Below are 57671 nucleotides of genomic sequence, written 5' to 3'. Positions count from 1 at the left end.
GGGGAAACTGTCAGCCATCTTGTGTCTGGCCCCATAGGGATATCATCCACTACCTTAAAGCCTAGTTTATTCACATAAAAATCATAGGCCCTGTCTTGGTCAATCACGTGGATGTTCGTGATGGTCATTTTTGTAATCATGATAGCATATATTTTAAACTATTAAACTCAAGGCAAATATCTAAAATGCTTTAGCTATCAGTTTCTTCAAAATTGCTATTCTCAAGCCAGCCATTCTGTAGGCGCAGCTTGGAACAAAGGCTAGCGGTTCTTTCTTGAATTTTCCTTTGGTTTTCTTATTCTCTGCATCATAGACCAACGGGAAAATGCTCCGCTGTCTCTGAAAAAAAGCCCCTGATGGAGGTTCTGGGGTCACGTCAATGAAAGAATTGTTAGTGCGGCTGTCATTGAATCAACGAAGTTTACCTGTCTGCCTTTGTTACTTTCATAAATGAAGTCACTTAAACTTTTGCTCTTGTATTTAGAAAAGTCACCTACTATGGCCAAGCGAACTCGATAGGTTGAGAATTTTTGAAGTATTTCACCTGCAATTCCGGTTTTCAGTTCAAAAAAATCGGAGGTGATATTCTTTTGATAAATTATAATCTTGTCAAAACCCTGATAGTAAATATTCCCCAATAAATCCAATCCATCTTCGGCTTTGTTGATGATGATATCCTCCGAAGTCACTTCTACAATTTTAGTGTCGTTTATCGTGTGTATTTTAATATTCATTAGTTGTTTTTTTTACAATTCTTTCTTTGATGGATCGTTTGTTTTCCATCTAAAAATAATAAAACCCTAAAATTTAAATTACTTCATTTTCATTTTGGAGAACAAAGCCCTAGCTGTTCGCCTGGTTGGCATTTAAAGTTTTTAAGCAGTTCTTCCCCGTTATTACTATTCCCTGAATGTTTTAAGCACACTAAGGAGACTACTTTATTTTTTAAGAAGAACAACTCTCTTACCCCTGTTGATCCGGTTGAAAAAAGCCTTTCCAATATCTTTAGAATTGAATTTATCGTCCAAGTCAACTTCTCATTTTTAAACTATATATACAGTTTATTATTCTATGAGGGGTATTTAGCACTAAATCACTAGGAAGTACCACTTTTACACTTCTCCTTTTCTAGGTAAATGCTTTTGATTGCAATGCTTGCAGTAATGTTTTCGTCCGAAGAGGATTTTTATTCGGGCAAATAGTCTCCTAATAGACTCCAATCCATGCCATTTCCCCAGCCCTGTCCATGATCGCTTGTATTTTTGATTTTATGTGCATTGCTGACATTGTACTTATCATAACTTAACAACGACAAAATTGCCCCGGGTCGTAAGTGTTCACTTGCCCAACTTAAAGGGGAGTTCCCATAGGCATCTTTGGCAGTTTTGTCAGCACCATTTTCTATTAGGTATGAAATTGTTTTTTCGTCAGCATAAGCAGCAGCTCTATGTAAGGGTGTTTCCCCCTTTGTCCTTACATCTCGCATAAATGCTCCCGTTTCTAATCCAGCAACTGTTTTGGCATTTACATTGGCTCCCTTGTCTATGAGAAGTTTTACCACGTAAAAATAGTAGGGTCGTCCGGCTTTAGCTAGTGCATTATGAAGTGGTGTCTCATTTGTATTGTCCACATAAGAATTCACCTCTGCTCCATTGTTGATTAGGAAGTCGCATATTTTCCAATGTCCAAAAAATGCCGCGTTTCCCAACTCGTCATTTAGATTTATACTGTCGAGATTTCCGCCTGCTTTTAAAACTGCCTTTAAACCAGTTAAATCATTATAGTACACAAGCCACTGTAATGGCTTTATTTGTCCCTTTAGCAATATTTCCTTCCAACTAGGATCATTCATCAAGTCAAGAATGTAGTCAGTTCTTCCGCGGCTAATGCGTTCAATATTTTTATTCGTTTCCATATCAGTTAAAGGTCTAATTTTATTTCCGCACAACGTTAAGTACCGGTGTTCGGACAGAGCTTAAAACCTGCTTCATATCCCCAAGGGCATCCTAAATTTAACTATGCAAAATTTCAAAACCATCTATAATCCGCTTGGCGTAAGCCTTTTGTAGCTGAAATATCTACTTTTTCCATGACATTTTTCTTCCCAAGTTTGCCACGCCTGTTCAATTGTATCTGCGTACTAATTCTTTATTCGAGAACATAATAACCCTAGCTTTCCACGAAGAAACAGGGAAGACCTTTTGAAGCACGGAGTAAAAACCAACATCTTTAGTTCCTCCTACTTGTATGCCTTTTCTTTAATTTTATGACACAAAATTTTTGTGAAGCTTCAAATCCCTTGATTATATCCAGACCATGAACAAGGTTCATTTTTCAATTTGACCAAATTTTCGAAAGTCGCCTTATAGGTATAACAAACCCACATTATCCGACAACAAACGAATACTATCGAATACAAACGACTAGCTACCGACTCTGTGCGGGCCGATCCTGCAACTTTGGATCATAAGTTTTTCCTCTGGCGAAAACGACAAACAAATTATCTAATCAAAACAACAAACATCATGAATGCGCTAAGAAACAAAGTACAGCTAATCGGTCACCTGGGAGCGAAAGTAGAATTGAAAACCCTGGAAAGTGGCAAGATCGTAGGTAGCGTTAATATCGCGACTAACGAATCCTACAAAAACCAAAAAGGTGAGCGTGTCACCGAAACAACCTGGCACAGACTCGTCATTTGGGGTAAGAATGCAGAGCTACTTGAAAAGTATACCGACAAAGGATCTGAAGTAGCCGTCGAAGGTAAAATCTCGAACCGTGACTACAGTGACAAGGACGGAGTCAAGCGATACATCACTGAGGTGGTGGTGAATAACTTCCTATTCCTGGGTGAAAAAACCGAAAAAGTAAGCGAAGCCGATCTTCCTTTTTAATACAACTGACTTCATTACTGAAAGGCTGGAATCTACAAAGTTCCAGCCTTTTTCTATGGATAGTCGACAAAAAAGAAGTTGTTGAATAAAACTTCCCGATGCTCAAATAAACCAGGCCAAGCTTCTGAGGAAGCAGGATACGTTAAATTGTGCATTCAGTAAAAACTTCTGTGAATGTCAGTGGCTAATAAAAAACGAAGCTCTTTCAAGCTTCGTTTTTTATTCTGTTTATCTTGGCCAAACATTATCTGCTGTATCCTTATCAGGAAAGCGACCATGTGGATCCAACGTGATTTTTTTAATTTCCCGATCTCCGAAGTCCAAAACTGCCTCAAATGTACGGCTTCCATCAAACCAAACCGTTACAGGCCAAGTCACTTCAGCAGTAGTCCCATCTATCATAGTTGCATTTGGTATTTTCTTGATCGCAGAACCCTTCTCTTCGAATTCCACTTTCAAAACGACTGGTGCTGGCATTTGCCCAGCTTGATGTACTGTAACTGTTGTTTTGTCATTTGAAGTAGTCACATTCTGAATAGAGCCCTCCACAGATTCTGTGGTAAATAACCAGTAATACCAGAACCACTCCAGATTTTGTCCTAATTCATTATTCATGAAAAACATGTAATCCCAAGGTGACGGGTGTTTGAACGCCCAAGCATCGGTATATTTTTTCATCGCATTGATCACAGCCTCATCCCCTACTATTCCACCGAGCATAGAAAGCATCAGTGGGGTTTTGGCATAAGTCTGAAATCCATACATCATGCCCGCATCGTTGGCACTCCACATCATCGGTGCTTCATCTTCCAAACCGCTGATTCGCCCGTAGCTTTGTCCCAGGCCATCCAAATTATAGTCAACTCCCTTGCTGTCTGCCGCAGATAGGATATTCATGTATTGGTTAAAACCCTCATCCATCCAGCCGTAGCGAGTTTCATTGGTTCCAACCATCATCGGCCACCACTGGTGCGCAGCCTCATGATCTGCCGCTCCTTGGTTGGAATTGATCACCATAGGATATTCCATACCAGCACTCGGCCCATCTTGAAGGGTGAGTTGAGGAAAAGGATAAGGTGCCCAAAGTTTAGAATAGAACTCCAACGCATGTCGGGTATTCTCCACTGCATTCTCGAAGTATTTAGCCCGTTCAGGAATAAAAACCATATAAATTGGTACGGGGCCTTTTCCCGGAATAGTAGCCCGGCTTGCTTTCCAGATAAATCTATCCGAGGTAGCCCAGGCAAAATCGTTTACTTTATCTGCCACGAAGTGCCAAGTCAGCTTGTCTCCAGCTTTAGTTGCTTTACCCGGACCTTTCTCATCTTCTCCTACAAGTGTCACTTCTGCATCAGAGTCAAGGACTGTAGAAAGTCTTTCTATTACTGTTGGAGTCAAAACTTCAGTTGGATTTTGTAACACCCCTGTGCCGCTTACTATCCAACCAGCCGGAACTGTAAGAGACACATCAAAGCGTCCGAAATTATTGAAGAATTCTGCAGGACCTAAGTAGAGGCTGGTTTCCCATCCCCTCAGATCATCATACTTAGCCAATCTAGGAAACCACTGGGTAGGCTGAAATAAAGTACTGTCAAAACGCTGTGTCATTCTATGGCCTCTGCCATTGTCACCGCCTGGCAATTTGGTATGCCAATCAATCTCAACCTCCGCAATAGTACCTGCTTTGATTGGATTGACAAGTGTAATCGTCGCGACGGTACTATGCAAACCTCTTACCCGTAAAGCGGGAGGAGCATTTCTTCCTGCGGGAGCAGCGCTCAAATCCACAGATTCTCCGGCTACTTTGATGGCAGTCACGATCATTCCTTTTGTGTTTTCCGCAGGTACGGAAGTGCCGCGTGGCACATCTCCTCTGAAAATATTATGATCAAGCCGAAGGACGATCTCATTCAAATCCTCTTTGCTATTGTTATGCACAAGGATTTTCTCAGATCCAGTAATAGTCTGTGTGCTTGGATCCAAACTAGCTTTGATGGTAAAGTCTGTTTCCAGCTGCCAATAATTTTCGCCTGGTTTGCCGGAGAAATTCCTCGATCCTTCTTCAAAAGCCTTTCGGATTGAATTCGTCATCGGTACGTCTTGCCGGATTACTCGGGTTTCTGTTTCTAGTGAAGCTCGTTGAGGCTTGGTGTTTTCTTGCTGCGCAAAAGCTACAGAAGAGCCAAAAAACATGAAAAAGAATAGTTTTCTCATAAACTTAGGTGAGTTTTAGTATAATAGTTGGGAAACTTAAATAAATATCCAACAACATGATGAACATGAACGGGATATGAAATTGAATTGGCAATTATTTTACACTTTTTACTTCTTACAAATAAATCTCTCATCCTTTCCAATCCTCCACCGATATGTATGGGAATTGATCACTGAAGACTGAATACTACTCCCGCTTCCCCGGTACATAACGTTCTTCTGCCCTAGCTTCAACATCCTGCCGATAGAAAGCTACATCTTTGAACTTGCCATCTACGTAATCCTGAGTCTGGTCATAGAAATGTGGGGAATTCGGATCCGAACTTTGCCCGCCGGCGAGAATTGATTTTGCTTTTACTTTCTCTCCAAATTCCACTACTGCTACAAAACTATTTCCTCTGTAGCCATACAATCTCTTTGTTCCAGGATAGGTTTTCGCTCCAAAAGCTGCCAAAGCCCCCCAAGTTCCGGAAGCCAAACCGACCGGTGTGTATTTCTTTGAATCATCGAATGACATATCAATTTCTCCGGTCAACCGCTGGAATCTGTTTATTTCTGACCATGGCGTATTCCAAGTACCAAAATCAGCGGTCATCTCATCAAGTGTCTGGCTGAATGTCGCCAGAAGCTCGGTCGGTGATGGACTAGGCATACTGCTATCCTTATCAAGATTGAAGGAAATGAAATTATTGATATTTCCGTGATTCCTTATGAAATTCATTCCAAAAAAATGCGCCAGGGACATAGCAACTGATCCCTTTGAGGTTCGGTAATCCCAGGACTCCAGGACTTTGATAGGCTCAGTAAACCGGGGATCGGCTACCCCCCTCTTCTCATAAGCTCTCAACAGCATAGGGATCAACTTCTCAAAGGCAGGCAAGTAGGGATCATGGGCCAATTTTATCAAACTATCCAATGTCAGTCCAGAAGCTTCATTCAAGACTTTTACTGCGTGAATTCCCCGGTAGTTTTCCTGATCGGGAGCCATGTAAAATGGATAATCTCCCCTTTTTGGGCTAAACTGCCCCGCAGCAGTGAAAGGTGTAGAATTGCAGTTCTGAATCCACCCTGTTCTGGGATTTAAGATCATTATAGTTTCGTCCACGGTATGCAGACCTTGCCAATCCGACTGAGGATCTGCGCCATCCACAGGTTTTGAAAAGTCAAAACCTTCATTCCTCTTTGGGATAAAATTGCCGTGGAAATAGGCAATATTTCCTTCTGCATCAGCAAAAACTGTATTGTTGGAAGAATTAGTCCGGATTTCCATCATTTTCTTAAACTCAGCATGATTGCTCAGCTTTGTCCGGGTGAAGCTTTGGCTAAGCGCATTGACAGGGTCCCAGTTGATTTTTGTAGCCACCCATTTATCTTCGATTTTATGCGTGATCGGACCATGATGGGTTCTGTAAAAAGTGAATGGCTTCTCTTTCAATTCTGAACCTGCCTGGTATTTTAAAGAAACTTGAAACTCTTCTACCTCTCGGCTTTCATCACCATACTGATACACATATTTCCCATCTTTCTCAGATACCTCTTCGAGGAACTCATCTATGAAATCAACCTGGGTGGACGTATGCATCCATCCCGTTTTTTCATTGAAACCCTGATAGACAAAAAACTGCCCCCAGGTCACCGCGCCGTAAGCATTCAGCCCTTCTTCACTCACCACATGAACTTCCGGTCTGAAATAGAACGAAGTATGCGGATTGATCAATAGCATAGCATTCCCTGAGGCAGTCATTTCACCATTCAAAGCGATTCCATTAGACCCTTTTGGCTCCTCCAAAAGAAACTTACTTGCAAATTCATCCCTGTTGAAAGCCATGACATCCGACTCATTTCCCGAATAAAACGCCTGGATTTCCCGAATTGAAATCTGCTCGATATCACCACCGATAGATCCTTCACTGAAAAACATCGGCATCCAAGGCTCATAACGTGTGATCACTTGTGGTTTAACCTCCGGATGTGTTGCCAAATAGTAATTCACTCCATCAGCAAAAGCCATACATAGCTTCTTCAGCCAATCCGGTGCTGCTTCATAAGCAGCTTTTGCCTCAGCTTCTGTCATGTATAGATTAGCCCGAAGATCACTATAAATAGCCTCCTCCCCTTCCAACTCAGCCAATCTTCCAGTAGCCCAGATATAATTTCGCTCCACTCTTCTGAAATCATCCTCGCACTGTGCATACAGCAAACCAAAAACAGCGTCCGCATCGCTTTTGCCATAAATATGAGGAATCCCAAAATCATCCCGGATAATCTCAACCCGGCTGGCGGTATCCTCCCAGCGCTCAGATTCATTGAGTTCTTTGGGCTCACAGGACCAGATTAAAACCGGTAAAACAAAAAGCAACAGTCTAAATTTCATATTTGGGTGTTTCTAATGGCAGTATAAAATAACCACTTCCAAAATAGACTATTTATGGAGCTTTGACAACGGGAATTTTATAATGTGTCCATAAAGCCCCTTCATCGCTTTAGCGTGGATGGGATGCAAGGCACAGAGATTCTGATCTTGTGAAAGGATATATTGATGGATGGTCTCCAGTGAGCTTTCACCTATTGCACAAACAAAGAACTCATCGCCCCATAATGGATGACAGTATCGATATAACCGTTGTAACCTCCCCGGATGTTCTAAGCCTAATTGACGGATCCTTGTTTAACCTCCGGACCATTTGTGGTACAGCTAGGTAGGGAATGTACCGGATAAGAAAATGGATAGGGTTTTCATCTGGTTCCATTACTTCAATTTCAAAATCTGGATTTCCGGCTATGGATTGGAATAAAATCGGACATAAAACAAAGACGGGATGAGGCCTTGCCATTGGGCGAGTCTATGACCTCCGAAGCCCAACCCATCGGCCCTGCCGTGGATAGGTAATTCACCTATGCTGTGCGTATCGGTTCAACGGTATTTTAGCTGAGATTTCCCTGATGAGTCCATCCGAAATCATTTCCTGCTGCTGATAAGCAAAAATCAATTTTTCTACTTGCTTCTCCTTACTTGCCCCAATCACAAGAGAACCGACTGCCGGCTGCATCAATCCAAAGCGAAGCAAAAAAGCCTCGGGAAGCAAACCAGAATCTGAGATCAGCTCACGGATTTCTTTTACTTTAGAAGCTGAATATTCCAAAAACTCTTCCGCGGACTTATTGATCAAAAGGCCTTTTGCGTAGGCTCCTCGCACTAAAACCCTGGTATCAGATTCAGCGATCATAGGAAAAGCCATCTCCTCCGGCCTTCGATCCAACGGACTGTACTGCATCATAATAGTAGCGGGAGAACTCAACTCCAAAACCTTTCGGATCACATTGGGTCGAATGGAAGAAATGCCAAAAGCCCGGATTTTCCCTTGAGTTTTCAGTATTTCAAATGCTTCGAGTGCTTCCTGCCAAGGATCATCCAATGTCCCTCCGTGCAATTGATAAATGTCTATGTAGTCGGTTTGTAATCTCTTCAAACTCGATTCTACTGCTTTCAGAATATAGGATTTGCTAGGGTTCCAGTCCCATCCGCTGCCATCTTTTCTCCATTGATTCCCGACTTTGGTAGCTAGGATCACATCTTTTCTTTTATCATGGATTGCAGCTCCCACAATCTCTTCATTCAGGCCTTTTTGGTACAAATCTGCCGTGTCCAAAAAATCGATCCCTCCTGCAACAGCTGCATCAATGATCTTTTGATCTTCTTTCAAATTGCCTTGTAGCGACATACAGCCCAGCGCAATTGGATTTATCTCAAAATCTACAACAGGTAATTTTCTTTTTTCCATAGATACAAATTCAGATTTTTAGTGCTGGAATTCAAGTTCTTTTCCGCTCCAGTATTTATTAAAAGTTTAATAATTTAAGAAACTGAAAGCATTCCTTCTTAAATCCTTATTTTTGGCCATTAAACCTATGAACATGAAAAAAATAGCAGTTTTTACTTCTGGAGGAGATAGTCCTGGCATGAACGCATGTGTAAGAGCAGTAGTTCGTACCGCCATTTTTAAAGGATTAGAAGTATATGGAATCTATCGTGGATATGAGGGGATGATCGATGGTGACATCAAGCGTTTGCAGTCCCATTCGGTCAGTAATATAGTACAGCGCGGTGGTACGATCTTGAAATCAGCCCGGTCTATGGAATTCAAAACTCCTGAAGGAAGAAAGCAAGCGTATGACAATCTTATCGCACATGGCATTGAAGGATTGGTAGCAATAGGTGGAGATGGTACATTTACCGGAGCTAAGCTATTTTTTGAAGAATATGGCATTCCTACCATTGGCTGCCCGGGAACTATCGACAATGATCTATATGGCACTGATTACACTATTGGTTTTGACACCGCTGTAAATACGGCATTAGAGGCCATTGACAAAATCCGCGACACGGCTGCAGCTCACGATAGGATTTTCTTTATAGAAGTGATGGGAAGGGACGCAGGATTTATCGCAGTGGAATCAGGAATTGGCGGAGGGGCTGAATTCGTAATGGTGCCTGAGACCAAAACTAATTTAGATGATGTGGTAAAGTCCTTGAAGAACCTTAGAAAAAGCAAATCTTCAAGCATCATCGTAGTAGCCGAAGGTGACGATGCAGGAAATGCGCAGACTGTTATGGAAAAAGTGAAAATTAAGTTGAATGATCCTTCGAAAGACTTTAAAGTTACCACCTTGGGTCATATTCAGCGTGGAGGAAACCCCACCGCCCGTGACCGGGTTTTAGCAAGTCGCTGTGGAATGTCTGCCGTAGAAGGACTTCTTGCTGGCTATCAGTTTCATATGGTAGGAATTGTCAATCAGGATGTGATTTTCACTCCATTTGCAGACTGTATCGGCAAAACAAAGCATTTGATCGAAGATCATCTTAAATTAATGAAAATTTGCAGTATATAAGATGGGCTTTATACCTCTGTTTATCATGTTGGGAGGCGGATGCCTCCTATTTTTTCTCACTGTGAAAAATGCTTTGCAGCGAAAACTCAATCATCAAAAAGAACTGCTGTTCAAGCTGAATTCATTAAATCCCGCTTTGGGGATTTTGGTGGAAAACTCATCTGATCCTGACTTGCTTATTGCTGCGCTAAAAGAAAAGCAAACTGAAAAAAACATCACTGAAAAAGCATTGAAAATCATACGGGATCTAAAAGTCAACCGTATCCAATACAATGCATTGCTAAAAAAACCTCCTTACAATTGGGTGGGGAAAATAGCCCGATTTCATGCGATCTGATCTTCTAGATAAGCTAGAATTTCATCCTGATTTTCCGGAGAAAACCACCTGATCGCCTCGTCTTTTTTGAACCAAGTAACCTGTCGTTTGGCATAGCGGCGTGAATTCCTTTTGAGCAAACGAATAGCTTCTTCTTTATCGTACTTTCCTTCCAAAAACCCGAAGATCTCCGAGTATCCCACCGTCTGAAGCGCATTCAGATGTCTTTTATCATACAGGGCATCTGCCTCATCAAATAATCCTGCTGCTATCATCTGTTCCATTCTTAGATCTATTCTGGCATAAAGCTCTTCCCTATTTCGTTCCAATCCGATTTTGATCACTTCAAAAGGCCTCTCTTTCTTTGATTTCACACGAAAGGAACTGAACCTCTTACCCGAGCCTCTCCATATTTCCAAAGCCCGCATCAAACGCTGAGGGTTCTTTTGATCTACTGTTTTAAAGTATTCGGGATCGTTTGTGGCTATTTCTTCTTGTAAAAAAGTCAGTCCCTTTTCCTGGTATTCCTTAATTATTTCAGCCCGGATTTCAGGTGCAACCTCTGGCATTTCATCCAATCCATTTACTATGGCATCGGCAAACAACCCTGATCCCCCGGTCATAATCACCGTTTTATATTTTGAAAACAACGCATCAAGCAAGATCAATGCAGCACGCTCAAACTTGCGCACGTCATAATCCTGTTCTATTGACAGGCTATTTATAAAATGGTGCGGAACCAGCTTCAATTCATTTGAAGTGGGTTTTGCTGTGCCCAGATTCATCTCCCGATAAAATTGCCTGCTATCACAGGACACAATTTCAGTCTTAAATTTTTTGGCTAGATTTAGACATAAATCGGTCTTGCCGACTGCGGTGGGTCCCACCACAAGGATCAAATAGGATTGATTAGACAAAATAAGGTATCGATAAAGCTGAAAGTTAAAATTCCAAAGTATTCTAATGAAAAGCAAAAAGGTATTGATTGTTGATCACAATGATTTGAACAGGCGATTAATGGAAAACCTGGTCGGACAGCTGTACCGCTTTGAAGCAGTCAAAAATGGTGTGGAAGCAGTGGAGAGAGCATCACTGGAAAAGTTTGATTTGATCCTGATGGATATTCAAATGCCTGCCATGGACGGCATTACTGCATCAAAAATCATCAGACGTCAATCAGTATATCAATGCCCAATCATTGCCATCACTTCTTATTCAGCAGAATCAGCCAAAAAATGCTTTCTGGAAATGGGATTTGATGATTTAATCACAAAACCCATCCGCCCAAAAGAATTTCTGGATGTGATCACTGCAAATTTAGCTTCCAGTAAGGATAAGGACTCAAAACCTACGGAAGAAGAAGAAGAAAAGGAGATATTAGACAAAAAAGTACTTCATCAATTGCTGAAATACAATCCAATAGCTACTATTAAGTCACTATATATGGATCTCCTGGAAGAATTTGATCAATCGATCATTTATATTGATGCCGCGTTTCGAGAGAGAGACCCGCAAGTTCTCATTGAATACTTGCATGCCCTGAAAGGTAATTCGGGCTCGTTGGGCGCGAATGCTATTTTCAGATTATCTAGCGAAGCTGATGCAAAAGCACGGGTTCAAGACTGGAAATCTTTGGAAACAATACTAATAAAACTAAAAAATGAGCGTATAATATTTGAGAAATATCTCCAAGAAGAAACTACTTTTAGCCCATGAACAAGCCAAAAAAAATTCTTGTAGGTGAAGACAGTTCCATTATCATCAACCTGACCAAAAGCATTCTTTCATTTGACAATTACCAATTGAAAGCTGCCAGAAATGGGAAACAGGTTTTAGAAATGTTAGAGAAAGAGGAGTTTGACCTTATCCTAATGGATCTCAACATGCCTGTATTGGATGGAGCAACCTGCACCAAAATGATTCGTGAACTGAATGATTCTTCCAAATCAAAACTTCCGATAATTGCGATTAGCGGCAATATGCACAACTATACAATGGATGAATTCAGAAGGTTAGGTTTCGATGATTTTATCCAGAAACCACTTGATTACGACAAATTACTCGCCACCGTTAAGAAATTCTTGAGTTGAGATGGTAATAATGCACACCAAGCATTTTTTGGATAAACTCGAAAATCTATTCGCTTCATCAGAATACATGTTGCGCTACGAAAAAGGAAATTTCAAATCCGGCTACTGTGTGTTGAATGATGCCAAAATTGTTATCGTCAATAAGTATTTCCCACTGGAAGGAAAAATCAATGCGCTCATCGATATCCTGCTAGAACTGAACCTGGATCCTGCCGATTTCAAGGATAAAGCAAATCATGACTTCCTCACTGAACTGAGGCAAACCCAATTGAAATTTTGAAAGTAACCTTTTTAGGAACCGGCACTTCTCAAGGCGTTCCCGTGATCGGTTGCGCCTGCCAGGCATGCAACTCATTGGATTTTAGGGACAAGCGATTCAGAGCTTCGATTCATATCCAAATTGACGAACTGTCTCTGGTAATTGACACGGGACCCGATTTCAGAAGTCAGGTTCTCAGAGCAGGAATCACCAAACTCGATGCTGTCATCTATACCCACGAGCACAAGGATCACACAGCAGGTCTGGATGATATCAGGCCATTTAACTTTATGCAGCAAAAGGACATCCCAATCTTTGGCAGACCTCAGGTGTTGGAGCAGATTAAACGGGAATTCGCGTATATTTTCGCAGACAAAAGATATCCGGGTATTCCGATGGTAGAGACAATAGCAATCGATGAAATGCCCTTTAGTATTGCAGGAATCACCATTACTCCCATTCCGGTTATACACTACAAACTTCCTGTCATGGGTTTTCGTATTGGGGATTTCACCTACATCACGGATGCAAGTTTCATTCCTGAAGAATCATTCAAACTGATTGAGGGTACTGAAACATTGGTTCTAAATGCTTTGCAAAAAGAATCCCATATTTCGCACTTCACCTTGGGAGAAGCTGTAGAGATTGCAAGGCAAATCGGAGCAAAACAGACCTACTTCACGCACATTTCCCATAAACTTGGGGTACATAACGCCGTGGATCAGGAATTACCTGAAGGAATAGCTTTGGCCTATGACGGTCTTCAGCTAACTTTGGATTAATGCACCTGAATTATCATTTCCTGAAGTACCTCTGTCCTGAACTCGAAAAAGCTTTCGCAGGAAAGAAAATTATCTCCTGCTTTTCGCAGAACAAAGATGAATTGATTATCGAAACTGGAGATGGTGAAGAATCAAGATTTATCCGTGCTCATTTCCTACCCCCTCAGATTTACCTTTCTTTCCCTGAGAATTTTCAGAGAGCCAAAAGAAACAGTATAGACCTTTTTAAAGAATTAACCGGAGAGGAAATCACCGGGTGTGAGGTATTTAGTTTTGAGCGGGCTTTCTATTTTAGTCTTGTATCTGGGAAAACCCTCCTATTCAAATTACATGCAAACAGGAGCAACGTACTGCTGTATGGGCAAGACAGTAATTCTCCGCTGAGGCTATTCCGAAATAGTCTTACCGAAGACAGAGAGCTAGACTTAAATTCATTAAATAAAGACTATGATTTGAGTAGAAAATGCTTCGAAAAACTAGAAGGAAATGCTTCGAAATTTCTCCCTACGTTAGGAACTATTCCCAGAATCTGGTTAAAAGAAAAAGGTTATCCTGAAGCTGACCTGCAAACAAAGTGGGAATTGATGCAGGAACTGTTGGACATCCTGGAGACACCCCTCTTTTCGTTGGTCGAAAGAAGTGGGGAAATCCACTTAAGTCTTTTGCCAGAGGACAATCCTGTAAAACAATTCTCAAATCCCATACAAGCTGTGAACGAGCTTTTTTACCTAGCTCTTGTTCGGGGGAATTTTGAAAAAGATAAAAATACGCTGCTCAAAAAATACCAAGAGCAGCTCAAGCGTACCACTTCTTATATTCAAAAGTCGGCTCAAAAGCTGGAAGAACTCCGAAATTCTCCCCCACCCTCACAAGTAGCAGATGTGATTATGGCCAATCTCCACGAATTCCAAGGAGGAAAATTGCAGGCAGAGCTATTGAATTTTTATACCGGAGATATCGTAGAGGTCAAACTTAAGCCGAATCAAAAGCCCCAGGATCACGCCGCTTCTCTCTATAGAAAAAGCAAGAACAGAAAACTGGAATGGGAGCAGCTGGAAAAGACACTTGCAGCAAAAAAAAACCAAGCGTCCTCGCTTGTATCCAAAATAGAAGAATTGAATTCCATTGATGATTTCAGAGCTTTAAAAAACTACAAGAAATCCCATGGTGAGGACAAAGCTCTCCAAAAAGACGCGGTAATACTACCTTTCAAAACGTTTGAATTCGAGGGATTTCCAATTTGGGTAGGCAAGTCTGCCCAGGCAAATGATGAGATGCTTAGAGGCTACACCAAGAAAGATGATATCTGGCTGCACGCACGGAGGGTTCCTGGCTCTCATGTACTCATCAAGACCTCCGGCCTTAAAAGCATCCCAATGACTGTCTTAGAAACGGCCGCGTCACTTGCCGCTTTTTATTCCAAGAACAAAAATGAATCGCTAGCTCCAGTGATCCATACAGAAGCCAAATATGTAAGAAAAGTGAAAGGATCACCTGCAGGCTCCGTAATGGTGGAAAAAGAAAAAGTGCTGATGGTAGTTCCGCATGGACCGGAGGAGATTTTCGGCAAGGCAGATTAAGATAGTCAGTGGTAAGCGATCAGTCGCAGCCAACCAACTAAGACCTGCGAGCTACTGATCAACAGCACATCCACCGAATTCTATACTTCCCTTCATATTCTGCGAAATGATGAAACACCATAAAAAGAGTCTCGAATAAATCGAAGGCACTGAAAAACATCCCTAAAAAAATGGCTTATGAAGATAAAAATCCATAAGCCATTCTGCTTTGATTAGTGAGAAATCTTATTTAACCAGTTTGTTTATAAACGATTCTCAGAGAGTTAAATTTATATTTTCACACCAATTTGTTGGTGAAATTTATGCAAAGGACTTTTTCAGTGGCCTAAATAAACCCTGGACTCTCTTTTGGAGATTCAACCTAAGATTTACTCAACAATATGAACCTTCAACATGTTGGTTCTACCGTTTGATTTCAGCGGCATGCTCCCGGTGTTTATAATAATATCCCCTCCATTTACGTATCCATCTCCCTTGAGCGTATTTTCGATATCGGTAAAGGTAGCGTCAGTGGAAACTTGATTCTCATAGAAATAGGCTCTTACCCCCCACACCAGACTCATTTGAGTGATCAATGGCTTATTTCTCGTGAAGACAAAAATATTTGCAGAAGGTCTGTGTGAAGCAATTCTAAATCCAGTGAAACCGGAAGAAGTAATTCCTACGATGGCTTTGGCTTTCACATTTCTGGAAAGTCTGGATGCCATCAAAATTAAATTGTTGCTCAAGAAGGTATCATCATCCTCAGGGATTTTGTAGAGATTATGATAGATCTCAGCATTTTTTTCCAGATAGCTAATGATGCTGCTCATAGCTTTCACTGCATTCACAGGATATTTTCCCGAAGCGGTTTCTGCAGAAAGCATCACAGCGTCTGCTCCATCAAGTACTGCATTAGCCACATCGTTTGTCTCTGCACGGGTCGGCCGAGGATTCACGATCATACTTTCCATCATCTGGGTAGCGATGATCACCGGCTTACAGGCAAGCTTGCATTTCTCTACTATTCTTTTCTGCCAAAGCGGGACAATTTCCATAGGAACTTCCACTCCCAAGTCACCACGGGCAACCATAATTGCATCTGTCGCTTCGATAATTGCATCTATATTTTCCAGCGCTTCAGGCTTTTCGATTTTCGCTACGATCTTACAAACTTTGCCTTTTGCTTCAATCCTTTCTCTTAGGTCAATGATATCTTCTGCTGATCTAACAAATGAAAGTGCGATCCAGTCGACTTCCTGCTCCAGACCGAATGCCAAGTCTTCTATGTCTTTCTCTGTTAAAGAAGGGGCACTCACTTTGGTATTTGGTAGATTGATCCCTTTTCTGGACTTTAAAATTCCGCCATGGATTACTGTACAGTTAACATTTTTTCCATCCGTGTCGTTTACTCTCACTTCCAGATTTCCATCATCAATCAAAATCCTATCTCCGGAAACTACATCATTTGGAAGATTCTGATATACTGTGCTTACCAGGCTACTTGTGCCGATCACAGGATCATTGGTGATAGTAATCAAATCTCCAGGATTGATTTCTACTCCGTTGTTTTCCACTTCTCCAACACGGATTTTTGGCCCTTGAAGGTCTTGAAGAATTCCCAGATTAAGCCCTTCATCCTTATTAATCTGTCTGATAATTTTTGCTACATCAGCATGGATATCGTGTGTACCATGCGAAAAATTCAAACGAAACACATTTGCGCCGGCTGCCGCCAGGCTTTTGATAGTTTCATAGTTATTTGAAGCGGGGCCTATAGTTGCGAGAATCTTTGTTTTATTGAAATGGCTCATTAGGGGATTAATAAGTTAATAGGTTTTCTTTTGATTTAAGTTTGCTTACATCCAGCTTCATCACATTTTGTATGTACCGATTTTTTGCCAGCTGGTTGGCAAATGTATTAATACTTATCTGAAAGGTATCGTCTTGTACCAAAAGGAAATAATCCATTGATTTCAATTCAGGGATCAAATACGACACTTGATTTGTAGAATTTAAGGCCTTGTTTCTTAAAAGCTGAACAAATCCGTGCGGTAAAGAAAGGAAATATTGGGAGATTTTCAGGCTTGGAAGGGTCATAAATTCCAATAACAGATCCTCGGATTTAATGAGATCTAGGTCTAAATCCCTGTTGATCAGCCAGGCCATTTTATAGTCCTTTACGGGCGATACAAGCCCCAAAAGCTCGAAATCATATGTATGTTCTATCAGTAACTTGGCCTTCTTCATGCAGGGAAAAAATGAATCAAAACAAAGTTAGAAAATATAATTCAACTTCTATGGACAACAATTTGCATAAAAATTTACTTGGATCTTTTCTTTGTCAATTAGGCATTAAATATATTTCTTTGCGAAGTGTTATTAACTAAACTGATCACAAAATGTCTGAAATTGCACAAAAAGTAAAAGCCATCATCGTTGACAAACTTGGTGTAGAAGAGTCTGAAGTAACTTTGGAGGCGAGCTTTACCAATGACCTTGGTGCTGATTCTCTTGATACGGTAGAATTGATTATGGAATTCGAAAAGGAATTCAATATTTCTATTCCAGATGATCAGGCTGAGCAAATCGGTACTGTAGGACAAGCAGTTACCTACTTGGAAGCTAACGTAAAATAATAATTCCTAAATTCATTCTATGAATTTAAAAAGAGTTGTTGTAACAGGTATAGGTGCCCTCACACCAATAGGCAATACCGCAGAGGAATTCTGTCACGGTCTGGCTAATGGTGTGAGCGGTGCTGCGCCGATTACCAAATTCGATGCTTCCCTTTTCAAAACGCAATTTGCCTGCGAGGTCAAAAACCTGGATGTAGAGCAGTTTATTGATAGAAAAGAAGCTCGAAAAATGGATCCTTTCACTCAATATGCCATGATTTCAGTAGATGAAGCTATGGCGGATTCTGGGTTGGATCTTGAAAAAATCGATAAATCTAGAGCCGGAGTAATCTGGGGATCAGGAATTGGGGGGTTAAGAACTTTCCAGGATGAGGTGACAGCATTCTCTACAGGAGATGGTACGCCACGCTTCAATCCCTTCTTTATCCCAAAAATGATTGCTGACATAAGTTCCGGTTTCATATCAATTAAATATGGTTTTCGCGGTCCAAACTTTGTGACAGTTTCTGCTTGTGCCTCAGGAACCAATGCCCTAATCGATGCATTTACATACATCCGGATGGGGAAAGCTGATATTTTCATCAGCGGTGGTTCTGAAGCGGCGGTCACTGAAGCAGGAATTGGTGGATTTAATGCCATGAAAGCCCTTTCCCAGCGGAATGAATCCCCAGAAACTGCCTCTCGGCCTTTTGATAAAGACAGGGATGGATTTGTACTGGGTGAAGGCGCAGGAGCATTAATCCTGGAAGAGTATGAGCATGCAAAAGCGCGTGGAGCCAAGATCTACGCCGAACTCGTAGGCGGCGGTATGTCTGCTGATGCGCACCATATCACAGCTCCTCACCCAGAAGGGTTAGGTGCGAGCAGTGTAATGAAAATTGCATTGGATGATGCAAACTTGAAGCCTGAAGACATAGATTACATCAATGTGCACGGCACCTCTACCCCGCTGGGGGATGTAGGAGAGATCAAGGCCATTCAAAACGTTTTTGGCGAACATGCATACAAAATGAACATTAGCAGCACAAAGTCAATGACGGGCCATTTGCTAGGTGCTGCGGGAGCTGTCGAAGCTATTGCCTGCATTTATGCATTAAATAAGGGCATCATCCCTCCTACGATCAATCACTTTGAAGATGATGATGCGTTTGATCCAAGGCTAAATTTGACTTTCAACAAAGCGCAAGAGAAAGAAATAAATTATGCGTTGAGCAATACGTTTGGATTTGGTGGACATAACTGTTCGGTAATTTTCAAAAAATATAATTAATCTGAATTTTGAAATTATTTCAAAGACTCGGATTTAACAATCTCTTCATTAGTGAAAAAGACAAAAGGCTTGCTGCCTCCATCAGATTGATGACGGGGAGCAGGCCTTTTAATTTATCCCTATACAAACTCGCGCTCACCCCATCAGGTCTTGGAGAGGAAACTTCTCAAGGTTTCCGGCTTTCCAACGAACGCTTGGAATTCCTCGGGGATGCAATTTTGGGAGCCGTCATTGCCGAGTTCCTTTTCCAAAAATATCCCTTCCGGGATGAAGGCTTTCTCACCGAGACCCGATCCAAACTAGTCAATAGAGAAACACTCAACGACACAGGTATAAAAATCGGTTTGCGAAAAGCATTGGATATGGAAATTGGGGAGAGACATTTCACTGGGAATAAATCGCTCTACGGCGATATGCTGGAAGCTTTCCTTGGAGCCATTTACTTAGATAAGGGCTACCATTTTACTAAAAAATTCATCATTAAGCGGATTCTCCTTCACTTTGATGTAGAAAGCATGATAGCCACAACAACGAATTACAAAAGCAAGATCATCGAGTGGTCTCAAAGGGAAAATAAACCGGTGGAATTTGTAGTACTAGGCGTCACGGGAAATCAGCGGTTCAAGGAATTTAGAGTTGCTTTACAGATAGAAGGCAAAGAGGTAGCTCAAGGAAAAGGCAGTACCAAAAAGAAAGCAGAGCAAGAAGCTTCTAAAAATGCCTGTGAAATACTGACTATTGTCACCTAGCTGACTAATTTTAGGATCAACAAACACATCCATGTCTCCAATAAAAATAGCAGGAGCTACCGTCAATCAAACACCTTTAGACTGGTCAGGCAATCTGAACAGAATAATTCTGTCTATTGAAGAAGCGAAAAGGCAAGAGGCAGAAATCCTGTGCCTGCCTGAATTGGCTATCACAGGGTATGGCTCTGAAGATTTATTTTTAAGTTATTGGTATCCTAAAAAAGCGCTATCCCAACTCGAACTTTTGCTACCCTTCTGTGAAGGAATCACAGTGGCAGTAGGCTTACCTGTGAGAATTCAGGATAAGGTTTACAATTGCGTAGCAGTTATAGAGAATGGCAAAGCCAAAGGATTTGTGGCTAAACAATTTATGGCTATCGATGGGGTCCATTACGAATTTCGGTGGTTTACACCGTGGCTCGCAAATGAAGTTATTGAACTAGAATTTCAAAATCAGAAAGTACCACTTGGTGATATGACTTTTCATCACAAAGGTATCCACTATGGCTTTGAAATCTGCGAAGATGCCTGGCGAGAAAAACTCAGACCTGGCCACAGATTATGCGCGCGTAAAGTTGATTTGATTTTCAATCCCAGCGCCAGTCATTTTGCGATGGGCAAAACCAGACTTCGAAAAGAGCTGATAGAAGAAAGTTCAGCGACTTTTGACTGCTATTACTGCTATGCAAACTTGCTTGGCAATGAAGCAGGAAGGATGATTTTCGATGGAGAAATCATGCTTGCCAAATCAGGAGTATTACTCTCCAGAAATAAACTACTTTCTTTTAAAGACTATCAAGTAAATAGCTTTTATCTGACTCAAAAAGCCCAAGACGTAGCGCCACTCAATTCCAAAAATGAGGAATTTGTCCAAGCCTCAGCTTTAGGCCTTTTCGACTATATGAGAAAAAGCGGGAGTAATGGCTTTGTACTATCCCTCTCTGGGGGTGCCGATTCGTCATCTATCGCAATTTTAGTAGCCGAAATGGTAAAAAGGGGCATCGATGAGCTAGGGTTGGAACTATTTTGCAAAAAAGCAGGAATTGGAAGCATTCCTATCTCAGAAGATCCGGAGAAAAAACTGGTAGAAAAACTCTTGACCACAGCTTACCAAGGAACCAAAAATTCCTCCGAGGACACCTTTTCTTCCGCTGAATCTCTTGCAGAAAGTATAGGAGCCACATTTTATCACTGGGAAATCGACGAGGAAGTAAAATCTTATACTTCCAAGATAGAAAAAGCCATAGGCAGGAAATTGACTTGGGAGCAGGACGATATTACACTTCAGAATATCCAAGCCAGAACCCGGTCCCCGATAATCTGGATGCTCGCCAATATCAAAAATGCGCTGCTCCTTTCTACGTCCAACCGAAGCGAGGGAGATGTGGGCTATGCTACTATGGACGGAGACACATCCGGAAGTATTTCCCCAATAGCTGCCGTGGACAAATATTTCATTCTAAACTGGTTAAGCTGGGCTGAAAAAAATCTAGACCGTCCCGGTCTGGCAAAAGTAAACTCTTTACAACCAAGTGCTGAGCTGCGGCCTTTGGAAAAAACCCAGACCGACGAGAAAGATCTGATGCCTTATGCTGTAATCCTGGAAATAGAAAAACTTGCCATCCGAGACAGACGTTCACCTATGGATATTTATCTTATCCTTTCAGAGGAACTTGAATTGAAACCCGATATTTTGAAAGGCTATATCAAAAAATTCTTCCGACTTTGGTCACGAAATCAATGGAAAAGGGAAAGACTTGCCCCGTCATTCCATTTGGATGAATTCAATGTGGATCCTAAAACCTGGTACCGATTCCCTATTTTGTCCGGAGGATTTGCTGAAGAACTTGCACAATTAGAACAATTATAACACATCAACTATGCTTGAATTAATCATGAACTATATAGTGTGGGACCCAAACCCTTCTGTAATTCCAGGATGGGAAAGACCACCTTGGTATAGTATACTTTTTGCAGCAGGCTTTGTGATTTCCCAGCAGTTCATGGTATACTTTTTCAAAAGAGAAGGCCAAAACCCTGAATTAGTTGACAAGCTGACCATCTACATGGTTGTAGCAACTATTGTAGGCGCCAGACTTGGGCACGTACTGTTCTATGAGCCAGCCAAGTATTTAAGCAATCCGATCGAGATCTTAAAAGTATGGGAAGGTGGACTTGCGAGTCATGGAGCGGCTATAGCCATTCTATTTGCGTTATGGCTGTATGCCAAAAAAACTCCCGGCCAAAGCTACCTATGGGTAGTGGACAGAATTGTGATCGTGACAGCATTGACTGGCGCATTAATACGCTTTGGAAATTTGATGAACTCAGAAATAGGTGGGAAAGATACCGGCTCTGATTACGGGATCGTATATGCATGGGATTCGGAAGAATTACTCTCTACACTCAAAGTTCCTATAGAGTCAATTGATCCTTACAAGCCTGATGACCGCCAAAATAAATTGGTGGGGAATGGTATCGTTCCGCTAAATATTGACTTGGAAATAAGCAAGGGTTCCTATTCTTTGGAAGAATTAGAAAATACCTTGAGACGGGATATCAAGTATGCTTTAACCCAGTTCAAATCTAGTCAAGAGTATCTTGCGGAGCCAAAGGAAAGTCCGCTTGATATGTCAATTGCTGATAAAGGTGATCATTACTTAGTAACAGTCAGAACCTTTGGAAGAACAAAGCACCCAACACAAATCTATGAGTCACTTTCTTATTTTGTGATTTTCCTAGTACTGTTCGGGCTGTGGAACAAATACAAGGAAAGATTGCCCGAAGGAATACTCCTAGGAATATTCCTGATCTCCGTGTTTGGCATGCGCTTTATTTGGGAGTTCTTCAAAGTAAGTCAAGTGGATTTTGAAGATAGTATGGCCTTCAATATGGGACAATTGCTGAGTATTCCACTTGTAATAGCTGGGGCAGTATTGGTGATTCGGGCACTGAAAAATGGCCTCAAACCAGTCAGAAACTAAGGTACTGGATCATGCCCGTGGCCTCCCCAGGGATGGCAGCGGGCAATTCGTTTTAGCCCCAGCAATCCTCCTTTTAAAGCTCCATGCTTTAATATAGCCTCCTTCATATACTGGCTACACGTAGGTGTAAATCGACAACTGGAAGGAAATAAAGGAGAAATAGTGTATTGGTACACCAAAACTGGAAATATAGCTATCTTTCGAAGAATGGATTTTGCCATGAATAAGCCCTATAATTGTAGCGAATGTGCTAGCAACAGCGTAAGTAACCAAAAATAAACTTTCAGAATTCCCTCTTGATCCTCAAGAAAGCAAATATCTTTTACTTCCCTCTTCTATTCTTAGCTCTTTTCTTTGAGTCAGAGAATACTATTTCCTTCGCTCAAGGTGATACTTCTTTTGCCCCTGCACGTACAGTTACTCCAGACAGTGTGAAAGTGAACAACATTTTTATTGTTGGAAATGTAAAAACAAAAAAGAGTATCATTCTAAGAGAACTGGATTTCACAACCGATTTCTACTACGACTGGAACACCTTTTTGGAAATACTTATCACTGATCAAAAGAAAATTTACAACCTAAGGCTTTTTACAACAGTGGAAATAACACCGCTCATTACCGGTGATAGTGATGTGGAAATTTTAATAACTGTGAAAGAACGCTGGTATATCCTGCCCCAGATAATTTTTGAACTAGCTGACAGGAATTTTTCGGAGTGGTGGACCAACCAAAACCGTGATTTCTCACGGGTAAATTATGGACTCAGATTAAGTCACAATAATGTGGGGGGACGAAATGACAAACTCAAATTTGCAGGTCAACTCGGGTTTACCAGAGCTTTAGATCTTCAATATAGTAAGCCTTATATCGACAAAAACCAGAAACACGGACTGGCTGCTCAGATTTCTTTTAAGGAAAATAAGACTATTCCGATCAAATCGGAATATAATAAACAGGTTTTTTATTCAAATGAAAATGAAGACATCATACGTAAAAACTTTGCGACTGCCTTAAGGTACACCTATCGCAGGAGTTACTATAACTATCACTTCCTGACTTTAGGTTATAGTCATACCTGGGTGGCGGATGATGTGTTAAAAGAAAACCCCGAATATTTCCAACATGGAGGTAACAAACTTAGGTATGCTTATGCTACTTATACATTCAGACACGACCATAGAGACAATGTTTCTTATGCCACTGACGGAGAATTACTTCAAGCCTCGATTACAAAATATGGCATAATATATACTGATGAATTGGATGAAGTAGAAGTGAACCTCACTGCAAACAAGTATTTCAAGATCTCTGATAAATTCCACTTCAACACAGGGCTCACTGCTAATTGGTTTTTGAGCACAAGCCAGCCTTACACGCTAGTAAGAGGAATTGGATACAGTCCCAATTTTGTACGGGGGTATGAATTGAATGTAGTGGAAGGTCAGCAGCTCTACGTCCACAAAAACAGTTTCAGATGGAAATTTGTGGATTGGAAGATTGACATTTCCAATTTGATTAAGTTAGAGCAATTCAATACGATCCCTATCCGTCTCTACCTAAGTGCGAATTTCGATCATGGCTATGTAAAAGACCGAAACAACATTCCTGAAAATGCACGTCTTGCTAACAAATACCTTATTGGGTATGGTACTGGTATAGATTTGGTCGGTTTCTATGATGCCGTTTTACGATTTGAATATTCATTGAACAATAGCAAGGAAGGCAACTTTTTCTTTAATTTTTCTGCTCCTTTCTAAGGGCGTTGAATGGCTAGCAAGGGTAAGCTATCAGCCTAGCAGAAACTTGACAACATTCATTCAGATACGAGAAGAACAAAAAGACCGAAACCTGTCTGATGCAGGTTAGCCTTCTCTCCTCTATACCCATGATTACAATACAAGGCTTTATGCCTTTGAAAACAATGGGCTTTGGCCCTTTTCCTTAGCAGCATTTTCTGCGCAAGGAATGCGACAGCACCTTCTTGCCCAGTATCAAGTCCATTCGCAAATCACAACCTATATACACTCTTCGAGAACATCCTATACCGACAGAGCAAGCTCCGGTTCAGGACTGCAGAAAATCGATGGACCCAGTTAGACTGAAACCATCTTTTGTTGCGATACATGATTCATGGCTAAATTTCCATTAATGGTAGAAGCAAGAGCCTACTTTTTTGATAATTTGTAATCAAACTACCAACCCCTATGAAAAAACAACTACTATTAATTTTAATCTTCCTGCTTTCTCTGAATTGCGGGTATACCCAAACCCTAGATTTGAATAAAATGAGTAAAAGAGATGGATTTATCCCTTTTTACCTAGATGAAGAAAAGGGAAGAATTTATCTTGAAATTGAAAAACTGGAATGGGAATTCCTTTATGTAAACTCCCTCACCGCTGGAGTTGGATCCAATGATATCGGGTTAGACCGTGGACAATTGGGGGACACGAGGATCGTGGAATTCAGAAAGTCTGGGAACAAATTATTCTTGGTTCACAAGAACTACGATTTCCGAGCCTATTCTGATAATCCCGCCGAAGTCCAATCCATCAAAGATGCATTTGCTGAATCTATTCTTTGGGGATTTGAAATCGCACAAAAGGATGGTGATAAATTAATCGTAGATGCTACCAACTTCTACCTCCAAGACACTCATGGAGTTTCCAAAACATTGACTAGAAGCGGTCAAGGCTCATTCCGAACAGATGCAAGCCGTTCGGGTCTTTATCTTCCAATGACTAAAAACTTCCCTCAAAATACTGAAGTGGAAGCAACCATCACATTGACAGGTCAGGCAACAGGCGGAAATCTGAGATCTGTCACTCCTTCTCCCGATGCGCTCACTGTACGTCAGCGACATTCATTCATCGAACTCCCAGACGATAAGTATACGCCACGTGAGTTTGATACCAGGGCAGGCTTTGGTAGTATTTCTTACATGGATTTCACCACGCCGATCTCTGAGCCGATCGTGAAAAAATTCATTGCTCGCCACCGATTGGAAAAAAAAGATCCTAGAGCAGCGATGTCTGAGGCAGTGGAGCCAATCATTTATTATCTTGACAGAGGGACCCCAGAACCCGTAGCCTCAGCATTGATCGAAGGTGGCAACTGGTGGAACCAAGCATTTGAAGCAGCAGGGTTTATCAATGCATTTCGCGTGGAACTCGCGCCGGAAGGAATGGATCTGATGGACGTGCGCTACAATGTAATCCAATGGGTCCACCGCTCTACCCGTGGCTGGTCCTATGGGGCCAGTGTGCGGGATCCGAGAACTGGAGAAATTTTAAAAGGTCACGTGTCACTAGGCTCACTTCGTGTGAGACAAGATTACCTGATCGCACAAGGTCTGCTGCAGCCATTCGAAGAAGGAGTTCCTGCCAATCCCAAAATGTTAGAAATGGCAGTGGAGCGACTAAAACAACTATCAGCTCACGAGATCGGCCATACCATCGGCCTGGCGCATAGTTATGCTACCTCAGCCAACAATCGCTCCTCAGTGATGGATTATCCATATCCGCTCATTTCAGAGACTGCTAGCGGTGAACTAGAAATGAGCGATGCTTATTATGATAAAATCGGGGAGTGGGATAAGTGGGCCATTAAATACGGCTATTCTATCATTCCTGAAGGGGAAGATCAACGTGAATTTCTCAAAAAAACATTGGAAGAAACTTACGAATCTGGTTATCAATTCATCACTGATTCGGACTCCAGAAGCCGAAGTGGAGCTCATCCGACTTCTCATTTGTGGGATAATGGTGCTTCGGCTTCAGCGGAACTAATGCGAATGCTTGAACTGCGGGGCAACCGTATGAAAACTTTTGGGTTAAATGCGATCCCCGATAATCAGCCTCAAGCATTACTCGAAGAGGTATTTGTACCACTTTACCTGATGCATAGATATCAGATCGAAGCTACAAGCAAGCTTCTTGGGGGCGTGGATTATAGATACAAAGTAAAGGGAGACAATCAGCCAACACATGGTTGGGTGCATTCGGACCAACAGGAAGCTGCATTACAGGCCCTATTACACTCCATCTCTCCACAGCAACTGAGAGTTCCTGATCATATTCTTGCCCTCATCCCTCCTAGGCCATTTGGCTATGGGCGAAACAGAGAAACGTTCGTTTCTAGGGTTAGTCCTATTTTTGACCCAATCGCCCCCGCTGAGACTATCGTTGATCTTACATTTGGTTTTTTGCTGGATGGGGCTAGGGTAAGCAGAATTTACCTACAGCATTTGCAGCAAAACCAACTCTTTGGACTAAATGATTTACTGACAGCGCTGGAGAAGCAATTATTTATCTCTTACAACAAAGAAGATATCAATTTGGAAATAATACTGATGACCCAATCTAAATATGTGGATCATTTGATTGCTTTAGCTAAGAATGCAGATGTTTCAAATACAATCAGAGCGATTGCCAGAGGAAGGTTGAGAAGCCTTGCGGCCACCAAAGCCCAAGGAGATTTAGGCTGGGAAGCCCTAGCCCAACACCACAATTACCTAGGTGAAAAAATCAATTCATTTTTAAACCTGCCCGAAGAGCTAGTCGTACAGGAGACTCTGAAAGCACCAGATGGTTCCCCTATTGGCATGGACATCATGAGTTGTGATTTCGATTTTTAGGTTTTAAACATCTTAGTTGTTAAAAGCTGGCGTACTTGCCAGCTTTTATTATTACAATAGATTGAACACCAGAAAGATAAAGATTATATTGGATTTTTAAATCTGATATTTTTATGGGAGATACTAAAAAGAGATGTTTTGTGGTGATGGGATTTGGCACCAAAACAGATTATGTAAGTGGAAGAAAGCTTGATTTGAATAAATCCTATAAATATCTGATCAAACCTGTGGTAGAAGCTAAGGGTATAGAGTGTGTACGGGCAGATGAAATTCTTCATGCAGGATCCATAGATGTTCAAATGTATAAAGAACTTTTATTGGCTGACTTGGTGATTGCCGATCTTTCCACATCCAATAGCAATGCTATATATGAATTGGGGGTACGACATGCATTAAGGCCTTTTACTACTATAGTGATTTCAGAGGACAAGCTTGTCTATCCCTTTGACCTGAACCACATCGTAATCAATAAATACAACCATCTTGGAGATGCAATTGATATTGAAGAAGCTGAACGGTTCAAGGATGGTCTGGGGAAACAAATCGAATCAGTTATCCACAAAGAAGAATCAGATAGTCCTGTCTATACTTATCTAAACTCTTTGATCCCCCCCAGGATCCAAAAGGAACTGGATGCTGCGGCAGAGAAAATTTCCAACGCTGAAACTGCGCCCCGGGAAACTGGACGGGCACTTTCCAAAATCATTCAAGACGCTGAAGATCTGATAGAGCTCAAGGAATTTGAAAAAGCCAAATTACTCTTCCAGGCAGCCATTGTGCTCGCAAACATGAATTCTTCACAGCCTGATACCTATTTAACCCATCGCTTGGCATTTGTCACCTACAAGGCAGCCAAACCTGACCTGGTTAGCGCACTTAATGAATCCATGAGGCTACTTCAATCCATTAATTTGGCGCACACCAATGATCCTGAAACAGTTTCTTTGGCCGGGGCAGTTGAGAAAAAACTTTATGAGTGTGGCGAAGGGGACAAGCATTTAGATGAGGCTCTTCTGTTTTTTTTAAGAAGTTACTATACGTTAAATAATCGCTACAATGGAATCAACCTTGCTTTAACATATGTGTATCGAGCAAATTCAACGCTTAATACTAGCGATGTTGAGAGAAGTGCTGATCTAGTAATGGCAAAAAGGACCTGGAATCGTGTTTTATTTTTATGTGAGAGAGATTGGCCGGCTGTATTGGAAAAAGAAAAGAACGATAAATCCCGATTAGATGGAAATTCAAGAGAAGGTCAAGAATTGCAGGAATATTATAATATCCAAAAATTCTGGATTTCAGTAAACAAAGCTGAGGCAAATTTTGGACTTGCCCGATTTGATGAATACTATAAATATTCGGAGTTAGCAAAAAAAACTCCACATCCTGCCTGGATGTGGGAAAGCTTTACGGAGCAAATCGATAAATTAGCCGTTGCATTGACAAAAGCAGGCCATCTGATGGAACCTTCTTGGAAAGCACCCGCTTCTTAATTATCCAAACGATTTTATAGTTATGAATAACCCACTATTGGCGGATTTCGCCACTCCTTTTACTACTGCACCTTTCGATCAAATCACTCCAATTCATTTTCTCCCTGCAATAAAATCCTCAATATCAGAAGCGAAGCAGGATATTTCAAAGATTAAATCTGAAGCATTTCCTACTTTTGAGAACACAATAGAAGCACTGGATGGAGCTGGTAAGAGACTTAGTATTGTTGCAGGGATATTTTTCAATTTAAATTCCGCGGAGACTAATGAGGAGATCCAATCTTTGGCAAGAGAAATTTCTCCTCTCCTTACCGAGCATGGCAATGACATTCTACTTGACCAAGATCTTTTCAAAAAAGTTTCTCAGGTCTTTGAACAAAAAGATCACTTAGAATTAACTCCCGAGCAATCCACTTTACTAGAGAAAACTTATAAATCTTTCATCAGAAACGGAGCCAAACTCTCTGGTGAGAAAGCAGATCAACTTAGGAAAATAGATCAGCAATTAGCACAAGAATCCTTAAAATTTGGTGAGAACGTACTGGCTGAGACTAATAAATTTGTGCATTTCGTAGATCAGGAGACCGATCTCGAAGGGCTGCCGGAGGGAATAAAAGAAGCAGCAGCACAAATTGCAGAAGAAAAAGGAGAGCCTAAGAAATGGGCCTTTACGCTGGACTATCCCAGCTATATCCCTGCCATGACTTATGCTGCAAACCGAATGCTACGCAAGACGCTCTTTATGGCCAATGGCACCAAATGTTCCAAAGGAGATGAACTTGACAATCAGGAAACCATTAAAGAAATCTTAAACCTCCGCCATGATCGCGCCGTGCTGTTGGGTTATAAAAGCCATGCTGATTTTGTACTTGAAGAGCGTATGGCTAAAAATCCCGAGCAGGTCATCTCCTTTTTGAATTCTTTGCTTGAAAAAGCAAAACCTAAAGGGATAGCCGAGCTCAATGAGCTAGAAGCGTTTGCAAAAGAACTAGATGGCCTTGAAAAGTTAGAAAAGTGGGATTTCGCCTATTACTCAGAACTTTTGAAAAAAGAAAAATACGCGCTTGATGACGAGCTCCTCAGGCCATATTTTCAATTGGAAAAGGTTATAGACGGTGTATTCCAAACAGCCGAGAAACTCTATGGAATTACCTTTACTCCGGTAGCCGAAATCCCTTTATACCATAAGGATGTGACTGCTTATGAAGTGAAAGATAAGGACGGAAATCATCTCTCTGTCTTCTATGCAGATTTTTTCCCTCGAGTAGGTAAAAGAAACGGAGCTTGGATGACAAGCTATAGAAGCCAGAGCATCCAAGGAGGGCAGGATATCCGACCTCACGTGTCTATCGTCTGCAATTTCACCAAACCCACCAAGTCAAAACCAAGTCTTCTGACCTTCAATGAAGTCACCACTCTTTTTCATGAATTTGGCCACGCACTACATGGTATGATGGCAAAAGGACACTACGAATCACTTTCTGGAACGAGTGTATTTTGGGATTTCGTGGAATTACCATCTCAGATTTTTGAAAACTGGTGCTACGAAAAGGAATGTTTGGATCTATTTGCAAAGCATTATAAAACAGGCGAAAAAATTCCTGAGGATCTAATCGAAAAGATCAAAAAGGCTTCTAATTTCCAGCAAGGCTATCAAACGTTGAGACAAATCAGTTTTGGTTTATTGGACATGGCATACCATAGCAAGAACCCAAGTGCTATATCAGACATTGCAGCATTTGAAGAAGAGGTCATGAATCCTACTGATTTGTTTCCAAAAGTACCGGGAACCTTGATGAGCACTTCGTTTTCCCATATTTTTCAAGGGGGGTACTCAGCTGGATATTATAGCTACAAATGGGCGGAAGTTTTGGATGCTGATGCATTCGAATTGTTCCAGGAAAAAGGCGTTTTTGATAAAGCTACTGCAGATTCATTTGTTAAAAACATTCTTTCGGCTGGCGGAAGTGAGCATCCTTCGATCCTTTACAAGCGCTTTCGGGGTAGAGATCCCAAGCATGATGCTTTATTAAAGCGCGCAGGATTGATTTCAGAATAATTCTCTTTCTTTGCTCAAGAGCATCTACAAAATAGAGTTCTTTGACTAAGTAACCCAACTCTCAATGGAAAATCAAGGCTTTAAACTTCCTCCCTATTTGCGGGCTCTCACCGTAATGATCTTTATTATTGTGCTGGTGTTTTTTCTGATCATTGGAAAAAGCCTTCTTGTCCCCTTATTTATGGGAGGCTTTTTCGCAATTTTGTTTACCCCTCTTTCGATTTGGCTAGAATCAAAGAAAATCCCAAGAATACTTTCCTGCGTCATTTCTCTGTTATTGATGACTGCATTAGTGGGCGGACTGTTAACTTTCATCATTGGAAATGTGGCGAATTTCACAAAAGACTTCGATGACGTATCTGGAAGACTTATAAACTATGCAGAAGATATTGATCAATGGGTAATGAATACATTTTCCATTGATGCAGCTATAGCTGAAAAAGCCAATACTGACTACCTGAAAAACCTGCTAACTGAGAACAGTTCTAGTATAGGTGATTTCGCATTGAAAACCGTTGGTTCACTTACTGGACTGGTTTTGATTCCTGTCTTTATGTTTTTCTTTCTTCTCTATAGGAACCATCTGACCAATGTGATTATCCATATCTACAAAGACAAGGATCCAGAGCTGGTAAAAATGCGAATTGTCAATCTCCGAAAGGTGATCCTAAATTATATTATAGGCGTAGTCAAAGTCATGGGCATCCTGGCTATCCTTAACATTACTGCCTTTTCATTATTGGGAATTAAGCATGCGGTATTTTTCGGAACGCTTGGAGCAATGTTGAATATTATTCCGTACGTGGGCCCTTTTTTCGGAGCAATGCTGCCAATGACTTACTCCTTCCTTACTAAGGATAGTTTATTTTATCCGGCGGGAGTTCTGGTCAGTTATCAGGTCATACAAATGATAGAAGGAAACTTCCTTACTCCGAAAATTGTAGGAGGGAATGTAAACCTCAATGCCTTCATCACTTTTTTGGGATTGATAATAGGTGGCACAATTTGGGGAGTGGCAGGGATGATTCTGGTCATTCCTACCATGGCAATTCTACGTGAAATATTTGATTTGAGCGATTCCACAAGACCATTTGCTTTATTACTCGGAGAGGAAAAAGAAGAAGAGAAAAAGGAAGCACAGCTAAAGGAATCTGAAGAGATAGAAAATGAAAAAAATGATTAGAACACTTTTAGTCCTGATTGCTATCGGGGTGGGATTTTCCTGTGATTCTGACGAGAATAAGAAAGGGCGCTTTCTTTTGAAAGGGAATGAAAAGATGGAGGAAAACGACCCAAAAAGTGCAATGGGATTTTACGGTGAAGCACTTGAAATGGATTCCACTTACGCCGACGCATATTATAATAAAGCACTTGCCCACCTTCAACTAAATCAACTTACTGAAAGCATCCAGGATTTAAGTCTTGCAATTCAATATAACCCGGATTATTACGATGCTATTTTCCAAAGGGGGTTGAATTACCTCGACAATGGTGAATTTTACAAGGCACGGGAAGACGCACTCAAGCTGACTCTTCTTGAGGATCAGAACTGGAAAAGCTACTTTCTAACTGGTTTAGTAGCCGAAAGGCTTAAGCAATTTCCCGAAGCTCTAACAGCATTTGAAACTGCATTTAAACTCGATCCGGAGAATTCTGACTTATTGGTTAACCAAGCGACGATACTTTATTATCAGAAAGATTTTGAAAATGCGACAAAACTTTTAAATCAAGCAATGGACATCAATCCCTTGGAACCGAACCTTCATAATCTGAGATCCATGATTTATTTTGATGAGCAAAATTATGAAGAGGCTTTAAACTCGGTAGAAAAAGCGATTTCCCTGGATAAGAGCCATGCTTATTTCTACAATAACAAAGGCTTATATCTGCTCTTTCTGGGCCATCAGCAAAAAGGGCTTGACCTGATCAATCAGAGCATAAAGATGGATTCAAAGAATCCTTTTGCCCTAAGAAACAAAGGCATATACTATGTAATGCAAGGTGATAAGGCTTCTGCTTTACAATATCTGGTAGAATTGAACCAGAATTATCCTGACATGGACCTGGTGAAGGAATACTTAGCTAAAGCTCAGGCGCTCTGATTTTTTTCGAAAATCACTTCTCGGATTATTTTTTGTAATTCAGAAGCATCAATCGGTTTAGCTATAAAACCGTCAAAATCACATTCCTCTATCCGGTCTTTGATTTCGGTTTTTGCTGCTGCAGAAAGGGCAATAATCGGAACTTCAGATATTTTTTTGATTTCCAGGGTAGCCTCAAAGCCGTTCATTTCTGGCATTTGTATATCCATCAAAATGCAATCGAAATTTGTTTGTTTCACTGCGTTCACAGCCTCTACTCCATTTAAAACGCGCTCAAACGTAAAGCCCCATTTATTTAATATTTTTCCCAAGACTAAGGCATTTACATTATTATCCTCAGCCATAAGAAAGTGAAGCGGGGAAGATTGATTTGAGTATTCCGTAGGGCGGGCATGATTATTTAGCTTCATTTCTGCTATATCAAATTCCAGCTCGAAGAAAAACCTACTTCCTTCATTTAGCTCAGATTGAAGTCCTATTTCACCTCCCATTAGGTTTAATAGCTTTCTTGTAATAGATAACCCTAGTCCTGTTCCTCCATATTTCGGACTGAAAGTCGGCCTTACCTGATCGAAATTGTTAAAAATCCGTTCCTGATGCTCTTTTGCTATACCAATCCCGTTGTCTTTTACTTCAAAATATACCTTGGCTTTACCATCAGAACTTCGACGTAATTCAATTTTAACGTTGACCTCTCCTTCAATAGTAAATTTAAGTGCATTGGTGATCAGGTTATTCAGAACTTGTGAAAGACGGGTTTTATCTCCGTAAACTGTTATATCCAATCCCTTAGACAAGGTGACATCTAACCTGTTTTTACTTTCTCTGGCATGGGATGATAAGCCTTTGATTATTTGATTACACAATGAACTTAGGTGAAAAGGGGTGCTTTCAATAGCCAGTTTTCCAGCCTCAATTTTCTGAAAGTCCAATAAATCATTGATCATAATGATCAGGTTATCCACCGCGTAATTAATCGTATCCAATTCTGGCCTTTGATGTGCTAAAGGCCCATCCTGAAGTAAGGAATATACAGAACCCGAGATTGCATTGAGAGGAGTACGAAGCTCATGGCTAATCATGGAAAGGAAATCAGATTTAATTTGATTTGCCTTTTCTGCCGCTTTTCTGGATTCATCCAATTTAGCCTCAAACTCTTTCTGCCTGCTAATATCTGTCAAGTATCCGTACCACACCATATTTCCATTTGAAAGGACCTGCGGTCTGGCTGCTCCTAGTATCCATCGATATTCGTCAAAATTAAGATCCGACTTAACTCTGAATTGACATTGCCACGGCTCCACTTTCCTTGCTGAAGCGATAGAGCTCATTATCACCTGGGGCAAATCCATTGGATGTACCCGGGATAAAAGCATAGAGATGTCTGTAAAATCCGCTAGCTCCTCAGGCTTCAACCCCACTACTTGTGCAATACCCTTTGAGAGAAAGGAAAAGCTCATTTTCCCTTCATTATCCAATAGAAGTTGGTACAAACCACCAGGTACTTGCTCTGTAAGGTTCATCAAAAAACTACTACTATCCTTCAACTCTCTTTCCAGGTTGATTTTCTCAGAGATATTTTTGAATGATAGGATTACGTACTGAATATCATCAACGATAAGTTGCTTTGTAACAATTTCAAGTGCAAGCTGCTCTCCAAATTCGCTGATCAGCGTGGATGTGAATCTATGAGTGAGCGGTTCCCCTATAGCTGCATCAATCCAATTTCCCCATTGATGAGGATCATCAAATAATTTCTCCAATTCGCTGAGATGGTTTAATTCCCCGTTCTCAGTATATCCAAAAAGTTTTAGAGCTTCCTTATTGCAAAGAAAAATCTCACCATCGGGCTTCAGTATCAATTGAGCGTCCGGAGACTCCATTAAAAACTGTTGAAATTCCTTTTTGGTAGGAAGGCTTTGGCTTCTGATTTTTTTGCCTTTATGGAATAAAAAGTAGTTGGTTGAACTGTCTTGAGGAAGATCAAGACTGAAGTCATAGTCATTTCCTCTATAACTTAAGTTAATTTCTTCTTTGAAAATAAAACTGCTGCTATCGAGTCCTAATCCAACAAGGCTTCTATCGGGTAGACTTGCTCCGATCTGTTCTTCAAAGGAACGGTTGGAATAAAAAATAGGGTATGGAAAGGTATCATCAGCAAGAAACACCATCTCTGAAGACTCGTAAATAAGTTTCTTAAAAGTGCTATTAATTCCCTTTTCCTGCATAAAAATAGTGCTTGCTTTGATTACGTTATGGTCTTTAATAAGATAATAACTCGGACAATCATCCATCAACCGCACAAACATACATCAATTTGTATTTCATATCAAGTTTTATGGTTTATAAATATATTTTTATGAAAAAAAATCTAGCCAATCTTGAAGTTCCACAAGAAGTAAACCTTTCATCGGAACTTTGATTTATCCATTAAAGCGGTTCTCCGGAAAAAAATTAGGCAAAAAAAAACCGTAACATTGACGTTACGGTTTTTAACTAAATTCCAATTATTAAGCCTTTGCTTTGATCAAATTAAGAGCGGACCCTGCTTTAAACCATTCTATTTGACCTTCATTGTAGGTATGGTTCACCTGGATAGTATCAGAGGATCCATCTGCGTGGTTCAACACCACTTGCAGCTGCTTTCCTGGTGCAAATGAAGTAAGACCAACAATATCAATTGAATCATCTTCCTGGACCAAATCATAGTCAGCAGGATTGGCAAATGTCAATCCCAGCATACCTTGCTTCTTCAGGTTTGTTTCGTGGATTCTGGCAAATGATTTCACAAGTATAGCACGTACGCCTAGAAAACGAGGCTCCATTGCTGCATGTTCTCTAGAAGATCCTTCACCGTAGTTTTCATCGCCTACCACTATCGATCCTATACCATTTGCCTTATAATCGCGTTGAGTTGCCGGCACTTCACCATATACCCCTGTCAATTGGTTCTTCACAGAGTTTGTAGCATCCGTGTAGGCATTCACAGCTCCGATGAGCATATTATTAGAAATATTATCCAAATGCCCCCTGAATCTCAGCCAAGGGCCAGCCATCGAAATGTGATCCGTTGTACACTTGCCTTTTGCTTTGATCAGAAGTTTTAGTCCTTTTAGATCTATCCCTTCCCAGGGCTTAAAGGAATCCAACAACTGTAGACGATCAGAAGTTGGGCTTACAGCCACGGATACATTAGAACCATCTTCTGCAGGCTGCTGATATCCAGCATCCTCAACCGCAAAACCAATTGTTGGAAGCTCTAGCCCACTAGGCTCATCCAATTTCACTGCAACACCCTCTTCGTTGATTAAGCTATCAGTCATTGGATTGAAAGTCAAATCACCGGCGATGGCTAATGCTGTCACGATTTCGGGAGAGGCTACGAACGAGTGGGTATTTGGATTACCATCAGCACGCTTTGCAAAGTTTCTGTTGAAAGAAGTGATAATGGAGTTTTTTTCTTGCTTTTCAGCTCCATGGCGGGCCCATTGCCCGATGCAAGGCCCACAGGCGTTGGCAAGAACCACGCCCCCCATCTGGCCAAAAGTATCCAAGAAACCATCACGGTCAACAGTAAATCTAACCTGCTCTGATCCTGGAGTTATGGTATACTCAGACTTAGCAACTAGTTTTTTATCTACTGCCTGCTGCGCAAGGGAAGCAGCTCTGGAAATATCCTCATAAGATGAATTGGTACAAGATCCAATCAAACCGACTTCCAATTTTGCCGGCCAGCCATTTTCTTTGACAGCAGCGGCAAATTTAGAAATAGGCCAAGCCAAATCAGGAGTGAAGGGGCCATTCACGTGCGGTTCCAATTCTGAAAGGTTGATTTCGATTACTTCATCGAAGTACGTTACCGGATTGGCATAAACTTCCTCATCGCCTGTAAGGTGCTCTGCAACTCCGTTTGCCAATTCAGCCACATCAGCCCGTTCAGTAGCCCTAAGATAAGCAGCAGATTTCTCGTCGTAACCGAAAATCGAAGTGGTAGCTCCTATTTCAGCTCCCATGTTACATATTGTACCTTTTCCTGTAGCAGAAAGAGACCTGGCCCCGTCTCCAAAATATTCAACTATAGCACCTGTCCCGCCTTTTACGGTAAGAATACCAGCCACTTTCAAGATCACGTCTTTGGCGGAAGTCCACCCAGAGAGCTTTCCTGTAAGTTTTACACCGATTAATTTAGGGAATTTCAGTTCCCAAGGAAGTCCGGCCATTACATCGCATGCATCAGCTCCACCTACCCCGATCGCTACCATACCCAAACCACCGGCATTTGGCGTATGAGAATCAGTTCCGATCATCATTCCTCCCGGAAAAGCGTAGTTTTCTAATACCACTTGATGGATAATACCTGCGCCTGGCTTCCAGAAGCCCAATCCATATTTATTAGAAACAGAAGCCAAGAAATCATAGACTTCTTTATTCTTATCTTTTGCTTTGCTCAAATCCTGGACAGCTCCCACTTCGGCCTGAATCAAATGATCACAGTGAACTGTGGAAGGTACTGCCACCTGACTCTTACCCGCCTGCATAAATTGAAGTAAAGCCATCTGTGCGGTAGCATCTTGCATTGCAACCCTATCGGGTTGAAAATCAACATAAGAAACACCTCTAGTGTAAGACTGCGTTGCGGCCCCCTCAGTTAAGTGTGCATAAAGAATCTTTTCAGTCAAAGTAAGTGGACGCCCCACAGCCTTACGAGCCGCTTCGATACGTTCTGGGTATCTGGCATACACTTTTTTGATCATTTCAATATCAAAAGCCATTGTATAGGGATTTTTGTTAGGTAAAAGTTTCGATTTTTGTCGACCGCAAATATAGGAAGTTAGCCCAATAATAGGTAACCATTCCCCAAGTGTAAAAGAGCCTTTTTGCTAATTTAAAACCATTTTAGCTTATTCTGAATAACAGCAATACCCGGCGACACGTTACAACTAATTCCCTTTTCCAATTCCAGAACAAAAATCAACTTCATTTCCGGGACTCCGGATCACCGCTGGTTGTGCTTTACTCGCTGGTGTTATAACCTATCGTACAACTATTGGCATGAGCATAACTATATTTGTTTTTTAGACTTGCTCCTCAACCAAACTTAAAAGTCTGAAATGACTTAAATTGCGTGTTCTTAAACAGTTAATAGCCCAGTCTTAATGGAGTATATTCTCAATCCATTTTCTATCACACTTTTGCTTTCTGGATTACTAGTCGGGGGACTTTCACTTTATATTGCATTTAAAGTAGAGGGCTCCACACGCTGGGTGGCTCTTACTATGCTTTGCGCAGCAATTTGGGGCTTTTTCTATGGTTTGGAACTCAGTGTGGACACTGAGGAAGCAATGCTGTTCTTCATAAAACTGGAGTACTTAGGGATAGCTTTCCTAGCAGCCTTTTGGCTATTTTTCAGTTTGAAATACACCAGTTACAAATCCAAACAAAAAGGCTTACTCATTTCATTGATCCTTTTTATCCCTGTTTTGACTTATATCTTGGTGATCACAAATGAATTTCATCATTTCTACTACAGCTCATTCACAGTCATAAATTCTGGCCCTTTTCCCACTGCCAAAATAGAAATCGGTCCCTGGTATTATGTCAACCTGCTATACATTTATTTTGCCTTTACACTCGGCAGCTACATCATCTGGAAGAGGTTTCGGTTCTCGGACCCGTTATTTAAGACTCAAACCAGGTTAATGCTGCTTGCAGGTATATTCCCCTTAGTTTTCAACTTTTTGTACCAAACTCACTTATTCAGACCATTCGAAGTCATTGATTTGACTCCTTTTGCCTTTCTGCTCACCTATTTGATATTGGGATTTGCAATTTTAAAATACCAGCTATTCAGCCTCAAACCTATTGCCCGAACTAAGGTAATGGAGGTTATAACTAAAGGAGTTCTAGTCTTAGATTCTGATACTAAAATAGTGGATTTCAACCCGGCATTTTTATCCTATTTCACCTTTCCTGAAAAAATAAAAGTTTCAACCAAAGCCAAAGAGATTTTCAAGAACAATACGGCTATCCTTGAATTAATTACCAATGGAAAAGCCAATAGTATTGAAAGCAAAATTAAATCCGGAGAAAACGAACAGGTTTTTCTAATTGAAACGATCCCACTTTTAGATAAAAAATCTGTAAGTAATGGATTAGTCTTGCTGTTTGAAGATGTCACCGAACAAAAATCAATCAACGAGACACTTAAAAAACAAGCCATTGAACTCCAGCAGCTAAACAATCTAAAAGACAAATATTTTAGCATTATTTCTCATGATCTGAAGGGGCCTATCTTCGGTATTAAAGAGCTGATACACTTGACAAATTCAGGGGAAATCTCGGTAGAAGAATTTATGGATATGCTACCTGAGGTATCCAAGAATATGGAGCAGGTGGCGCTCTTACTTGAGAATCTTCTGGCCTGGTCCAGTTCTCAGTTCAAAGGTGGTGAAACCGTAAGGTCTCAAGAATTTGATGTTCATAAAATACTGATCCAACAAAAGGGTATCCTGGAAAGAATAGCCAAGGAAAAGCAAATTGAAATATCAATAGAGGCTCAAGCTAAATCTTCGTCATGGGCTGATAAAAACATGATCGAACTTGTAATACGAAATCTGATTGCCAACGCGATTAAATTTTCTGACCGTGGCAGCAAAATCAAAATCTCTACGCACGATAAGGGGCGCTTCGTAAGAATCTGCGTTGAAGATGATGGCAAAGGAATTTCTATCGAAAACCTGTCTAAAATCCGCAATGGAATTTCATTTACTACTCCCGGCCAAAACAGCGAATCCGGAACTGGACTCGGCCTGGTATTGGTAAATGACTACATTCAGAAAAATAGCGGGCAACTGGAAGTTACTTCTGAAGAAGGTAAAGGTACTAAATTCTGTATCAGCTTACCCTCGTCTGACGCTTTAAATCAAGCCTAGGCCAACCCCAAAAGGAATGCCATTGTATCCACATTGTCAGCGTACTCCCATGGCTCAGGATTCTGGGCGGATCCAAAAGGTATTCTATCGGCCCCATTCCCTACCACGCATTGAATTTTAGATTCTAACTGTCTTAGCTTTCCTTTTAACTGCGCTTCATTTTCATATACCTCGCAATACAACACGGAAATCGGGGAAACCAAATCCTCACTTTCTTTCACCAGCAAAAAACCATTATCCAAATGCTCTTCTAGATTGACCAGGTAGATGGATTTATTGTAATCATAGTTGTTATGGTATTTATGGTGTGAACCAATTGCAGAATAAACTTCCAGAGCACCTAGTAATTCTTGGAGTTGATCCTTCGATTTGAGGTATACTTTGGAAACATTTCTACATCCCAATCCAAAATATTGGAAAATATCCCTACCCAGATTTATATAGTCTTCCTGCGTCTCACTCCCAGAAAGCACAGCGACTGATGTCCTGTTCTGGCGGATTATATGAGGATACTTCCCAAAATAATAATTGAAATATCTTGAAGAATTATCACTGCCTGTAGCAATATAAGCATCCATTCCTTTCAGCATTTCTTGCATGAGAACCTGTTTTTCCAATCTGGAATCAAACTCCAACAGTTTCTTAATAATCCATTTCATCAAAACTTCATCTGAAGAACTCAATTTGATCACTGCCTGATGTCCTGCTAAAATGACACACATCAAATCATGAAACCCTACCGCCGGTATATTTCCCGCTAACATCAAACCTATTGATTTGGGATTTCGCACTTCTTCCAATTCATAAACCGCAAGCCAAGCATCCAATTTTTCAGGAGAAAGCATATGTAAAATTCCTTCAAGGGCCGACTCTACCGATTCTTTAGTAAACCAGTTGTTGTTGTTTTCGGCTCTCCAAAGCAGCTCTTCCTTCTCTTCGAAGCTAAGATCCCTGATAGCTTTTCCCAGATTGACAAATGCGGATATACGTTCTTCAGGCTTCATAGTATTGGATTGATGTAGCAAATTTAGGCTTTTTGAAAACAAGCGTGCTTAGAATCGAATTAAATTAGTTAGTGTGACAACTTTTTTATTGCCTTACAGTTCTAAGCTTGTTACTTTTGATCATTAAATAATTGAAGTTATGGCTATAATGATCACCGACGAATGCATCAACTGTGGTGCATGCGAACCAGAATGCCCAAACACTGCCATCTATGAGGGTGGCGTAGAGTGGACTTGGGGCGGCGGTACTAGTTTGAATGAAGTTACGTTAGAAGACGGTACTGTCATAGACGGAAATGAGAAGCAGGATCCAGTATCAGATGAATTCTACTACATAGTGACAGATAAATGTACGGAATGCAACGGCTTTCATGAGGAGCCGCAATGTGCAGCGGTATGCCCTGTCGACTGTTGCGTGGATGACCCTGACCATCGCGAAACCGAAGAAGAACTTCTGGCAAAAAAAGCAATGATGCATGGCGAATAAGCCTTCCCAAACATGAAGTTTTAACCGGATTTTCAGCAAATTAGATTAAAAACGAGCTGGATGATTAAAATAATAATGGTATGGTTTGAATTCTCGGGTCTAAATGTTTTATCTTAGGTCGAATTTTATACAACCTTATACTTATAACATAAAGAATTGTGGACGATCAAAGAGGCTATGATAGAGAGGAAATTTTCTCTAAAAAAGTAAAAGCAGGCAAGAGAACGTATTTTTTTGATGTCAAATCAACTCGCTCAAACGATTACTATCTGACTATTACCGAAAGTAAGAGAAAGGTAAACGGCGAAAATTTCACTTACGAAAAACATAAAATTTTCCTTTACAAGGAAGATTTTTTCAAATTTTCTGAAGCTCTCAATGAGGCTGTAGACCATGTGAAAAACGAACTTCTTCCTGATGTGGACTTTGAACAATATGAGAAAGAAGAATCCGAAACAGAATATAACGATGATTTGAAGTGGGAATAATACACTTTGATTAGCAATGGCTCTAGTTTCAACTTAGGGAAATAGTATATTAGAGGAGACAGAAATGTCTCCTCTTCTTATTCCTGAACATGCAGCGTTTTTTCATTTATCTCATTTTATTTATTGCAGTTTTTCTGCTTTTTGGCTGGTATTTCTCCAATATCACGCTGTACCTGATTATTTCTTTAATTCTGGCGGCACTTCTACGGCCACTGACTAACCAACTGAATGATTTCCACTTATTAGGACAGCACATTCCCAGATGGCTGGCAATACTCCTGTCCTACTCTGCAATAATTGTTCTGATGGTATTGCTCGGTTTTCTTTTCTTTCCACTAATCAATAATCAGATCATTATTTTAAGTGAATTGGATTTAAATGGGATTTATGAGCAGATCCAAGTACCAATCACCAGAGTGGAAGGATTTCTTTTTCGACATGAATTATTAGAGACTCAACCTGGGTATTTATTTGGTCGTTTGAAAGCCAGTATGATCGAAACGATCAAAGAATTTGATTTCACTTCCTTTATAGGTGGTGTGATCAATACCACGAGCAGCCTGTTTATCGGGACCATGGCCATCGCATTTATTAGTTTCTTCTTACTTTTGGAAAATGGTCTCTTGCGGAGAAACTTGCTCAATCTCATTCCAAATCCTTTTTTTGAGCTCTCAGTAGCAACTTTTACCAAAGTAGAAAAGTTACTATCCAATTACCTTTCGGGACTTTTGCTCCAGATGCTTGCGATCTTCTCTTTAGCTAGTTTTGGATTGACCATCATGGGGATAGAATACGCTTTAACGATAGCCTTATTTGCTGCTGTGGCAAATTTAATTCCCTATGCAGGGCCTTTGCTTGGGGCTACATTTGGTATCATAGTCGGAATTTCCTCAGGAACATTCGAAACCGACACAGAATTAACTTACTTAATTATCAAGATTCTTTCTGTATTCGGGCTTGTCCAGATCATGGATAATATATTTCTACAGCCCATGATTTTTTCAAAAACTGTCAAAGCGCATCCCCTTGAAATATTTGTTGTTATCTTTGCCGGGGCAAAAATCGCCGGCGTGGTCGGGATGATATTTGCCATCCCGGTTTATACCATCTTTAGAGTATTCATTTTGGAGTTTCACAAGGGGTATAAATCTTATAGAATATTTAAAATAAAATAACGAATTAATGGCATTACAATGTGGCATTGTAGGACTTCCAAACGTTGGAAAATCCACTCTGTTTAACGCCCTCTCCAGTGCAAAAGCTGAAGCAGCTAATTTTCCTTTTTGCACAATCGAGCCAAACGTGGGTGTAGTTACTGTTCCGGACAAGAGACTTCAGATCCTGGAAGAACTTGTCAATCCGCAGCGGGTTCTTCCGACAGTCATAGAATTTGTAGACATCGCTGGACTTGTTAAAGGAGCCAGCAAAGGCGAGGGACTCGGTAATAAATTTCTAGCTAACATACGTGAAGTAGATGCTGTAATCCATGTGATCCGATGCTTTGACGATGAAAACATCGTCCATGTAGCCGGTGGGGTAGATCCGATTTTCGACAAAGAGGTGATTGATACCGAGCTTCAATTGAAGGATTTAGAATCAGTTGATAAAAAAATCCAGAAATCAGAAAAAATCGCAAAATCCGGGGATGCCAAAGCAAAAAAAGAACTTGAAACGCTCTTGCAATTCAAGGAAGCGCTAACCAGTGGTAAAAATGCCCGTTCTGTCGATGTGGACAAGGAAGATCTGGAAGCTGTTCGTGATTTGCACCTGTTGACTATCAAACCCGTGATCTATGTGGCGAACGTGGATGAAGAAAGTCTTCAAAACGGTAACGAATATGTAGAGAAATTAAAGGAAGAAGTAAAAGATGAAAATGCTGAAGTAATCATCCTTTGCGCAGCTATAGAAGCTCAAATAGCTGAATTTGATGATCCTGAAGAAAAGGAATTGTTTCTGGGAGAATATGGTTTGGAAGAAAGTGGGTTGAACAAATTGATCAGTGGTGCGTACTCACTATTAAATCTTATTACCTATTTCACCGCTGGTGTTCAAGAGGTTAGAGCCTGGACTATAAAAAAAGGATGGAAAGCTCCAGCGGCTGCCGGAGTAATCCATACAGATTTCGAAAGAGGTTTTATCAAAGCTGAAGTTATCAAACTGGCTGAATATCAGAAATTTAAAACTGAAGCAGCCTGTCGGGAAAATGGTAAAATCGCTATTGAAGGAAAAGAATATGTAGTCCAAGATGGCGACATTATGCATTTTAGATTCAATGTGTAACGATTTCTAAAAAAAAGTGATAATTTTGTAATTGCTTATTCACCCCAAACGTTACAATTTTATCTTATTTATTGTCTCATTTTATTTTTAATTTACCGTGAGAGTTAGACTAATATTTTCCCTAAAAAACAAGGGTTCCTATTTACCTTTCCACCATCAGTACATACTGGCGCAATTCCTTAAGGGGTTAATTGTAAAAGGTGGTAGAGAAGAGTTTTACAACTATAACTACTTCAATTTCTCTGGTCTGAAAGGCCAGACTAAAGTGAGTAGAAGTGGATTGCATTACTATTCAAGTTTGGTTACCCTGGTACTGTCTTCCCAGAGCGAAGACTTCATGGACTATCTGCTGGAGCAGGTTTTTGCCACCCCAAAAATCGAGCTTGGCAACCTAATCATGGTTCCTGAATACACTGAGATCGAAGTAGAACCAGTATTGGAGACCTCAAACAAGTTCGTTTGTATATCTCCATTAGTATTGATCACTCCTGCTTTCAATGAGGAAGCGGGGAAGCGATTCATTAGCCCTGACAGTGACGAGTTTTCTGACTTGCTCTATGAATCTACGCTTACCCGAATGGAGAGATCTGGCTGGTACACTCCCGAACAGATGGAGACTTTCTACAAATTTCAGGTGGTGCCAGACATGGTGTATGTGAACAAACTGAAGGAAGCCCAGAAGAAATTCGCCAGAATCTATGCCGTTTATGACATGGATGTGAAATACGAAGTAAGAGGTTATACACTTCCAATTACATTATATGCAGCACCTGAAGTTCAGGACTTCGTATTCAAATGTGGCTTGGGTGCATTTACGCATAAAGGATTTGGTATGCTTGATTTGGCCAACCACCCTCCTGGCCCTAGAACAACCACTTACAAATTCAAAAGAGAGGGATTTGTTCCTTACAAACCAAGTGAACGTATCCGTGAGAATGTAGCCCCACAGGCAGAAGGAGATAATGAATCTTCTAATACAGAAGAGGAGTCATAAGAAAATCCCTTCCATTCAATTGGAAGGGATTCTTTCTTTAAAGCCTCCTGCGGTTAGGATGTAGATAGATATATCCCACCAACTGGTCGTAGCGCGAGCCTAGATTCCGGAAATAAACCAGCACTTCATACTCATTCTCCGTTTCGAAGTAGCTCCCTTCAAATGATTTTGGCTCGAATTCACCGTTTTGTAAAAATGCATATTGGTAATCATACCAGCCCTGCTTTGCCAAAATCGAAGTAGTGTAAACTCCCATGTCCGTATCCCACTCCATTTTAGCCTCTGGCGACTTTCCCCAATTAGTCAAGGAACCTAATAAATAAACAGGATCGGAACCTTGCTCTATTGCCAGCCTAAAAGTCATTAGCATGTATTCACTTTCTATTTCAGGATTACCCCCAGGGCGATCTTTGGTTTCTACCAAATATTGACCATTCAGGTCCAAATATTGAGAATACGCAGTCTCTGGCCTTGGCTTATCTATCGTCCCATCGGCAAAAATCACATCTGGTTCCACACGTAAATCGGCCACATTTACTCCGTTTGCCCTAATAAACCTCAAGTCAACGAAACGAAACTCATTGCCTGCATCGAATGTATTTCCACCATCAAAGGATTCATATCTCAGGATCTTCGAACTCTCGTTCATGAACGTCGGTTTTGCCAAAAACTTCGCGTTGTCCCAACGTTGGTTTTGCCGGATGTAAACCTTGATCTGTCCGTCAGGATTTGTCACCTCCCCTGCTGAATAATTTACAACCACGTTTATCTGTTGGGAATTGCTTCGATCCGCTGTCTGGGAAGGGGGCACTATCGCTGCACCTACTTTAAAAAGTTCCTCATAGACCATAAACCGCCTGGTCAAAATCACATCTGATTCATCCCGCTGACGATAGACTTTAATGATGTAATTTCCAGACTTTGTGACGGCAGGAAGCTCAAACCTGTAATGGATGTAGGGTATCCGGGTATTGACAGAATACTCATAGTTCTGAATATTGAATTCGTTGAATGTAGGAATAAAATCATTATCCTTCAATTGAGACTTTTGCCAATCTGAATCACAGTGAATCAGTTTGGCCGTGTACAATTCCGGATCGAAAGCCAGATCATCAAAAAGTAGAACAAGTGGTTTTCCAGTTCTCAAAGGAACTACCGGGGCATCTATAGTTGCATCAAATGTTGCTCCCGCTGGAAACAATCGAACAGACTGAATGTGCTCTTTGTAAACTTTATCTTCCAATTGCTGTGCAAACAGCTGGAAAACAGCTGAGATAATCAGCAAAAAACAAATACTAAGGGATTTGGTCTTCATCCTGAAAAATAGGCAAAATGAAGACCAAATCTAAAATTTTAGGAAAGGACTTCCTGCAAACTGGAGATCTTGTCCACCAAAAACTCCCATTGCTCGTTTGAGGTATGAAGTTTAGCCTGAAGCCTTTGGTAAGAAGACTGTATTTCTTGGATTTCTTCTTCATGGGAATACAGCTCCGGATCAGCCATTTTGCGTTCCAAATCTATTTTTTTCTCTTCCAGCTTTTCCACTTCCTTCTCCACCCGCTCTAATTCTTCTTCCAATTTTCGAAGGTCTTTCCTAGCCTGCTGAACTTCCGGATTATTTACAGGAGCCTTAGGTTTTGGTTGCTCCTTTTTCAGCGCTTTGGGAGCTGCTTGTACCGGTGCTTGGTCTACTTGCTTTTCCCTCCAAGCCTCATACTCTGCGTAAGTTCCCGGATACTCCTTTATCTCATGGTTCTCTATGTACCAGATCTTATTTGCTACACCTCTGATGAAATGTCTATCGTGGGAAACCGTCACAAATGTCCCTTCATACTGCTGAAGTGCCTGAATCAGAATATTCACCGATTGGAAATCCAAGTGGTTAGTAGGTTCATCAAGCAGCAAAAAATTAGCTTCAGAAATCAGAGTCTTCGCCAGTGCTACCCTGGATTTCTCTCCCCCGGAAAGCACCTTAATTTTTTTAAACACCTCCTCATTGGTAAACAAAAAACACCCTAACACACCCCGGAGCTCCATTTCAGTCTTACCACTCCCTGCTTGTGCCATTTCTTGAAGTATCTCATTGTCCAGTGTCAAAGCTTCCAGCTGATGCTGGGCAAAGAAAGATTTGATCACATTGTAGCCTTCAGTTCTTTCACCTTTCAGATTTTTTTCGGATCCATCAATAATTCTGAGCAGTGTGGATTTACCTTTTCCGTTTGCTCCGATCAACGCAATTTTATCCCCTCGCTCAATTCTGGCTGTAGTGTTTTTTAAGATGACATTATCACCATAAGCCTTAGATATATTATCCAAGATTACTACGTCCCGGCCAGATTGTTTGGAGAATTTAAATTTGAAATTCACCGATACTTCATCATTGACTACCTCATGTACACGGTCCATTCTATCCAGCGCTTTGATTCTTGATTGCACCTGATTGGATTTGGTAGCTTTTGCCCGGAATCTTTCGATGAATTTCTCAGTCTGCTTGATCATCTGCTGCTGATTCTCATAGGCATTCTGCTGGATTTCCATCCGCTCTTTTTTCTCTTCTTTGTAAAATGAGTAGTTGCCGGAATAAAGTGTCAGGGTGTTGCTGGCCACTTCCACAGTACTGCTGATACAATTATCCAAAAAAGTCTGATCATGGGAAACGACAATAACCGCCCCCTCATAATTTTTCATATAGTTTTCCACCCACTCGATGGAAGGAAGATCGAGGTGGTTGGTAGGTTCATCAAGCATTAGAAGTGAAGGTTTTTCCAACAAAAGCTTGGCTAGCATTACGCGCATTCTCCATCCTCCGGAAAAAGTCCGAAGTGGCTTTCCCAAATCGGCAGATTTGAAACCAATTCCTTCCAAAACTTCCTCGGCTTTTGCTTTGATTGTGTAGCCTTCATTTGCTTCGAATCTTTCCTGAAGAAATGCCAGTCTATTGATCATCTCATCAGAATAATCGGTCTCCATCTTTTTCAGGATCTCGTCGATCTCGTCCTGAAGTGCCAAAGTCTCCTTGAAAGCCGCCAAAGCAACATTTAGGATGCTGTCATCCGACTGATAGGAAAGCAGATCCTGATTTAAAAACCCAATCGTACAATCCTTGGCTTTCTGGACCTCCCCAGAACTAGGCTGATAGTCTCCATTTATAATTTTCAACAGAGTGGATTTGCCTGTACCGTTTTGGCCTACTAGGCCAATTTTGTCCTTAGGTTTGATATGTAAATTGGCGTTTTCATACAATGGACGCCCGCCAATGAAGTAAGAGAGATTGCTAATCGATAACATGGTGCAAAATTAACCATTCGCCCGCTCATAACCTTTTCATTCCCAAACATTCTGAATGTTTCTTAACTTACTCTATCAATGAAACACCCAATTATGAACTATCTATCTAAATTTTCAACTGTCCTGGGAATAGGAATCACCCTATTTTTGGCTGGCTGTGAGAAAAACCAAAAAGCTGAAGCTCAAAATTTTACCACGCCAAACAGCGCAAATAAACGAAATATCAGTAACGCTTTGGCAGAGGTCAAACTTGATAAAATCAAGTTACCTGAAAATTTCAAGATTGAAGTCTGGGCAGCAGATATTCCAAATGCCCGGCAGATGGCAATTTCAGAAGATGGGATTGTTTTCGTGGGCAACCGTCAAGAAGATAAAGTCTATGCGATTATTGATGAGGATGATGACGGCAAAGCTGATACTAAATTTATTCTTGCTGAAGATCTGAACATGCCAAATGGTGTCGCATATAAAAACGGCGATCTCTATGTGGCAGAAGTGAGCCGGATTATCAGGTTCAAAGACATCAAAAACAACCTGAATGCTCCTAAATATGAAGTCGTTTACGATGGCTACCCTACTGAAGCGCACCACGGTTGGAAGTTTATAGCCTTTGGCCCTGATGGCCTGCTTTATGTGCCTGTCGGGGCACCCTGTAATATTTGCAAATCCGAAGATGAAATCTTTGCCTCCATCACCAGATTGGATGTGACCTCACCAAACCCCACCCCAGAAATCGTAGCACATGGTGTAAGAAACTCAGTGGGGTTTGATTGGGATCCGAAGACCGGCGACATGTGGTTTACCGACAACGGCCGTGATATGATGGGTGACGACGTACCAAACTGCGAACTGAACCACATCACCGAAACAGGCCAGCATTTCGGTTATCCATACTGGCATGAGGGAACTGTAAAAGATCCTGAATTTGGCGACAAAGGTGGTCCTGCAAGTGATTATGTAGCTCCAGCAGCTAAAATGGGTGCTCACGTAGCTCCTTTAGGCATGAGATTCTATGGAGGAAGTATGTTTCCTGCGGAATATCAAAACAAGGTAATTGTTGCAAAGCATGGCTCTTGGAACAGGAGCAAAAAGTCAGGCTATGTTCTGACCTCCATCGAGGTAGATGGTTCCGCTGCCTCCGGCGAAAAAGATTTCGCCACGGGATGGTTGGATGAAGATGCCCAAGAAGCCTGGGGACGTCCGGTGGATGTGCAGGAAATGAAAGACGGAAGTCTTTTGGTTTCAGACGATATGGCAGGGGTAATCTACCGGATTACTTACTCTACTAATTAATTCAACAATAAAGTGGGAAGCGGTGCACTTCCCACTTTATTGTTATCCTAACCAATCCGGCTTTGTAGTCACCACTTCAGCTTGAAGCTGGTTCAGTAGATTATACAACCCAAAGTAGGTCCTGTTTACATACAATCCATGTTTAGAGCCTCGTGCCTGATTAGATTTTTTGAATAGCTTGTCATTCGAAACACGATCTCCGAGTTCAAAGATCTTCTCAAAGAAACCATCATCTGAGAAGTCAAACATATCTACATGGAAAGGCTTCCCTAATAGAGAAATCATCTCCTTAAAGATAGCTTTAAAATACTCCTGCTCCTCAGGGGTATCCTTGTCAGAAATAAATTCTAAGTCAAAAAACACCTGGTCCAGTTCACTGCTATTGATCAGCAGATCTTTTTTGATCAGTGCAAAATAACCCTGGTAGAAATCCTCAGGGATCACTTTCACACAGCCGAAGTCAATAATTCCCAGTTGATCTTCCTTTTGAATTATAAAATTACCTGGGTGTGGATCGGCATGAACCTGCTTGAGATTATGAACCTGATGATGGTAAAAATCCCATAGAGCCTGTCCGATCTGATTTCTCGATTCTTGGCTTGGATTAGTTTGCAGCCACTCCTTCATATGCTTCCCATCGATCCAATCCATCGTAATGATCCGCTCAGCACTGAATTCGTCGTAATAGGAGGGGAATTTCAGATTTGGAATATGGCTGCATTCACCGGAAATCTCCCTGGATCTGCGTACTTCCAACACATAATCTGTTTCTTCCAGCAGCTTCTCCTCCACTTCGGCCATATAATGATCCAGCTCCTTTTCATTCATATTTAACAACCTCAGAGCAAAAGGCCTTACAAGCTTCAAATCAGAACTCACCGAATCGGCAATTCCTGGATATTGGATTTTTACAGCCAGTTTTTTATCCCCCATAGTAGCTTGGTGAACCTGTCCAATGGAGGCTGCATTCACCGCCGATCTCGTAAAGGTGTCAAAAATCTGGTCTGGTGTTTTACTGAAATACTTCTGAAAAGTCTTCACGACCAAAGGATAAGATAAGGGCGGAGCCGAATACTGTGCCATTGTGAACTTATCCTGATAGGCTCGAGGCATCAAATTCTTGTCCATAGACATCATCTGAGCTACTTTTAAGGCTGATCCTTTCAGCTGGCTAAGGGAGTTATAAATATCCGAAGCATTGTTTTGATGGAGCTCTTCCCGATCCATTGAAGGATTCACCATTTTTTTTGCATAATGCTTCACATAATTCCCCCCTACTTTTGCCCCTGTAGAGATGAATTTTGCCGCACGCTGTACCTTTGAGACAGGAATGGCCTGTTGCTCATTTAAGTTATCTGTCATGGATTATTTAGACTGATACATAAATTTTGCGAAGTCAAGAAATGAATCAAGGGCACTTTTGCCCATCAGATCAAAGCCTAGATTCACAGATTTCTCTATAGCGGCATCGGTTTTCTCAAATCTCGGGGATCTATCATCCAGCCAATATCTAAAAATAAATCCTACCTGTATCCAAAGCGCTTCATCGTATCGATCTGAAATCACCGGTCGGGATGCAATTTCTTGTGTCTCCTTTCCTTCCAGAATTATCTCATTTGCAAAGGCTTTAAATTTTTCTTTGAACTCCATAGCATCTTTTTGCAAATTGATGAATGATTTAGCCTTATGCTCGTAAAGGCAAAGCAGATAGGATCTATTCCCTTTTAACACTTCTATCCAGGTAAACAGAAAACTTAGGAATTTTTCCCGTGCTGAATATCCTTCAAAAACTCCCTGCTTGGCAATTTCAGCTAGTGTCTCTTCAAAAATATCTACTAGAATGGTGGATTTGATCGACTCGAAAGAAGTGAAGTATGTATAGAAGTCCCCTTCATTCATTTTCAAATCTTTGGCAAACTTAAATACTGATTTAGGCAAATCACCATGTTCGAGCACATGATTTTTAAACCCTTCCAGAATCAGCTTTTTATAATCTTTCTTAGTTGTCTTCTTAACAGTGGTAGCTTCCATAGTATTTCTTTTATACAAGAGTAAACCGTCAAGTGGCACAACAGGTTTAGAAAATCACAAAAAAAACCGAAGTTATGCCCCTCGGTTTAGTTTTTTTTTTATTTCTATTGAAATCAACCAGTTACTCTCTCTATTACTAAGTTGTGATTGGTATAGATGCAGATATCAGCTGCAATATTCAGGCTTTCTCTTACCATTTCTTCCGCGCTCATCTGGGGAGCAAATTGCTTCATCGCTCTAGCAGCAGATTGGGCATACATGCTTCCAGATCCTATGGTAGCTATTTCCATGTCTGGTTCGATCACGTCCCCTGTACCAGAAATAATCAAAATATCTTCTTTGTCCGCAACGATCATCATTGCCTCCAGTTTGGAAAGCATACGATCTGTTCTCCATTCCTTAGCCAGCTCCACTGCAGATCGCTTCATATTATTTCCGAAAGCTCCGAGCTTCTCTTCGAATTTTTCCAAAAGTGTAAAAGCATCTGCTGTAGAACCTGCAAAACCTGTGACGATCTTACCGCCTTGCAAAACTCTTAACTTCTTCACGCTGCTTTTAGCAACGGTATTACCCATTGTTGCCTGTCCGTCCGCTCCTATTACTACTTCTCCATTATGTCTAATCGCTACTACCGTTGTTGATTTAATCTTTGTCATGTGTTTGGTTATTGTGTGATGGATACTTACCAATAAACGTACAAAAAACAAAAAGTCCTGAAATCAGGACTTTTTGGCAGTTTATTAAAATTCTTAAACCAGGATTCTAACCGGATCTTCAAGCAAACTTTTCAAGGTGATTAAGAAGGCAGATCCTACAGATCCATCCACCACTCTATGGTCACAAGACAAGGTCACTTTCATCAGGTTTCCAATTTTCATCTCCCCATCTTTCACGATTACAGTCTCCTTAATGCCTCCTACTGCTAGGATACATGCATCCGGGGGGTTGATGATTGCTGTGAATTCATCAATTCCAAACATTCCCAAATTGGAGATTGTGAAGGTATTTCCTTCCCAGTCCTTAGGCTGCAACTCCTTATTTTTAGCTTTTCCACCGAGACTTTTTGCCTGGGTAGAAATCTGGGAAAGAGAAAGGCTGTCGGCAAACCTGATTACCGGTACCAACAATCCCTCATCTACTGCTACTGCCATACCGATATGGATATGGTCGTTGTATCTGATCTTATCACCTAGCCAGCTTGAATTCACTTTAGGGTGCTGGCGTAAAGCTGCAGCTGCAGCTTTAATTACCATGTCATTAAAGGAAATCTTCACTGGAGCAACTTCATTCATGCTCTTTCTAGCTTCGATGGCCTTGTCCATGTTGATTTCCATGGTCAGGTAGAAGTGGGGCGCTCCAAACTTGCTTTCGGCAAGTCTTTTGGCTATCACCTTTCTCATCTGGGAAACTTTCTCTTCCTTAAAACTTTCCACTCCGACAGCCGGAGCGGCAGTTCCTACAGCAGCGCCTCCTTGTGGAGCAGCGGCTGGTACAAAGTTCTCTACATCTCTCTTGACCACTCTACCACCTTCGCCTGAACCGCTAACAGTACGAATATCTATTCCTTTATCTTCAGCCATTTTCTTGGCAAGAGGAGAAGCTTTTAATCTATCGCCATCAGCAGACGACGCCGGCGCACTACTTGCCGCTGGCGCTGCAGAAGCTTTCGGAGCTTCCTCTTTCTTTTCCTCCTTAGCAGGTTCAGCTTCGGCTTCCGCTGGAGCTTCAGAGGATTCAGACTTTTGAGCTTTCAAGAGCGTCTCATAATCAGCTCCTTTTTCACCTATCACTGCGATCACTCCATCTACAGGCACACTGTCCCCAGCTTCCACTCCTATATATAGTAAGGTTCCGTCGTCATAAGACTCAAGTTCCATAGTAGCCTTATCAGTTTCTACCTCAGCTATGATTTCGCCAGATTTCACATCCTCCCCTACTTTCTTCAACCATGAAGCAATTGTTCCCTCCTGCATGGTATCAGACATCTTAGGCATAGTGATCACAGTTGCGTTGATGTTCGAGACATCAATTTTCTCTGCTGGAGCTTCTGATTTGGCTGGTTCAGCCTTTTTTTCTTCGGCTTTCGGCGCTTCCTCTTTTTTATCTTCTGCTGCAGAGGCTTCACCACCGTCTAATAGGTGCTGATAATCCTCTCCTTTCTCACCAATCACAGCAATCACACCATTTACCGGTACTGCATCCTTTTCTTTAACTCCAATATATAAAAGCACACCCTCGTCGTAGGATTCCAGCTCCATAGTTGCTTTGTCGGTCTCTACTTCTGCCAGGATATCCCCCGGCTTCACTGAATCTCCAACTTTTTTCAACCATGCAGCGATCACACCTTCTTCCATGGTGTCGCTCATTTTAGGCATTCTTATTATTTCGGCCATAGGTTATTCCGCGCTAATTCGTTTTTAAAGTGTCCAAAAATAGTTTTTATAATGGCTTTATTCAAATTTAAAACTAGTAATTTCCCCAAGCATTTCAGCCTTCTAACCATATCCTCCTGATATGCCCTTATTAGAGAACATCACCTACATCAGGCCCAAGTGGCTGTTTAACGGGCACTTAGAAACAATCTACCCCTCCCTTTTCAGGAAAGTTATTGCTCCAAATCCCGTCATTGAGAGAATACCAACAACTGATGGTGACTTCTTGGATATTGACTGGTATCGTCAAGGAAAGTCAAAATTGATCATTGTAAGTCACGGTTTGGAAGGCAACAGCACTCGGTCTTACATGATCGGAATGGTTAATAGCTTCCTGAAAAAGGATTACGATGTTCTTACGTGGAATTTTCGCAGCTGCAGCAATGAGATGAATAAACAGCTGATTTTCTATCATTCTGGTGCTACATACGATCTGGATCTGGTAGTGAAACATGCCTATAATGCCTATGAAGAGATAAATCTTGTAGGATTCAGCCTGGGTGGGAATCTCACCTTGAAATACCTTGGAGAAAAAGGAAATAGCCTAGCTAAAATTCATAGAGGTGTAGCGATATCGGTTCCATTACATCTGGGAAGTTCTTCCAGAAAAATCTCTGAAATAGGAAATACACTTTATTCCAGGAGATTTTTGCGAAGTCTAAAAAAGAAAGTTATGGATAAATCGGCCGCACATCCAGGAAAGATACCACTGGAGGCACTAAGGAATATTAAAACTTTGGAAGATTTTGATGATTATTTTACTGGCCCACTACATGGATTTGCGGATGCTGAGGAATATTATGAAGTCAATTCTTCCATCTACTTTCTGGATAAGATAAAAGTGCCCACACTTGTCCTAAACGCACAAAATGACCCCTTCCTTAGTGATTTATGCTTCCCTTTGGCGCTCGCTAAAACGTTGGATCAGGTCTATTTCGAATTCCCAAAATATGGGGGACATGTAGGGTTCAATCCAGCCAATTCCGAAAAACCATACTATTCAGAGCAAAGAGCAGTTGAATTTATAACAGCTGTTATCTAACTTCCTGCCAATTACAGCGATATAAAATTATGTGCGGACGATATTCCCTAAGCAAAAGCAAAAAAGAGCTCGAAGAAAGATTTCAGGCAGAAATGTTAACCGATTTTAAGCCGCGATATAATATCGCTCCCACGCAGCTGGTACCTGTGGTCACTTCACAAAGCCCAAAAGGTTTTTCATACTTCTACTGGGGAATAACTCCTGAGTTCGGAAAAAACAGGCCTGTGGCACAAAAGCTTATTAATGCAAAAGCAGAAAACATCCATGAGAAAATTTCATCTAGGACTGCTTTTAGACAGAGACGCTGCATCATTCCAGCTGACGGATTCTATGAGTGGAAACGCCTTGGTAAAAAAACTTCCGTTCCCAACAGGTTCACTTTACGGGAAGGCGAGCTTTTTTCATTTGCCGGAATATGGGAAGAATATGAATCCGTAAACGGAGAAACCCAGCATACTTTCCTGATAATCACCACAACACCTAATGAAACAATTTCTGGTGTCCATGATAGAATGCCAGCGCTACTGGATCAAAATTCAGAGAAAAAATGGCTGGATAAATATACAGAGGAGGAGGAGCTTCTAACCTTGCTCAAACCCTACCCGTCTGATTCTATGCTGGGCTTTCCCGTCTCACCGCTAGTGAATTCTATTCAGAATGACAGCCCTGCAATCATGCAAAAGACCTCTCCCATGGATCAACACGGCAACTATACTCTTTTCGGCTAACTATCCGCCGACTCTGCCCTCTTTGCTAGATTGAATTGATCTGTCGATATTGTCAGTCAATTTTATGCTAACCCAAATTGACATGAAAAAATCCAGAATTCTAGGAGTGGGTCACTATGTACCAGAAAGGACCGTCACCAATGATGAGCTTTCCCAACTGATGAACACCAGTAATGAATGGATCATAGAACGTACGGGAATAGAATCAAGAAACTGGTTTACTCCAGGCGTCGATACGGTGACTAATATGTCCAAAAAAGCTTCGGAAATGGCTTTGGAGCGTGCTGGAGTAAAAGCAGAAGAAATAGATTTTATAGTTTTCGCAACTATTTCTCCAGATTATTTCATGCCGGGAAATGGAGTATTGCTTCAGCATGAATTGGGAATGGGCACTATTGGGGCACTCGATGTACGTAATGCCTGTTCTGGATTTCTATATGCACTATCGGTCGCAGATCAATTTATCAAAACAGGTATGTACAAAAAGATTCTTGTGGTAGGTGCAGAAATCCAATCTTCCGCTTTGGACAAAAGTGATGAGGGAAGGTCGAGTTCTGTGATTTTTGCTGATGGAGCAGGGGCCGCGATACTGGGTGCTGTGGAAACGGATCAGCCGGGAATACTTTCCACACATCTACATGCCCAAGGTAAGTATGTAGAAGAACTGTATTGCAAAGATCCAGGAAGTAGCCGAGAAGTTCGGATTTCTCAAGAATTAGTAGAATCCGGTAGTTTTTTTCTGAAAATGAATGGAAATATGGTCTTCAAACATGCAGTGGTCAGGTTTATGGAAGTAATTCAGGAAGCTTTAGATACCAATCGATATGATAAATCAGAGATAGATTTACTGGTAACCCATCAAGCCAACTTAAGAATTAGTCAATATATCCAAAAGCAACTTAACCTTCCTGATAAAAAGGTGTTTAACAATATCATGAACAAGGGTAATACGACTGCTGCTACTATACCGATTGCACTTAGCGAAGCTTGGGAGCAAGGAAAAATCAAGGACGGTGATCTGATCTGTCTTGCAGCATTTGGGGCCGGATTTACGTGGGCATCAGCTTTACTCCGATGGTAAATGGCAGGGAACTCCAATAAAATAGATCTGGGGCTTTGGCTTGACCAGAATATAATCCAGCGTCAAAATACGCTTAAATCCAAATTCTGGGAAATTCTTAATGAGACGGGTAATTCCGTGGATTCTGAAATACTCAAGGAAATCCACCCGGCAGGACGTGGTGTGAAACTTTCTAAAGGTAATGATCTGGCAGGATATCCCTATCAAGTTTTGGATTTGATTAGAGACTTTGACCTCACAAGCGGACTGAACATACGTTTATTAAACTGGTTTGGCCATGGCCTTTTCTTCTTTGTTTTATTAGGTAAAAACCATCCTAAAGCACCTATGCAACAGCTCAAAGGAACCAACTGGAAATTCGATCAATCCCATACACCTTGGGAGTACACAGAGATACTCCTTAAGGGTGCATCAACCGACTCCCCTACAGCCGATGTGCTCAAAAATTCAGGCTTTTATCAATGGCATAAAGCAGTCTTGATTTCTGGGGACATAGTTGCTATTAAGAAAGAGATTTTGGATGAACTAAAAAAATTGATATTCTTACTTTCTCAAAAAGTGGGATAAAGCCGGAAATAATTTATTTTTAAACAGGAATCAGCTTCATTCGTACACTATTCAGATTATCCTTTTAAAAAGGTCCAGCCCCTCTGAATC

The 57671-nt window shown here is 41.1% G+C and carries 51 protein-coding genes (1 of these 51 only partly in view); 30 read left to right on the top strand and 21 right to left on the bottom strand.

Features of this window, described 5'->3' with window-relative positions:
* From AS141_RS23040 to AS141_RS23025, 4 genes are all read right to left on the bottom strand, one after another.
* Positions 1-140: the start of a VOC family protein gene (locus AS141_RS23040; protein ID WP_057940069.1), read on the bottom strand. The gene continues 295 nt to the left of window position 1, outside the view; only the first 140 of its 435 coding nucleotides appear in the window; it begins with the start codon at positions 138-140; the stop codon falls past the left edge of the window.
* A 40-nt stretch (positions 141-180) separates the two neighbouring features.
* The gene (locus tag AS141_RS23035; protein ID WP_057940068.1) at positions 181-375 is read right to left on the bottom strand and encodes a hypothetical protein; all 195 of its coding nucleotides are present in this window, start codon (positions 373-375) and stop codon (positions 181-183) included.
* The gene (locus AS141_RS23030; RefSeq protein WP_057940067.1) at positions 372-734 is read right to left on the bottom strand and encodes a DUF4180 domain-containing protein; all 363 of its coding nucleotides are present in this window, start codon (positions 732-734) and stop codon (positions 372-374) included. The genes AS141_RS23035 and AS141_RS23030 overlap by 4 nt, the downstream gene beginning before the upstream one ends.
* A 452-nt stretch (positions 735-1186) precedes the next feature.
* A complete protein-coding gene (locus AS141_RS23025) occupies positions 1187-1915 on the bottom strand; it encodes an ankyrin repeat domain-containing protein (protein WP_057940066.1) in 729 nt (242 codons plus the stop codon).
* A gap of 610 nt (positions 1916-2525) precedes the next feature.
* Between AS141_RS23025 and AS141_RS23020 the strand changes: the two genes are divergently transcribed.
* A complete protein-coding gene (locus AS141_RS23020) occupies positions 2526-2894 on the top strand; it encodes a single-stranded DNA-binding protein (protein ID WP_057940065.1) in 369 nt (122 codons plus the stop codon).
* 228 nt (positions 2895-3122) lie between these two features.
* On the opposite strand, the gene AS141_RS23015 is transcribed toward AS141_RS23020, so the two are convergent.
* The 4 genes from AS141_RS23015 to AS141_RS23005 form a co-directional block, all read right to left on the bottom strand.
* A complete protein-coding gene (locus AS141_RS23015; RefSeq protein ID WP_057940064.1) occupies positions 3123-5108 on the bottom strand; it encodes a M1 family metallopeptidase in 1986 nt (661 codons plus the stop codon).
* 187 nt (positions 5109-5295) lie between these two features.
* Positions 5296-7482: an acylase gene (locus AS141_RS23010; protein ID WP_057940063.1), complete on the bottom strand. Its 2187-nt coding sequence runs from the start codon at positions 7480-7482 to the stop codon at positions 5296-5298.
* A gap of 211 nt (positions 7483-7693) precedes the next feature.
* Entirely contained in the window at positions 7694-7942 is a 249-nt protein-coding gene (locus AS141_RS27480; protein ID WP_157243556.1) for a transposase, read from the bottom strand.
* Between the two features lie 57 nt (positions 7943-7999).
* On the bottom strand, positions 8000-8890 hold the full coding sequence (locus tag AS141_RS23005) for an aldo/keto reductase (protein ID WP_057940062.1): 891 nt from the start codon (positions 8888-8890) through the stop codon (positions 8000-8002).
* Between the two features lie 133 nt (positions 8891-9023).
* On the opposite strand from AS141_RS23005, the gene pfkA reads away from it, so the two are divergent.
* Together pfkA and AS141_RS22995 are read left to right on the top strand one after the other, a co-directional pair.
* Positions 9024-9998 (top strand): 6-phosphofructokinase, encoded by a 975-nt coding sequence (pfkA, locus tag AS141_RS23000; RefSeq protein WP_057940061.1) that lies wholly within the window; start codon positions 9024-9026, stop codon positions 9996-9998.
* Between the two features lies 1 nt (position 9999).
* Complete coding sequence (locus AS141_RS22995) at positions 10000-10335, top strand: hypothetical protein (protein ID WP_057940060.1); 336 nt, start codon at positions 10000-10002, stop codon at positions 10333-10335.
* Here AS141_RS22995 and miaA read toward each other — a convergent pair.
* The gene (gene miaA / locus AS141_RS22990; RefSeq protein WP_057940059.1) at positions 10323-11231 is read right to left on the bottom strand and encodes a tRNA (adenosine(37)-N6)-dimethylallyltransferase MiaA; all 909 of its coding nucleotides are present in this window, start codon (positions 11229-11231) and stop codon (positions 10323-10325) included. The two genes, AS141_RS22995 and miaA, sit on opposite strands and share 13 nt — an antisense overlap.
* 46 nt (positions 11232-11277) lie before the next feature.
* Between miaA and AS141_RS22985 the strand changes: the two genes are divergently transcribed.
* From AS141_RS22985 to AS141_RS22965, 5 genes are read left to right on the top strand one after another with little or no spacing between them, the layout of a single operon-like run.
* Positions 11278-12030: a response regulator gene (locus tag AS141_RS22985; RefSeq protein ID WP_057940058.1), complete on the top strand. Its 753-nt coding sequence runs from the start codon at positions 11278-11280 to the stop codon at positions 12028-12030.
* On the top strand, positions 12027-12404 hold the full coding sequence (locus AS141_RS22980) for a response regulator (protein ID WP_057940057.1): 378 nt from the start codon (positions 12027-12029) through the stop codon (positions 12402-12404). Before AS141_RS22985 ends, AS141_RS22980 begins: the two co-directional genes overlap by 4 nt.
* Position 12405: 1 nt before the next feature.
* On the top strand, positions 12406-12684 hold the full coding sequence (locus AS141_RS22975; RefSeq protein WP_057940056.1) for a hypothetical protein: 279 nt from the start codon (positions 12406-12408) through the stop codon (positions 12682-12684).
* Positions 12681-13445 carry an MBL fold metallo-hydrolase gene (locus AS141_RS22970; RefSeq protein WP_057940055.1) on the top strand — a complete coding sequence of 255 codons (765 nt, stop codon included), beginning with the start codon at positions 12681-12683 and terminating at the stop codon, positions 13443-13445. Before AS141_RS22975 ends, AS141_RS22970 begins: the two co-directional genes overlap by 4 nt.
* The gene (locus tag AS141_RS22965) at positions 13445-15025 is read left to right on the top strand and encodes an NFACT RNA binding domain-containing protein (RefSeq protein WP_057940054.1); all 1581 of its coding nucleotides are present in this window, start codon (positions 13445-13447) and stop codon (positions 15023-15025) included. Before AS141_RS22970 ends, AS141_RS22965 begins: the two co-directional genes overlap by 1 nt.
* A gap of 368 nt (positions 15026-15393) precedes the next feature.
* Here AS141_RS22965 and pyk read toward each other — a convergent pair whose 3' ends face one another.
* Together pyk and AS141_RS22955 are read right to left on the bottom strand one after the other, a co-directional pair.
* Positions 15394-16818: a pyruvate kinase gene (pyk, locus tag AS141_RS22960; RefSeq protein WP_057940053.1), complete on the bottom strand. Its 1425-nt coding sequence runs from the start codon at positions 16816-16818 to the stop codon at positions 15394-15396.
* 7 nt (positions 16819-16825) lie between these two features.
* Positions 16826-17254, bottom strand: coding sequence for an IPExxxVDY family protein (locus tag AS141_RS22955; RefSeq protein ID WP_057940052.1), 429 nt, complete (start codon positions 17252-17254; stop codon positions 16826-16828).
* A gap of 152 nt (positions 17255-17406) precedes the next feature.
* On the opposite strand from AS141_RS22955, the gene AS141_RS22950 reads away from it, so the two are divergent.
* From AS141_RS22950 to AS141_RS22930, 5 genes are read left to right on the top strand one after another with little or no spacing between them, the layout of a single operon-like run.
* The gene (locus tag AS141_RS22950; RefSeq protein WP_057940051.1) at positions 17407-17643 is read left to right on the top strand and encodes an acyl carrier protein; all 237 of its coding nucleotides are present in this window, start codon (positions 17407-17409) and stop codon (positions 17641-17643) included.
* A 19-nt stretch (positions 17644-17662) separates the two neighbouring features.
* Positions 17663-18913, top strand: coding sequence for a beta-ketoacyl-ACP synthase II (gene fabF / locus AS141_RS22945; protein WP_057940050.1), 1251 nt, complete (start codon positions 17663-17665; stop codon positions 18911-18913).
* Positions 18914-18921: 8 nt separating this feature from the next.
* Positions 18922-19662 carry a ribonuclease III gene (gene rnc / locus AS141_RS22940; protein ID WP_057940049.1) on the top strand — a complete coding sequence of 247 codons (741 nt, stop codon included), beginning with the start codon at positions 18922-18924 and terminating at the stop codon, positions 19660-19662.
* Between the two features lie 31 nt (positions 19663-19693).
* Positions 19694-21532, top strand: a complete 1839-nt coding sequence (nadE, locus tag AS141_RS22935; protein WP_057940048.1) for an NAD(+) synthase — start codon at positions 19694-19696, stop codon at positions 21530-21532.
* Positions 21533-21542: 10 nt separating this feature from the next.
* Entirely contained in the window at positions 21543-22646 is a 1104-nt protein-coding gene (locus AS141_RS22930; protein ID WP_057940047.1) for a prolipoprotein diacylglyceryl transferase, read from the top strand.
* Here the strand turns inward: AS141_RS22930 and yidD are convergent.
* A complete protein-coding gene (gene yidD / locus AS141_RS22925) occupies positions 22643-22867 on the bottom strand; it encodes a membrane protein insertion efficiency factor YidD (RefSeq protein WP_057940046.1) in 225 nt (74 codons plus the stop codon). The two genes, AS141_RS22930 and yidD, sit on opposite strands and share 4 nt — an antisense overlap.
* 75 nt (positions 22868-22942) lie before the next feature.
* Here yidD and AS141_RS22920 point away from each other — a divergent pair, with 75 nt between their 5' ends.
* The 6 genes from AS141_RS22920 to AS141_RS22895 all read left to right on the top strand — a co-directional run bounded on the left by AS141_RS22920 (position 22943) and on the right by AS141_RS22895 (position 32934).
* Positions 22943-24403, top strand: a complete 1461-nt coding sequence (locus AS141_RS22920; protein ID WP_232424992.1) for a hypothetical protein — start codon at positions 22943-22945, stop codon at positions 24401-24403.
* A gap of 447 nt (positions 24404-24850) precedes the next feature.
* Positions 24851-27280 carry a zinc-dependent metalloprotease gene (locus AS141_RS22915; protein ID WP_057940045.1) on the top strand — a complete coding sequence of 810 codons (2430 nt, stop codon included), beginning with the start codon at positions 24851-24853 and terminating at the stop codon, positions 27278-27280.
* A gap of 113 nt (positions 27281-27393) precedes the next feature.
* Complete coding sequence (locus tag AS141_RS22910; RefSeq protein ID WP_057940044.1) at positions 27394-28773, top strand: tetratricopeptide repeat-containing protein; 1380 nt, start codon at positions 27394-27396, stop codon at positions 28771-28773.
* Positions 28774-28795: 22 nt separating this feature from the next.
* The gene (locus AS141_RS22905; RefSeq protein WP_057940043.1) at positions 28796-30832 is read left to right on the top strand and encodes a M3 family metallopeptidase; all 2037 of its coding nucleotides are present in this window, start codon (positions 28796-28798) and stop codon (positions 30830-30832) included.
* 64 nt (positions 30833-30896) lie between these two features.
* Positions 30897-32015 carry an AI-2E family transporter gene (locus AS141_RS22900; protein WP_057940042.1) on the top strand — a complete coding sequence of 373 codons (1119 nt, stop codon included), beginning with the start codon at positions 30897-30899 and terminating at the stop codon, positions 32013-32015.
* The gene (locus tag AS141_RS22895; RefSeq protein WP_087149459.1) at positions 32008-32934 is read left to right on the top strand and encodes a tetratricopeptide repeat protein; all 927 of its coding nucleotides are present in this window, start codon (positions 32008-32010) and stop codon (positions 32932-32934) included. The genes AS141_RS22900 and AS141_RS22895 overlap by 8 nt, the downstream gene beginning before the upstream one ends.
* On the opposite strand, the gene AS141_RS22890 is transcribed toward AS141_RS22895, so the two are convergent.
* Positions 32922-35162: a PAS domain-containing hybrid sensor histidine kinase/response regulator gene (locus tag AS141_RS22890; RefSeq protein WP_082632397.1), complete on the bottom strand. Its 2241-nt coding sequence runs from the start codon at positions 35160-35162 to the stop codon at positions 32922-32924. The two genes, AS141_RS22895 and AS141_RS22890, sit on opposite strands and share 13 nt — an antisense overlap.
* A 282-nt stretch (positions 35163-35444) precedes the next feature.
* Positions 35445-37706, bottom strand: coding sequence for an aconitate hydratase (locus AS141_RS22885; RefSeq protein WP_057940039.1), 2262 nt, complete (start codon positions 37704-37706; stop codon positions 35445-35447).
* Between the two features lie 384 nt (positions 37707-38090).
* Between AS141_RS22885 and AS141_RS22880 the strand changes: the two genes are divergently transcribed.
* Positions 38091-39866 (top strand): sensor histidine kinase, encoded by a 1776-nt coding sequence (locus tag AS141_RS22880; RefSeq protein WP_057940038.1) that lies wholly within the window; start codon positions 38091-38093, stop codon positions 39864-39866.
* Here the strand turns inward: AS141_RS22880 and AS141_RS22875 are convergent.
* On the bottom strand, positions 39863-40870 hold the full coding sequence (locus AS141_RS22875) for an acyl-CoA reductase (RefSeq protein WP_057940037.1): 1008 nt from the start codon (positions 40868-40870) through the stop codon (positions 39863-39865). The genes AS141_RS22880 and AS141_RS22875 overlap by 4 nt on opposite strands.
* A gap of 139 nt (positions 40871-41009) precedes the next feature.
* On the opposite strand from AS141_RS22875, the gene AS141_RS22870 reads away from it, so the two are divergent.
* From AS141_RS22870 to cas6, 5 genes are all read left to right on the top strand, one after another.
* Complete coding sequence (locus AS141_RS22870) at positions 41010-41357, top strand: 4Fe-4S dicluster domain-containing protein (RefSeq protein WP_057940036.1); 348 nt, start codon at positions 41010-41012, stop codon at positions 41355-41357.
* 158 nt (positions 41358-41515) lie between these two features.
* On the top strand, positions 41516-41845 hold the full coding sequence (locus AS141_RS22865) for a DUF3276 family protein (RefSeq protein WP_057940035.1): 330 nt from the start codon (positions 41516-41518) through the stop codon (positions 41843-41845).
* 89 nt (positions 41846-41934) lie between these two features.
* On the top strand, positions 41935-43020 hold the full coding sequence (locus tag AS141_RS22860) for an AI-2E family transporter (RefSeq protein WP_057940034.1): 1086 nt from the start codon (positions 41935-41937) through the stop codon (positions 43018-43020).
* A gap of 7 nt (positions 43021-43027) precedes the next feature.
* A complete protein-coding gene (gene ychF, locus AS141_RS22855; protein WP_057940033.1) occupies positions 43028-44125 on the top strand; it encodes a redox-regulated ATPase YchF in 1098 nt (365 codons plus the stop codon).
* 97 nt (positions 44126-44222) lie between these two features.
* The gene (gene cas6 / locus AS141_RS22850; protein WP_057940032.1) at positions 44223-45119 is read left to right on the top strand and encodes a CRISPR-associated endoribonuclease Cas6; all 897 of its coding nucleotides are present in this window, start codon (positions 44223-44225) and stop codon (positions 45117-45119) included.
* Between the two features lie 37 nt (positions 45120-45156).
* On the opposite strand, the gene AS141_RS22845 is transcribed toward cas6, so the two are convergent.
* The gene (locus AS141_RS22845; protein ID WP_057940031.1) at positions 45157-46434 is read right to left on the bottom strand and encodes a type IX secretion system plug protein; all 1278 of its coding nucleotides are present in this window, start codon (positions 46432-46434) and stop codon (positions 45157-45159) included.
* 38 nt (positions 46435-46472) lie between these two features.
* Entirely contained in the window at positions 46473-48407 is a 1935-nt protein-coding gene (abc-f, locus tag AS141_RS22840) for a ribosomal protection-like ABC-F family protein (RefSeq protein ID WP_057940030.1), read from the bottom strand.
* A gap of 93 nt (positions 48408-48500) precedes the next feature.
* Here abc-f and AS141_RS22835 point away from each other — a divergent pair, with 93 nt between their 5' ends.
* Positions 48501-49700 carry a PQQ-dependent sugar dehydrogenase gene (locus AS141_RS22835; protein ID WP_057940029.1) on the top strand — a complete coding sequence of 400 codons (1200 nt, stop codon included), beginning with the start codon at positions 48501-48503 and terminating at the stop codon, positions 49698-49700.
* Between the two features lie 42 nt (positions 49701-49742).
* Here the strand turns inward: AS141_RS22835 and AS141_RS22830 are convergent, their stop codons facing one another.
* The 4 genes from AS141_RS22830 to AS141_RS22815 form a co-directional block, all read right to left on the bottom strand.
* The gene (locus AS141_RS22830) at positions 49743-51062 is read right to left on the bottom strand and encodes an ABC1 kinase family protein (RefSeq protein WP_057940028.1); all 1320 of its coding nucleotides are present in this window, start codon (positions 51060-51062) and stop codon (positions 49743-49745) included.
* Positions 51063-51065: 3 nt separating this feature from the next.
* Complete coding sequence (locus tag AS141_RS22825; protein WP_057940027.1) at positions 51066-51731, bottom strand: TetR family transcriptional regulator C-terminal domain-containing protein; 666 nt, start codon at positions 51729-51731, stop codon at positions 51066-51068.
* A 113-nt stretch (positions 51732-51844) separates the two neighbouring features.
* Complete coding sequence (hslV, locus tag AS141_RS22820) at positions 51845-52387, bottom strand: ATP-dependent protease subunit HslV (protein ID WP_057940026.1); 543 nt, start codon at positions 52385-52387, stop codon at positions 51845-51847.
* A 93-nt stretch (positions 52388-52480) separates the two neighbouring features.
* A complete protein-coding gene (locus AS141_RS22815) occupies positions 52481-54124 on the bottom strand; it encodes a pyruvate dehydrogenase complex dihydrolipoamide acetyltransferase (RefSeq protein ID WP_057940025.1) in 1644 nt (547 codons plus the stop codon).
* A 121-nt stretch (positions 54125-54245) separates the two neighbouring features.
* Between AS141_RS22815 and AS141_RS22810 the strand changes: the two genes are divergently transcribed.
* The 4 genes from AS141_RS22810 to AS141_RS22795 all read left to right on the top strand — a co-directional run bounded on the left by AS141_RS22810 (position 54246) and on the right by AS141_RS22795 (position 57581).
* Positions 54246-55205 carry a YheT family hydrolase gene (locus tag AS141_RS22810; RefSeq protein ID WP_057940024.1) on the top strand — a complete coding sequence of 320 codons (960 nt, stop codon included), beginning with the start codon at positions 54246-54248 and terminating at the stop codon, positions 55203-55205.
* A 29-nt stretch (positions 55206-55234) separates the two neighbouring features.
* On the top strand, positions 55235-55933 hold the full coding sequence (locus AS141_RS22805) for an SOS response-associated peptidase (protein ID WP_057940023.1): 699 nt from the start codon (positions 55235-55237) through the stop codon (positions 55931-55933).
* Positions 55934-56015: 82 nt separating this feature from the next.
* On the top strand, positions 56016-57014 hold the full coding sequence (locus AS141_RS22800; protein ID WP_057940022.1) for a 3-oxoacyl-ACP synthase III family protein: 999 nt from the start codon (positions 56016-56018) through the stop codon (positions 57012-57014).
* Entirely contained in the window at positions 57015-57581 is a 567-nt protein-coding gene (locus AS141_RS22795) for a hypothetical protein (RefSeq protein ID WP_057940021.1), read from the top strand. It begins immediately after the preceding gene.
* The last annotated feature ends 90 nt before the right edge of the window (positions 57582-57671 follow it).

This window comes from Algoriphagus resistens (genome assembly GCF_001442615.1).
In the GTDB taxonomy this organism is placed as follows: domain Bacteria; phylum Bacteroidota; class Bacteroidia; order Cytophagales; family Cyclobacteriaceae; genus Algoriphagus; species Algoriphagus resistens.
The sequence above is the reverse complement of the archived record's forward strand: the minus strand, read 5'-3'. Positions and strand labels throughout refer to the sequence as shown.

Bases quoted from the DNA above. Each gene is read 5' to 3' on its own strand.
- AS141_RS23030 (WP_057940067.1), bottom strand. From the start codon at position 734: ATGAATATTAAAATACACACGATAAACGACACTAAAATTGTAGAAGTG.
- AS141_RS23025 (WP_057940066.1), bottom strand. From the start codon at position 1,915: ATGGAAACGAATAAAAATATTGAACGCATTAGCCGCGGAAGAACTGAC.
- AS141_RS23020 (WP_057940065.1), top strand. From the start codon at position 2,526: ATGAATGCGCTAAGAAACAAAGTACAGCTAATCGGTCACCTGGGAGCG.
- AS141_RS23015 (WP_057940064.1), bottom strand. From the start codon at position 5,108: ATGAGAAAACTATTCTTTTTCATGTTTTTTGGCTCTTCTGTAGCTTTT.
- AS141_RS23010 (WP_057940063.1), bottom strand. From the start codon at position 7,482: ATGAAATTTAGACTGTTGCTTTTTGTTTTACCGGTTTTAATCTGGTCC.
- AS141_RS27480 (WP_157243556.1), bottom strand. From the start codon at position 7,942: ATGGCAAGGCCTCATCCCGTCTTTGTTTTATGTCCGATTTTATTCCAA.
- AS141_RS23005 (WP_057940062.1), bottom strand. From the start codon at position 8,890: ATGGAAAAAAGAAAATTACCTGTTGTAGATTTTGAGATAAATCCAATT.
- pfkA (WP_057940061.1), top strand. From the start codon at position 9,024: ATGAAAAAAATAGCAGTTTTTACTTCTGGAGGAGATAGTCCTGGCATG.
- AS141_RS22995 (WP_057940060.1), top strand. From the start codon at position 10,000: ATGGGCTTTATACCTCTGTTTATCATGTTGGGAGGCGGATGCCTCCTA.
- AS141_RS22985 (WP_057940058.1), top strand. From the start codon at position 11,278: ATGAAAAGCAAAAAGGTATTGATTGTTGATCACAATGATTTGAACAGG.
- AS141_RS22980 (WP_057940057.1), top strand. From the start codon at position 12,027: ATGAACAAGCCAAAAAAAATTCTTGTAGGTGAAGACAGTTCCATTATC.
- AS141_RS22975 (WP_057940056.1), top strand. From the start codon at position 12,406: ATGGTAATAATGCACACCAAGCATTTTTTGGATAAACTCGAAAATCTA.
- AS141_RS22965 (WP_057940054.1), top strand. From the start codon at position 13,445: ATGCACCTGAATTATCATTTCCTGAAGTACCTCTGTCCTGAACTCGAA.
- pyk (WP_057940053.1), bottom strand. From the start codon at position 16,818: ATGAGCCATTTCAATAAAACAAAGATTCTCGCAACTATAGGCCCCGCT.
- AS141_RS22955 (WP_057940052.1), bottom strand. From the start codon at position 17,254: ATGAAGAAGGCCAAGTTACTGATAGAACATACATATGATTTCGAGCTT.
- AS141_RS22950 (WP_057940051.1), top strand. From the start codon at position 17,407: ATGTCTGAAATTGCACAAAAAGTAAAAGCCATCATCGTTGACAAACTT.
- fabF (WP_057940050.1), top strand. From the start codon at position 17,663: ATGAATTTAAAAAGAGTTGTTGTAACAGGTATAGGTGCCCTCACACCA.
- nadE (WP_057940048.1), top strand. From the start codon at position 19,694: ATGTCTCCAATAAAAATAGCAGGAGCTACCGTCAATCAAACACCTTTA.
- AS141_RS22930 (WP_057940047.1), top strand. From the start codon at position 21,543: ATGCTTGAATTAATCATGAACTATATAGTGTGGGACCCAAACCCTTCT.
- yidD (WP_057940046.1), bottom strand. From the start codon at position 22,867: ATGGCAAAATCCATTCTTCGAAAGATAGCTATATTTCCAGTTTTGGTG.
- AS141_RS22915 (WP_057940045.1), top strand. From the start codon at position 24,851: ATGAAAAAACAACTACTATTAATTTTAATCTTCCTGCTTTCTCTGAAT.
- AS141_RS22910 (WP_057940044.1), top strand. From the start codon at position 27,394: ATGGGAGATACTAAAAAGAGATGTTTTGTGGTGATGGGATTTGGCACC.
- AS141_RS22905 (WP_057940043.1), top strand. From the start codon at position 28,796: ATGAATAACCCACTATTGGCGGATTTCGCCACTCCTTTTACTACTGCA.
- AS141_RS22900 (WP_057940042.1), top strand. From the start codon at position 30,897: ATGGAAAATCAAGGCTTTAAACTTCCTCCCTATTTGCGGGCTCTCACC.
- AS141_RS22895 (WP_087149459.1), top strand. From the start codon at position 32,008: ATGATTAGAACACTTTTAGTCCTGATTGCTATCGGGGTGGGATTTTCC.
- AS141_RS22890 (WP_082632397.1), bottom strand. From the start codon at position 35,162: ATGCAGGAAAAGGGAATTAATAGCACTTTTAAGAAACTTATTTACGAG.
- AS141_RS22885 (WP_057940039.1), bottom strand. From the start codon at position 37,706: ATGGCTTTTGATATTGAAATGATCAAAAAAGTGTATGCCAGATACCCA.
- AS141_RS22880 (WP_057940038.1), top strand. From the start codon at position 38,091: ATGGAGTATATTCTCAATCCATTTTCTATCACACTTTTGCTTTCTGGA.
- AS141_RS22875 (WP_057940037.1), bottom strand. From the start codon at position 40,870: ATGAAGCCTGAAGAACGTATATCCGCATTTGTCAATCTGGGAAAAGCT.
- AS141_RS22870 (WP_057940036.1), top strand. From the start codon at position 41,010: ATGGCTATAATGATCACCGACGAATGCATCAACTGTGGTGCATGCGAA.
- AS141_RS22860 (WP_057940034.1), top strand. From the start codon at position 41,935: ATGCAGCGTTTTTTCATTTATCTCATTTTATTTATTGCAGTTTTTCTG.
- ychF (WP_057940033.1), top strand. From the start codon at position 43,028: ATGGCATTACAATGTGGCATTGTAGGACTTCCAAACGTTGGAAAATCC.
- AS141_RS22845 (WP_057940031.1), bottom strand. From the start codon at position 46,434: ATGAAGACCAAATCCCTTAGTATTTGTTTTTTGCTGATTATCTCAGCT.
- abc-f (WP_057940030.1), bottom strand. From the start codon at position 48,407: ATGTTATCGATTAGCAATCTCTCTTACTTCATTGGCGGGCGTCCATTG.
- AS141_RS22835 (WP_057940029.1), top strand. From the start codon at position 48,501: ATGAACTATCTATCTAAATTTTCAACTGTCCTGGGAATAGGAATCACC.
- AS141_RS22830 (WP_057940028.1), bottom strand. From the start codon at position 51,062: ATGACAGATAACTTAAATGAGCAACAGGCCATTCCTGTCTCAAAGGTA.
- AS141_RS22825 (WP_057940027.1), bottom strand. From the start codon at position 51,731: ATGGAAGCTACCACTGTTAAGAAGACAACTAAGAAAGATTATAAAAAG.
- hslV (WP_057940026.1), bottom strand. From the start codon at position 52,387: ATGACAAAGATTAAATCAACAACGGTAGTAGCGATTAGACATAATGGA.
- AS141_RS22815 (WP_057940025.1), bottom strand. From the start codon at position 54,124: ATGGCCGAAATAATAAGAATGCCTAAAATGAGCGACACCATGGAAGAA.
- AS141_RS22810 (WP_057940024.1), top strand. From the start codon at position 54,246: ATGCCCTTATTAGAGAACATCACCTACATCAGGCCCAAGTGGCTGTTT.
- AS141_RS22805 (WP_057940023.1), top strand. From the start codon at position 55,235: ATGTGCGGACGATATTCCCTAAGCAAAAGCAAAAAAGAGCTCGAAGAA.
- AS141_RS22800 (WP_057940022.1), top strand. From the start codon at position 56,016: ATGAAAAAATCCAGAATTCTAGGAGTGGGTCACTATGTACCAGAAAGG.
- AS141_RS22795 (WP_057940021.1), top strand. From the start codon at position 57,015: ATGGCAGGGAACTCCAATAAAATAGATCTGGGGCTTTGGCTTGACCAG.